The organism is Paraburkholderia sp. UCT2, assembly GCF_014397665.1.
GTDB classification, from domain to species: domain Bacteria; phylum Pseudomonadota; class Gammaproteobacteria; order Burkholderiales; family Burkholderiaceae; genus Paraburkholderia; species Paraburkholderia tuberum.
Map to the genome: position 1 here is coordinate 1 of NZ_VZQO01000018.1, position 57,671 is coordinate 57,671.

At 64.9% G+C, this 57,671-nt stretch carries 49 protein-coding genes, 2 tRNA genes and 1 pseudogene (1 of these 52 running past the window's edge); 20 read left to right on the forward strand and 32 right to left on the reverse strand.

The genetic code is table 11. The features are described from left to right. Positions 1-18: 18 nt before the first annotated feature. Complete coding sequence (locus tag F6X39_RS16615) at positions 19-1,518, forward strand: mannose-1-phosphate guanylyltransferase/mannose-6-phosphate isomerase (protein WP_187617397.1); 1,500 nt, start codon at positions 19-21, stop codon at positions 1,516-1,518. A gap of 69 nt (positions 1,519-1,587) precedes the next feature. Here F6X39_RS16615 and F6X39_RS16620 read toward each other — a convergent pair whose 3' ends face one another. The 3 genes from F6X39_RS16620 to F6X39_RS16630 all read right to left on the reverse strand — a co-directional run bounded on the left by F6X39_RS16620 (position 1,588) and on the right by F6X39_RS16630 (position 4,067). Beyond that, positions 1,588-2,778 carry a transposase gene (locus F6X39_RS16620; protein WP_187617398.1) on the reverse strand — a complete coding sequence of 397 codons (1,191 nt, stop codon included), beginning with the start codon at positions 2,776-2,778 and terminating at the stop codon, positions 1,588-1,590. A gap of 580 nt (positions 2,779-3,358) precedes the next feature. After that, complete coding sequence (locus F6X39_RS16625) at positions 3,359-3,658, reverse strand: YciI-like protein (protein WP_018418036.1); 300 nt, start codon at positions 3,656-3,658, stop codon at positions 3,359-3,361. Between the two features lie 151 nt (positions 3,659-3,809). Beyond that, entirely contained in the window at positions 3,810-4,067 is a 258-nt protein-coding gene (locus F6X39_RS16630) for a hypothetical protein (RefSeq protein WP_187617399.1), read from the reverse strand. A 39-nt stretch (positions 4,068-4,106) separates the two neighbouring features. Between F6X39_RS16630 and F6X39_RS16635 the strand changes: the two genes are divergently transcribed. The 3 genes from F6X39_RS16635 (at position 4,107) to F6X39_RS16645 (ending at position 6,067) form a co-directional block, all read left to right on the forward strand. Next, positions 4,107-4,406 (forward strand): PsiF family protein, encoded by a 300-nt coding sequence (locus F6X39_RS16635; protein ID WP_187617400.1) that lies wholly within the window; start codon positions 4,107-4,109, stop codon positions 4,404-4,406. Between the two features lie 237 nt (positions 4,407-4,643). Further along, positions 4,644-5,093, forward strand: coding sequence for a hypothetical protein (locus tag F6X39_RS16640; RefSeq protein WP_187617401.1), 450 nt, complete (start codon positions 4,644-4,646; stop codon positions 5,091-5,093). Between the two features lie 386 nt (positions 5,094-5,479). After that, entirely contained in the window at positions 5,480-6,067 is a 588-nt protein-coding gene (locus tag F6X39_RS16645; protein ID WP_187617402.1) for a YSC84-related protein, read from the forward strand. A gap of 204 nt (positions 6,068-6,271) precedes the next feature. On the opposite strand, the gene F6X39_RS16650 is transcribed toward F6X39_RS16645, so the two are convergent. From F6X39_RS16650 to F6X39_RS16700, 11 genes are all read right to left on the reverse strand, one after another. Beyond that, positions 6,272-7,339: a glycosyltransferase family 4 protein gene (locus F6X39_RS16650; RefSeq protein WP_187617403.1), complete on the reverse strand. Its 1,068-nt coding sequence runs from the start codon at positions 7,337-7,339 to the stop codon at positions 6,272-6,274. Positions 7,340-7,596: 257 nt separating this feature from the next. Continuing rightward, entirely contained in the window at positions 7,597-9,009 is a 1,413-nt protein-coding gene (gene otsA / locus F6X39_RS16655) for an alpha,alpha-trehalose-phosphate synthase (UDP-forming) (protein WP_187617404.1), read from the reverse strand. 151 nt (positions 9,010-9,160) lie between these two features. Continuing rightward, complete coding sequence (locus F6X39_RS16660; RefSeq protein ID WP_187617405.1) at positions 9,161-10,384, reverse strand: mechanosensitive ion channel family protein; 1,224 nt, start codon at positions 10,382-10,384, stop codon at positions 9,161-9,163. 119 nt (positions 10,385-10,503) lie between these two features. After that, positions 10,504-10,860: a Rap1a/Tai family immunity protein gene (locus tag F6X39_RS16665; protein WP_090804794.1), complete on the reverse strand. Its 357-nt coding sequence runs from the start codon at positions 10,858-10,860 to the stop codon at positions 10,504-10,506. A gap of 185 nt (positions 10,861-11,045) precedes the next feature. Then, entirely contained in the window at positions 11,046-11,777 is a 732-nt protein-coding gene (locus F6X39_RS16670; protein ID WP_184033540.1) for an ankyrin repeat domain-containing protein, read from the reverse strand. 52 nt (positions 11,778-11,829) lie between these two features. After that, positions 11,830-12,621, reverse strand: coding sequence for a TatD family hydrolase (locus tag F6X39_RS16675; protein ID WP_187617406.1), 792 nt, complete (start codon positions 12,619-12,621; stop codon positions 11,830-11,832). A gap of 93 nt (positions 12,622-12,714) precedes the next feature. Next, positions 12,715-13,230, reverse strand: a complete 516-nt coding sequence (locus F6X39_RS16680; protein WP_187617407.1) for a GNAT family N-acetyltransferase — start codon at positions 13,228-13,230, stop codon at positions 12,715-12,717. A 49-nt stretch (positions 13,231-13,279) separates the two neighbouring features. After that, the gene (locus F6X39_RS16685; RefSeq protein WP_187617408.1) at positions 13,280-14,323 is read right to left on the reverse strand and encodes a DNA polymerase III subunit delta'; all 1,044 of its coding nucleotides are present in this window, start codon (positions 14,321-14,323) and stop codon (positions 13,280-13,282) included. Between the two features lie 95 nt (positions 14,324-14,418). Next, positions 14,419-15,039: a dTMP kinase gene (gene tmk / locus F6X39_RS16690; protein ID WP_187617409.1), complete on the reverse strand. Its 621-nt coding sequence runs from the start codon at positions 15,037-15,039 to the stop codon at positions 14,419-14,421. Next, the gene (gene mltG, locus F6X39_RS16695; protein WP_187617410.1) at positions 15,039-16,049 is read right to left on the reverse strand and encodes an endolytic transglycosylase MltG; all 1,011 of its coding nucleotides are present in this window, start codon (positions 16,047-16,049) and stop codon (positions 15,039-15,041) included. The genes tmk and mltG overlap by 1 nt, the downstream gene beginning before the upstream one ends. Positions 16,050-16,952: 903 nt before the next feature. Then, positions 16,953-17,186 (reverse strand): hypothetical protein, encoded by a 234-nt coding sequence (locus F6X39_RS16700; RefSeq protein WP_187617411.1) that lies wholly within the window; start codon positions 17,184-17,186, stop codon positions 16,953-16,955. Positions 17,187-17,299: 113 nt separating this feature from the next. Here F6X39_RS16700 and F6X39_RS16705 point away from each other — a divergent pair, with 113 nt between their 5' ends. The 3 genes from F6X39_RS16705 to F6X39_RS16715 all read left to right on the forward strand — a co-directional run bounded on the left by F6X39_RS16705 (position 17,300) and on the right by F6X39_RS16715 (position 19,986). Continuing rightward, positions 17,300-17,596, forward strand: coding sequence for a hypothetical protein (locus F6X39_RS16705; RefSeq protein WP_090804775.1), 297 nt, complete (start codon positions 17,300-17,302; stop codon positions 17,594-17,596). 310 nt (positions 17,597-17,906) lie between these two features. Beyond that, entirely contained in the window at positions 17,907-18,974 is a 1,068-nt protein-coding gene (locus tag F6X39_RS16710; protein ID WP_187617412.1) for a YgfZ/GcvT domain-containing protein, read from the forward strand. A 145-nt stretch (positions 18,975-19,119) separates the two neighbouring features. Next, positions 19,120-19,986, forward strand: coding sequence for an NRDE family protein (locus F6X39_RS16715; protein WP_184033520.1), 867 nt, complete (start codon positions 19,120-19,122; stop codon positions 19,984-19,986). A gap of 65 nt (positions 19,987-20,051) precedes the next feature. Here the strand turns inward: F6X39_RS16715 and F6X39_RS16720 are convergent, their stop codons facing one another. The 5 genes and pseudogenes from F6X39_RS16720 to F6X39_RS16740 form a co-directional block, all read right to left on the reverse strand. Beyond that, positions 20,052-21,011, reverse strand: a complete 960-nt coding sequence (locus F6X39_RS16720) for an alpha/beta hydrolase (RefSeq protein WP_187617413.1) — start codon at positions 21,009-21,011, stop codon at positions 20,052-20,054. Between the two features lie 92 nt (positions 21,012-21,103). Continuing rightward, positions 21,104-21,985, reverse strand: a complete 882-nt coding sequence (locus tag F6X39_RS16725) for an SDR family oxidoreductase (RefSeq protein ID WP_187617414.1) — start codon at positions 21,983-21,985, stop codon at positions 21,104-21,106. A 52-nt stretch (positions 21,986-22,037) separates the two neighbouring features. After that, positions 22,038-23,036: an NADP-dependent oxidoreductase gene (locus F6X39_RS16730; protein WP_187617415.1), complete on the reverse strand. Its 999-nt coding sequence runs from the start codon at positions 23,034-23,036 to the stop codon at positions 22,038-22,040. Between the two features lie 28 nt (positions 23,037-23,064). Further along, positions 23,065-23,550 carry a PaaI family thioesterase gene (locus tag F6X39_RS16735; RefSeq protein ID WP_026225390.1) on the reverse strand — a complete coding sequence of 162 codons (486 nt, stop codon included), beginning with the start codon at positions 23,548-23,550 and terminating at the stop codon, positions 23,065-23,067. A 64-nt stretch (positions 23,551-23,614) separates the two neighbouring features. Beyond that, positions 23,615-25,118, reverse strand: a pseudogene (locus F6X39_RS16740) (PLP-dependent aminotransferase family protein). Positions 25,119-25,295: 177 nt separating this feature from the next. Between F6X39_RS16740 and F6X39_RS16745 the strand changes: the two are divergent. Continuing rightward, complete coding sequence (locus tag F6X39_RS16745) at positions 25,296-25,688, forward strand: hypothetical protein (RefSeq protein ID WP_187617416.1); 393 nt, start codon at positions 25,296-25,298, stop codon at positions 25,686-25,688. Between the two features lie 69 nt (positions 25,689-25,757). After that, positions 25,758-26,267, forward strand: coding sequence for an LEA type 2 family protein (locus F6X39_RS16750; RefSeq protein ID WP_187617515.1), 510 nt, complete (start codon positions 25,758-25,760; stop codon positions 26,265-26,267). A 20-nt stretch (positions 26,268-26,287) separates the two neighbouring features. Here the strand turns inward: F6X39_RS16750 and F6X39_RS16755 are convergent, their stop codons facing one another. From F6X39_RS16755 to F6X39_RS16765, 3 genes are all read right to left on the reverse strand, one after another. Further along, complete coding sequence (locus F6X39_RS16755; RefSeq protein WP_018418061.1) at positions 26,288-27,466, reverse strand: acetyl-CoA C-acyltransferase; 1,179 nt, start codon at positions 27,464-27,466, stop codon at positions 26,288-26,290. 147 nt (positions 27,467-27,613) lie between these two features. Continuing rightward, positions 27,614-29,704, reverse strand: a complete 2,091-nt coding sequence (locus F6X39_RS16760; RefSeq protein ID WP_187617417.1) for a 3-hydroxyacyl-CoA dehydrogenase NAD-binding domain-containing protein — start codon at positions 29,702-29,704, stop codon at positions 27,614-27,616. A gap of 142 nt (positions 29,705-29,846) precedes the next feature. Continuing rightward, positions 29,847-31,544: a 3-(methylthio)propionyl-CoA ligase gene (locus tag F6X39_RS16765; protein ID WP_187617418.1), complete on the reverse strand. Its 1,698-nt coding sequence runs from the start codon at positions 31,542-31,544 to the stop codon at positions 29,847-29,849. A gap of 154 nt (positions 31,545-31,698) precedes the next feature. On the opposite strand from F6X39_RS16765, the gene F6X39_RS16770 reads away from it, so the two are divergent. From F6X39_RS16770 to F6X39_RS16790, 5 genes are all read left to right on the forward strand, one after another. After that, entirely contained in the window at positions 31,699-33,255 is a 1,557-nt protein-coding gene (locus F6X39_RS16770; protein WP_187617419.1) for a protein adenylyltransferase SelO, read from the forward strand. 75 nt (positions 33,256-33,330) lie between these two features. After that, on the forward strand, positions 33,331-33,753 hold the full coding sequence (gene msrB / locus F6X39_RS16775; protein ID WP_184043795.1) for a peptide-methionine (R)-S-oxide reductase MsrB: 423 nt from the start codon (positions 33,331-33,333) through the stop codon (positions 33,751-33,753). Positions 33,754-33,915: 162 nt separating this feature from the next. Continuing rightward, the gene (locus F6X39_RS16780; protein WP_085481354.1) at positions 33,916-34,446 is read left to right on the forward strand and encodes a septation protein A; all 531 of its coding nucleotides are present in this window, start codon (positions 33,916-33,918) and stop codon (positions 34,444-34,446) included. 1 nt (position 34,447) lies between these two features. Beyond that, positions 34,448-34,759 carry a BolA family protein gene (locus tag F6X39_RS16785; RefSeq protein ID WP_187617420.1) on the forward strand — a complete coding sequence of 104 codons (312 nt, stop codon included), beginning with the start codon at positions 34,448-34,450 and terminating at the stop codon, positions 34,757-34,759. A 10-nt stretch (positions 34,760-34,769) separates the two neighbouring features. Further along, a complete protein-coding gene (locus F6X39_RS16790) occupies positions 34,770-35,549 on the forward strand; it encodes a peptidylprolyl isomerase (RefSeq protein WP_187617421.1) in 780 nt (259 codons plus the stop codon). A 165-nt stretch (positions 35,550-35,714) separates the two neighbouring features. On the opposite strand, the gene purL is transcribed toward F6X39_RS16790, so the two are convergent. After that, a complete protein-coding gene (gene purL, locus F6X39_RS16795; RefSeq protein WP_187617422.1) occupies positions 35,715-39,851 on the reverse strand; it encodes a phosphoribosylformylglycinamidine synthase in 4,137 nt (1,378 codons plus the stop codon). A gap of 313 nt (positions 39,852-40,164) precedes the next feature. Between purL and F6X39_RS16800 the strand changes: the two genes are divergently transcribed. From F6X39_RS16800 to pgi, 3 genes are all read left to right on the forward strand, one after another. Next, entirely contained in the window at positions 40,165-41,460 is a 1,296-nt protein-coding gene (locus F6X39_RS16800) for an FAD-dependent oxidoreductase (protein WP_090805757.1), read from the forward strand. Between the two features lie 178 nt (positions 41,461-41,638). Continuing rightward, positions 41,639-43,279 (forward strand): NAD(P)H-hydrate dehydratase, encoded by a 1,641-nt coding sequence (locus F6X39_RS16805; RefSeq protein WP_187617423.1) that lies wholly within the window; start codon positions 41,639-41,641, stop codon positions 43,277-43,279. Between the two features lie 347 nt (positions 43,280-43,626). Continuing rightward, entirely contained in the window at positions 43,627-45,249 is a 1,623-nt protein-coding gene (gene pgi / locus F6X39_RS16810; protein WP_187617424.1) for a glucose-6-phosphate isomerase, read from the forward strand. 136 nt (positions 45,250-45,385) lie between these two features. Here pgi and F6X39_RS16815 read toward each other — a convergent pair whose 3' ends face one another. Further along, a complete protein-coding gene (locus F6X39_RS16815) occupies positions 45,386-46,072 on the reverse strand; it encodes an ABC transporter ATP-binding protein (RefSeq protein ID WP_026225394.1) in 687 nt (228 codons plus the stop codon). Here F6X39_RS16815 and F6X39_RS16820 point away from each other — a divergent pair. Both F6X39_RS16820 and F6X39_RS16825 read left to right on the forward strand, forming a co-directional pair. Further along, complete coding sequence (locus F6X39_RS16820) at positions 46,071-46,775, forward strand: arylesterase (RefSeq protein WP_184003517.1); 705 nt, start codon at positions 46,071-46,073, stop codon at positions 46,773-46,775. The two genes, F6X39_RS16815 and F6X39_RS16820, sit on opposite strands and share 2 nt — an antisense overlap. Before the next feature lie 117 nt (positions 46,776-46,892). Beyond that, positions 46,893-47,234: a hypothetical protein gene (locus F6X39_RS16825; protein ID WP_184063586.1), complete on the forward strand. Its 342-nt coding sequence runs from the start codon at positions 46,893-46,895 to the stop codon at positions 47,232-47,234. Between the two features lie 81 nt (positions 47,235-47,315). Here the strand turns inward: F6X39_RS16825 and F6X39_RS16830 are convergent, their stop codons facing one another. The 8 genes from F6X39_RS16830 to tig all read right to left on the reverse strand — a co-directional run bounded on the left by F6X39_RS16830 (position 47,316) and on the right by tig (position 56,514). After that, a complete protein-coding gene (locus tag F6X39_RS16830) occupies positions 47,316-49,250 on the reverse strand; it encodes a SurA N-terminal domain-containing protein (RefSeq protein WP_187617425.1) in 1,935 nt (644 codons plus the stop codon). Between the two features lie 86 nt (positions 49,251-49,336). Continuing rightward, positions 49,337-49,413 (reverse strand) — tRNA-Asp (locus tag F6X39_RS16835). 47 nt (positions 49,414-49,460) lie between these two features. After that, positions 49,461-49,536: transfer RNA gene (locus F6X39_RS16840), tRNA-Val, on the reverse strand. 101 nt (positions 49,537-49,637) lie between these two features. Continuing rightward, a complete protein-coding gene (locus F6X39_RS16845; protein WP_018418077.1) occupies positions 49,638-49,910 on the reverse strand; it encodes an HU family DNA-binding protein in 273 nt (90 codons plus the stop codon). Positions 49,911-50,229: 319 nt separating this feature from the next. Then, entirely contained in the window at positions 50,230-52,650 is a 2,421-nt protein-coding gene (gene lon / locus F6X39_RS16850) for an endopeptidase La (RefSeq protein ID WP_187617426.1), read from the reverse strand. A 201-nt stretch (positions 52,651-52,851) separates the two neighbouring features. After that, positions 52,852-54,123, reverse strand: coding sequence for an ATP-dependent Clp protease ATP-binding subunit ClpX (clpX, locus tag F6X39_RS16855; RefSeq protein ID WP_013089402.1), 1,272 nt, complete (start codon positions 54,121-54,123; stop codon positions 52,852-52,854). 196 nt (positions 54,124-54,319) lie between these two features. Continuing rightward, the gene (gene clpP, locus F6X39_RS16860) at positions 54,320-54,973 is read right to left on the reverse strand and encodes an ATP-dependent Clp endopeptidase proteolytic subunit ClpP (RefSeq protein WP_013089401.1); all 654 of its coding nucleotides are present in this window, start codon (positions 54,971-54,973) and stop codon (positions 54,320-54,322) included. A 194-nt stretch (positions 54,974-55,167) separates the two neighbouring features. Continuing rightward, positions 55,168-56,514, reverse strand: coding sequence for a trigger factor (gene tig / locus F6X39_RS16865; RefSeq protein WP_187617427.1), 1,347 nt, complete (start codon positions 56,512-56,514; stop codon positions 55,168-55,170). Positions 56,515-57,056: 542 nt separating this feature from the next. Between tig and F6X39_RS16870 the strand changes: the two genes are divergently transcribed. Next, positions 57,057-57,671: the 5' portion of a glycerate kinase gene (locus F6X39_RS16870; protein WP_184063594.1), read on the forward strand. 531 nt of this gene lie beyond the right edge of the window; only the first 615 of its 1,146 coding nucleotides appear in the window; its start codon is at positions 57,057-57,059; its stop codon lies off the right edge, out of view.

A 57,671-nucleotide genomic window follows, 5' to 3' on the forward strand; every position in this document is an offset into this window, starting at 1 on the left:
ACCCCCGCCCAATCGTCCATGCCCTCAACCGCAACCAGCGTCAAGCTCAAGGTTCATCCCGTGATTCTCGCGGGCGGCTCGGGCACCCGGCTGTGGCCGATGTCGCGCGAGCAGCATCCGAAGCAGCTGATCGGCCTGCTCGGCGAAGAGTCGCTGCTGCAATCGACGACCCGCCGTCTCGATGGGCTCGAAGCCGGTTATCCGCTTGCCGGCCAGCTCGTGGTCGTCGCCAACGAAGAACAGCGCTTCACGACGGCCGAACAATTGCGCACGAGCGCCAAGCCGAGCCGGCTGATACTCGAACCCGTGGGCCGTGACACCGCGCCCGCGTTGACGGTGGCCGCGTTGTCCGTCGCCGCGCAGGATGAAGACGGCATCATGGTCGTGATGCCCGCCGATCACGCGGTCACCGACAGCGCAGGATTTCACGCGGCGGTCGCCGCCGGCGTACAGCATGCGGCCGCTGGCCATATCGTCACCATGGGAATCGTGCCGACGCGTGCCGAAACCGGCTACGGCTATATCCGCATCGGCGCGCCGCTCGGTTCTGACGATGTACAGACCGAAGCAGCGGCTCGCCCCGTCGCGCATCGCCTCGACCGTTTCGTCGAAAAGCCGCATCTGGAACTCGCGCAGCGCTATGTCGAATCACGCGAATACTGGTGGAACAGCGGTATTTTCATCGTGCGCGCATCGACGTGGCTCAAAGCGATCCGCCATTTTCAGCCGGCCATTTACGCAGCATGCGAATCGGCCTTCGCGGGCAGCACGGCGGACGGCGACTTCTTCCGGCTGCAACGCGATGCGTTCAGCGGCTCGCCGTCGAATTCGATCGACTACGCGGTGATGGAAAAGCTCGGCCCCGATCAGAGCATCGCGTCGGGCGTGGTCGTGCCGCTTGCGGCCGGCTGGTCCGACGTCGGTTCGTGGGACGCGATCTGGGACATCAGCGAGAAGGACCCCGATCGCAACGTGAGCCGCGGCCGCGTGATGTTCGAAGGCGCGAACTCCACCTTCGCGCATTCCGAAGGACGACTGATTGCCTGCGTCGGGACGCAGGATCTCGTCGTCGTCGAGACCGCCGATGCGATTCTGGTCGCCGACAAGTCACGCGTGCAGGACGTGAAGAAGATCGTCAACCGGATTCGCGAGGATGGCGGGCTCGAAGCAGCCAATCATCGCAAGGTGCATCGGCCGTGGGGCAACTACGATTCCGTCGACACCGGCGAGCGCTTCCAGGTCAAGCGGATCGTCGTGAAGCCGGGCGCGCGGTTGTCGCTGCAGATGCATCATCATCGCGCGGAGCACTGGATCGTCGTGCGCGGCACCGCGCTCGTCACGCGCGGCGACGAACGCTTTATCGTGTCCGAAAACGAGTCGGCCTATATTCCGCTCGGCGTTACGCATCGCCTCGAAAACCCGGGCAAGATGCCGCTCGAAATGATCGAGGTGCAGTCGGGTTCGTACCTCGGCGAAGACGATATCGTGCGCTTCGACGATACGTACGGAAGGCAATGAGGCGCGAGCGGTCGTAATGACGAAGCGGGAACCTGCGGCGGCGCAAAGCGGCCGCGGGGACCGCCGGGCTCATCCCACGTATGAGAGGAGTTCTTTGTAGGTTGCGGAAAAGCGCTCCGCGGTGCCGCTGTCGGTCGTCACCGTGGGCGTGCTTGCCCCGCCCGCGGTCGCGGTGTCCGACGGATAGCGGCGCAGCGTCCCGCGTAATGCATTCAGTGATGGCTTCAGCGGCCCGTGCAACGGCGCGCCGTGATTGCCAGGGTGATTCGGGATGCCATTGACCGATGCCGGTTCCGGCGCATGACGCAGGCCTGGCAACGAACGATCCGCGGACCGCTGTGCAAGGTTCGCCGACGCAGGCGCGGCCGTTGCGTGGACCATCGTCGTGGCCGCCGCGTCGGTCGCGCATTCGCGATCGATCCACTGACGCGCCCAGTCGAGCGCGAACTGCTGCGCGTGCTGCGCATCCGCGAAGCGCGGGCCGACGAGGCCAGAGCGCTCGACGCGCTTGCCGTCCCTGATGATCTCCGCCCACCCGCGATACATCGCATTCGGCACTTCCTCGACCACCACGTAGATCAGATAACCGCGCGAATCGGCGACCTGCATGCCGCGCGGGGCGAGGCCCAGCGTCAGCGACGGGCGCGGGTCGTCGATCGCGACGGGCTCGACCGTGCCGGATGCGGCCGGTTCGACGCGCATCTCCGCCGCCGTCGCGGACGTCGCCACTGCGGACGTCGCGAACGCCGATGTCGCCACCGCGCTCGCCGGCGCAAGCCCCGACAATTGCCGCGTGATGTCGCCGATCGGATCGGCCGTACGCCATTGGCTCAACGCGCTCGCGACGCCGGGCGCCTGCCACGACTCGGGACTCTTCCACGACACGCCGCGCAGATTATTGTCTTCGCGCGGGCTCGGGGTTTGCGCAACCGGTGCCGCGGGTCTGGCCGTAACGGGCGGCGCCGGTTGGGGAATGTATGCGAAGGTACGCCCGCTCTGCGACAGCAGACGGACCATCTCCAGCAGTGTGCCGTTCAGTTGCCACTCTTCGAAGCGGCGGCGGCAGGTGGGACCGGACGGATAGCGGCCCGGCAGCTTCGACCACGGCTCGCCGGTGGTCATGATCCACAGCACGGCATTCGTCACGATGCGCGGTTCGGCGCGCGGCCGGCCGCGCCGGTTCAGACGGACGGCCGGCTCGTCGGAGACGAGCGGCGCGAGCAGCGCCCATTCGTCGTTGTTTAGCTCATCGAAAAACATTGGATTTTCTCCACGCGGCCTGGCCTGGCCGCGGCGTTGGGCCTGCCACGGGTTCTCAGCGTTCACGACCCGTGTGCGGCCCTCGGTTGCACAAATTTGTTTGGTCCGTTCGGCTCGCTGGAGCAGCCCGCCCACACGTGGTGCGGATCTTCCCTATTACGAAGCACAAAACGCGGTCTCACTCGTGCGTGGGAAAATTTGTGCACGAAGCATACCATTCCAATCTTTGCATGAGTACAGTTGAGACAAGTGTTACGGATAGAAACAATCTTGTCGGTTTCGCTGCGTCGATTCTCGTATTGCCGTAACAGAAGCCGCTGCTTATCCGGCATCGTATCTGTCTATTGCAAAGCACAATACCGCATGACCGAACAGAATGGGCTTTAGAAATGTAATTGCCGATCCAGCATGCATTTCTATGCGCTTTGATGGTTGATGTGAACATCGGTTTCGAGCGTCGGCCAAAGGACTGCGACGCGCCCGCGCGGTGACATGGAGGCAACGGGAGGCGCACACGCGGCCGCCGCGCAGGCGCGGAGTTCGAGGCGTGACAGAAGCGACGAAGTCGCTTCGAACGACGTTACGGGCGCACTGGTTTCGATGCGTGCTCGCCGACGACCGTGGTCCATTCGCGCACGCGCCAACGCGTGACCAGTCCGGAGAGTACGTACGGATCGGCGGTAGCAAAGGCCTCCGCCACCGCAGGCGACGCGCCGGTGAAGAGCAGCACCGCACCGTCCGTCGGCTCCGCGAGCGCGCCGGCCAGCAGCAGTTCGCCTCGCTCGGCGGCGGCCCATGCGAGTTTCAGATGCGCGTCGCGATGTTCGCCGCGCCGCTCCAGATAGTCGGGTACCAACTCGTACATCAACAGGTAATGCATGGTGAGTCTCCTCGCGAGGTTGAGGGTTGGCAGGGAGCGGCATGCACCGGAGCGCAGTTGAGGATAACGGCGACTACCGAATTTCATGCCTATTTTCTATTCAGTTGCATTCGCAGCAATATGAAAATTCTCATTGCCTGTTAACCATAGATCAAAATAGCGGAAACCGTAATTTCGTTTCAATAAGCTTGAAATAATCGCCCCGAGCAATCTGCATTGCATGACAAAATTCGCGCTCTCGTTCATTCGATTGTTTCAAACGCCGCAGCGCCGGTTGCGCCACGCTGCTCAGGGAAAACGAGCGCGGACCGCTGTCAACCGGAATGCATTTTGAGCCGTTCTGGCAGACGGCATTTGCCATAATGGATGCGCCGATGGGCTTATGGATGCCGTCGTCGCCCGCGCGCATGAACGATCAGAAACGTTTTCACCACCGATGGAGTGTCCCATGAAAATCCAATCCGCTATCGCCACGCTGGTGTTGGGCGCGGTACTCGTATCGCCGGCGTTTGCGCAGAACAGCCAGCAAACCAAGATGGCCGACTGCAACAAGCAGGCCGGCGACAAGAAGGGCGACGAGCGCAAGGCGTTCATGAAAACCTGTCTTTCCGCGAAGCCGGCCGCCGCCGCGCCGATGAGCCAGCAGGACAAGATGAAGGTGTGCAACAAGCAGGCGGGCGAAAAGAAAGGCGACGACCGCAAGGCCTTCATGAAGACCTGCCTGTCCTCCTCGGCGCCGGCCAACTGAGCGAAAGGCGTAGCCGTCCCCCACGCCGGCGCCCTCCGATCGACGCGGCGCCGGCGCATCGTTGCGCCCACGCGGCGCTCCGATCGAGTCCCCCCGCTTCGTCGTCCACCCGCCGCAACGCGCCGTTTTCTTCTATGATGGCTGCGGAGACGGCCCACCCTCACTCATATAGAACCAGACAACTACGCGGGCCGCCATCTTGTCGTTGGTGCTACTGAGCATCGATCGGAGGCAAGGATGGTATCGAAGCACAAAAACCGCTGGTTAAGGCGGTGGTTGCTGGTCATCATATTCTGGGCCGTGCCTGTGGCGATCGTCGCGGTCAACGAGATCCGCGAGGAAATGTCGTACAACGCGGTCGATCTCGACCGCGCGCTCACCACCTGGAATTTCACCGAGGCGCAGCGCACCGCCGGGGCGCCCGCGCATTGCCATGGCAAGCCCGACGAGGCCAAGGCGGCCGGCTGCCCGGCCGACGTGCTGGCCGCCAACGCGCCGCGCCAGCAGGACGCGATCAACGAATACAGCGTGCGCCGCTCGACGCTATTGGCCTATCTGTGGCACGCATTCGTCGGCTATTGGATCGTGCCGGCGGCTATGCTGTTCGCGATCGGCGCGATCATCGGCATGGTGCGCCGCGCGCTGCGGCGCCCGCCCGCGGTCAAGAGTCCGGCGAATCACGGGTGAGCGGCGGCCGCGCCGCTTGCACTTCGCCGCAATTTGCCGCGCAGAAACAACACTCTCATTGCCATGTCGATGGGCCGCCGCGCGACGCGAAAATCGGTAAAAACCGGCGCATCGTGCGGCCACGCCGAAGCGTCCCCACAATCGCCGCGACTCGGGCGCTGTTCGGCGTCGCCCCTCGGATCGTCGCTCGACGCGTGCTCGGAAGTCGCGCGCAAGGCCGGTCAAATTTACTGGGAAGACCTCTTGCGATCAGGCTCAAACCCTTGTCCCATAAGGCTTTTCGCGTTGTCACGCAACGCGCCTTTTGCACCAGCCTGTGTTATAACTCAAAGGCAACCAGGCGACACCACCACGGTTGCGCCCCGGATCCATGACGGAGAAAAACGATGCAAAGACGACACTTCATGTTGAAGACGACCGCTGCGCTTGCTTTCGGAGGCCTTGCACTCGCCGGGTGCACGACGACGGGCAACACGCCGGAAAATGCTCATATCGACGCCTCGAAACGACAGTCGATCGACGCCAGCGTCGACGGCACGCTGTCCAAACTGTTCACGACCGTGCCGGGCTCGCGCGAGCTGGTGTCGAAGGCGCGCGGCGTGCTGGTGTTCCCGTCGGTGCTGCAGGCGGGCTTGATCGTCGGCGGCCAGTATGGCGAAGGCGCATTGCGGGTGGGCGGCACGACGGTCGGCTACTACAGCACCGTGTCGGGCTCGTTCGGCCTGCAGGCGGGCGCGCAATCGAAGGCGATCATCTTCCTGTTCATGACGCAGGATTCGCTCGATAAATTCCGCAACGCGAACGGCTGGTCGGCCGGCGTCGATGCATCGGTCGCGCTCGTGAAGATCGGCGCGAACGGCGCCGTCGACACGACCACGGCCACCGCGCCAGTTCAGGTTTTCGTGTTGACGAACGCGGGCCTGATGGGCGACGTCTCGCTGCAAGGCACGAAGGTCACGCGGCTGAAGATCTGAGCGCGCTCATCGGCGCGCTCCACTGATCACTTGCGCGCATCGCGGCGAAGGCCGCGCGGAGGACCCTGTGCGGGTCGTCGCGCGGCCTTTTTGTTATGGATGCCGATGCCGACGCTCGGGAACGGAAAAACTCGCGCGCAAAAAAACGGCGCCGCGCATCGCGTACCGCCGTCCTTCGCTTCGACACGTCCCAACGATCCCGCGTCAACCGCCCGACGAATCGACCACCTTGAGCCTCGAGCGCTTCTGTGCGCGAATCACCGACTGATACGCCTCCACATACTGACGCGCCATCCGGTGCGACGTGAAGCGCTCCTCGAAACGCCGCCGCACGCCCGCGCGCGACACCTTATGCAGCCGGTTCACGGCCGCCACCGCGCCGATCTCGTCCTCGACGATGAACCCGGTCACGCCCTCTTCGAGCACTTCGGGCACCGAGCCGCGGTTGAACGCGATCACCGGCGTGCCGCAAGCCATCGCCTCGATCATCACGAGACCGAACGGCTCCGGCCAGTCGATCGGAAACAGCAGCGCATGCGCGCCCGACAGAAACTCGGCCTTTTGATGATCGGCAATCTCGCCGATGTACTCGACGTACGGCAGGTCGAGCAACGGCCGGATACCGCGCTCGAAGTACTCGCGGTCGGCCGCATCGACCTTGGCGGCGATACGGATCGGCATGCCGCAGCGGCCGGCGATGCGGATCGCCGTATCGACGCGCTTTTCCGGCGAAATCCGGCCGAGAAACGCGAGGTACTTCTGCTCGACCGGTTGCGGCGTATAGAGCTGCGCCGGCAGGCCGTGATAGACCGTGGTGAGCCAGCGCGCCTGCGGCAGCGGATGACGCTGCGCGTTCGAAATGGAGATCACGGGCGCGGTGTTGAACGTGTCGAACACCGGCTGCTGCTCGGGCAGATCGAGCCGGCCGTGCATCGTCGTGACGAACGGCGTGTCCTGCCGCTTGAATACCGAGAACGAGTAGTAGTCGAGGTGGAAATGCAGCACGTCGAACTCTTCGGCCTGGCGGCGCACGAGTTCCATCAACAGCATATGCGGCGCGATGCGGTCGCGAATGCCCGGATCGAGCCGCAGCGCGCGCGGCCACACCGCTTCGAGCTTCGCGCTCGTGACGGAGTCGCCGCTCGCGAACAGCGTCACGTCGTGGCCTTGCTCGACCAGCGCTTCGGTGATGTACGACACGACGCGCTCCGTGCCGCCGTAGAGCTTCGGCGGCACCGATTCGGTCAGCGGGGCGATCTGCGCAATCTTCATATTGTGTCTCCGTGAGCCGGCGGCTGGCGCGCAATCGCGATGCCGTCGGCGACGCCGAGTATGACAGCGCCATGACGTCGGAACAATGCACGCGGTCCCTAAGCGTCGCATGCATCGTCGTTACGGGGAATTATTCCCTGGCATCGGTCGAAAAGCCGCAGGTCTTGCAATTGCTCGGTGCTGTTACAAGCGGCTTACATCCGGTGACACGCGGCCACGCGCCGGGTTTGCGCGGGCTTTGGGCCGTCGCCGCGCCGTCATTGGTGGCCGCCGCCCTCGCCCGACCCGCGCACTGGCATGCTGCGCAGATCCCTGAGGAAGCTGTCGCGCCACACTCCGAGATCGTTCTTACGCAGCGCGGCCATGTCGATCTCGTGACGCCGCTGGCGCGCGTCGAGCGGCATTTGCAGCGCACGTTGCAAGGCCTCGCACATGCCGATCGCATCGTGCGGATTGACGAGCAGCGCGCCGGAGAGCTCGGCGGCCGCGCCCGCGAAAATCGACAGCACGAGCACGCCGGGATCGTCGGGATTCTGCGCGGCCACGTACTCCTTCGCGACGAGGTTCATGCCGTCGTGCAGCGGCGTGACGAAGCCGATCTGCGACTCCCGAAACAGCGACATCAGCTTCCAGCGGTCGTACTGCTGGTTCAGATAGCGGATCGGCGTGTAGTCGAGCCCCGAGTAGCGGCCGTTGATGCGCCCTGCCTCGTATTCGAGATCCTGGCGGATCTTCTGATAGGTCGCGACGTCCGAGCGCGTAGGCGGCGCGATCTGCACGAGCGTGACGTTGCCGCGCCATTCGGGCGAGCGTTCGAGCAGCAACTCGAACGCGCGAAAGCGCTCGACCAGTCCCTTCGAATAGTCGAGCCGGTCGACGCTCATGACCAGCTTGCGCCCCTCGAGGCTTTGCTTCAGCTCGAGCACGTGCTGGCGGCTTTCGTAGCGCTTGGCCTGCTCGGCGATTTCGTCGGGGAACACGCCGATCCGGTAGACGCCGGTGCGCAGCTTGCGCCCGAACGCCTCGACGACGCCGTCCGCGCTCACCGTGCCGCGCGCGTGACGCGTCACGTAGTCGTGGAATGCCTGCTGGTCGGTGGCGGTCTGGAAGCCGAGCAGGTCGTAGCACGACATCGACTTCACCAGTTCCTCGTGCGGCGGAATGTTGAGCAGGATCTGCGGCGCGGGAAACGGAATATGCAGGAAGAAACCGATGCGGTTCGTCACGCCCTCGCTGCGCAGCGCCTCGGCAAACGGGATCAGATGGTAGTCGTGAATCCAGATGATGTCGTCGGGTTCGAGCAGCTTGACCAGCTTGTGAGCGAGCCATGCGTTGACGCGCCGGTAGCCCGCGTACTCCTCGCGCTCGTAGCGCGCGAGGTCGTTGCGGTAGTGGAATACCGGCCACAGCGTCGCGTTCGAGAAGCCGCGGTAGTACTGGTCGTAGTCCTTGCGCGTGAGGCCGACGGTTGCGAAGGTCACCGCGCCGTCCTGCTCGAGCGTCGGCCCCGCGTTGGCGACCGTTTCGCTGACTACGTCGCCGCTCCAGCCGAACCAGACGCCGCCTGCATCCTTCAGCGCGCCGAATACGCCGACCGCGAGTCCGCCCGCCGATCCCTTGGTCTCCGTCGGCGTCGCGACGCGATTCGACACGACGATCAATCGGCCCATAGTGCATGTCCTCCGTCATTCATGCGATGCGCCGCGACGCCTGAGCAGGCGTGGCGCGCCCGTGAGCAGCAATCGGCGTGCCCGCACATCGCCGGGCTTGCCGAGGGCGGTCGCCACTCGCCGCTCGCCACGCGCGATCCGCAACGCCCGGCTAAGCCTGCTCCTTCGCCTTCTGCGCGACCTCGCCCGCGCCAGTGCGGCCGATGCGGCTCGCCACCGGATCGGCTTCGGTATGCGCGGCGGTGCTGCCGGCTGGCGCCTGCCGGCTGCGCGGCAGCCAGTCGCTCGGGCCAGCGCCACCGGTCTCCAGCTCCGCCGACACCTCGGCACGCGCCCGCGGCAGGTATTCCGGGTAATGCCGATGAACGAAATCGAGCAGCCCTTCGCGCACGCGGCAGCGCAGATCCCACGCAAGGCCGGAATCGGGCGCGCTGACGAGCGCGCGCAACTGCATCGCGCGCTCGGTGCAGTCCGTCACCTGCAGCACCTGCACGCGACGGTCCCACTCGGGCGCGTTCTCGACGATGCGCGCAAGCTCCTCGCGCAGCGGCGCGAGCGGCATCCGGTAATCGACGAACAGGAACACGGTGCCGATGATCTGCGAGCTGCTGCGGGTCCAGTTCGAGAACGGATTTTCGATAAACCATTGCAACGGCACGATCAGCCGGCGCTGGTCCCACAGCCGCACCGACACGTACGTGCCGGTGATCTCCTCGATGCGTCCCCACTCGTTCTCGATCACGACGACGTCGTCGAGGCGGATCGGTTGCGACAGCGCGATCTGCAAACCGGCGATCAGGTTGCCGAGCACCGGCCGCGCCGCGATACCGGCGACCAGACCGGCGACACCCGCCGACGCCAGCAGGCTCGCGCCGATCTGCCGCACGTTGGGCAAGGTCATCAGTGCACCGCCGACACCGATGATCACGATCACGATCATCACCGAGCGCGCGAGTACGCGCGCCTGCGTATGGATGCGGCGCGCCTGCAGGTTATCGGAGGAATCGAGCGGATGGGCGCGGATGATCGCTTCGCCGATCGCCGCGGCCGAGCGCACCGACAGCCACGTCAGCGCGGCGATCAGCGCGATGCCGGTGATGTCGCGCACCGGTTCGATGAAGTTGAGGGTGTCGGGTGCCTCGGACCAGACCCACGCGAACACGAGGATCACGAGGGCGAACAGCGACGGCTTGTCGATGTAGCGCAGCACGACGCTCGTCAGCGCGTGCGGCCGCGCGAGACGCTTCACGATGCGCGCGCCGAAGCGGTGAATGCCGCTTGCCACGATCGCCACGATGGCCGTCACGATCAGCGTGCCGAGCCACGTATGCAGCGGCGCGGCCGCCACGCGGTAGAAGTCGTCGATAGTAGGCATAACGGGCATCTTCCTCCGGGCTCGATGAGCGGCGGCGCGCCTGGGCGACTACTGACATCCGGGGCGCACGACCGCGCCTGGGCGTTACAACGGGTTCCTCGATGCGCCGCGCTTATCGATCAGCCGCCGCTCTTGCAGGGAAACGCCTTGCCGAGACCCAGCGAAATCGCCGTGCTCGCGTTGTAGCCCGCGGCGTTCGGGTTCTCGGCGATGTACTTGCGCACCGCGTCGGTCAACTGCGCCGAGCGCGCATCCGGCGGCAGGCAGAAGTACTGGCCGACGCGCGGACCGGTGGTGCCGCCGATCGCGTCGATCGTGTTGAAGATGCCGTCGGCCGCGCCTTCGATGTAGGCCGCGCAGGCGCTACGCGAAGCCACGTCCGTCTTGGTGCACAGCTTGTTGAGGTCGCCTCCCGTAAACGCGGCTGCCGAAAGCGGCAAGGCAAGCGCGCCGGCGAAAATCAAAGCCCGCAGCATGGTGTTCCTTTCCAGGGTTGTTTATTCACGCGGTCTTTCTGCCGCGTCCGGACGGCGCGCTACGCGGCGCGCCGAAGTCGTCATTCTGCACTGTTTTACGCGGCGGCAGCAGGCCGGCAGCCGCGCGGCCCGGACAAAACGGCTGCAAAGCGGCACGGCATGGCGAGGCGCCTGCCGACAAAACGTCATTGCTTCTGCTGCTGCGTCTGCTGCATGCGCGCCGTGAGCCCTTCGACGACGTCCGGCTCCTTGTAGGTCTTGGCGAAATCGAGCGCGGTCATGCCGATCTGGTTTTTCACCGACAGGTCCGCGCCGTTGTCGAGCAGCAGCTTGACGGTGGAAACGTGGCCGCCGCGCGCGGCCATCATCAGCGGCGTGGTGCCGTTCGGCGAGCCCGCGTCGACGTAGGCCGAGTGGTCGAGCAGCACCTTGACGATGTCGTCGTGGCCGTTCGCGGCCGCGTAGTGCAGCGGCGCCCAGCCCTTCTTGTTGACCTCGGCGTCCTTCGCGATCAGCAGATTCACGAAGTTCAGGTCGCCGACCAGCGACGCCATCATCAGCGCGTTTTCGCCGGCCTTGTCCTGAATCTCGATATCGGTCTTCGGATTCGCAAGCAACGCGGCCGCGACCTTGTCGGATTTCTCGCGCGCGGCGATCACGAGCAGCGGGATGCCCTGATTGTCGACGCTGTTCGGGTCCATGCCCTTCGCGAGCAGCTTGTTGACGCCGTCGACGTCGTCGAACTTGACCGACTTGATCAGCGAGTCGATGGGCGCCGCATGCGCGGGCACCGCGACGAGCGCCGCGCACGCGAGCGCGGCGGCGCACGCGAGACGGCGCGCCGGTGCGAGAGCCCGGGCGGCCGACCCGGCGGACAGCGGTTGGAAATCAGCGGACGACGTCGAAATATTTTTCATATGGTACTTTAGGAAATCTTCCTATCCCTTTGATGTTACGCGGCTTTTTGGCTCAGATTCCGGCCGGCGCGGCGAGTCCGAACAGTCTGAAGAAGTTTTGCGTGGTGGCGGCGGCCAGCGCCTCGTCCGGCATCTCGCGTTGCTGCGCGATGAAGCGTCCGACATAACTGACGTACGCAGGTTCATTCGGTTTGCCGCGATACGGCACCGGCGCCAGGTACGGCGAGTCGGTTTCGATCAGCAGACGGTCGAGCGGCACGCGGCGCGCGACGTCCTGCACATCGGTCGCGCTCTTGAACGTGACGATGCCCGACAGCGAAATGTAAAAATTCTGCGCGAGCGCCTGCTCGGCGATGGTCCACGGTTCGGTGAAGCAATGCATGACGCCGCCCGGCACGCCGGCGCGCTCCTCGGCCATGATGCGCAACGTATCTTCCGACGACGAGCGGGTGTGGATGATCAACGGCTTGCTGGTCGCGTGCGCGGCGCGGATGTGCGTGCGAAAGCGCTCGCGCTGCCACTCCATGTCGGCGATCGAGCGGCCTTCGAGGCGGTAGTAATCGAGCCCGGTTTCGCCGATCGCGACGACCTTCGGGTGCCCGGCCAGTTCGACCAGCTCGGCTACGCTCGGCTCGCGCATGTGCTCGTGATCGGGATGCACGCCGACCGACGCGTACACGTTGTCATAGCGGCTGGCGATGTCCAGTACCGACGGCAGCGTTTCAAGATCCACCGACACGCACAACGCGTGCGAGACCGAATGGCTGCGCATGTTTTCGAGCACTTGCGGCAGACGGTCCGCGAGTCCTTCGAAGTTGATGTGGCAGTGCGAATCGACAAACATGGTCAGGTCCTGGGAAAAAGGGGCTTGCGGATGGGCGATGGCGTGGCCGGGACCGCCTGGGACAGCTCAGGTGGCGCTGCTTACGCAGCGTGCTCAACCGGCGTGGGCAAGACGCTTGCCAAGAATCACCAGATCGCGCTCGACGCCATCCAGCACCGCGACGCGCGGTAGCGTGCCCCACGCATCGAAGCCGAAGCCGCGGAACAGCCGCACGCTCGCTTCATTGTGACCGAACACGAAGCCGAGCACCGTATCGATGCCTAGACCCGGTGCCGCCTCGAGCGACGCCGCCAGCAGTTGCTTGCCGAGTCCCTGGCCGCGCGCGCGCTCGTCGAGATAGATGCTGACTTCGGCGGTGCGCTGATAAGCCGGCCGGCCATAAAAATCGGAAAAGCTGAGCCACGCGATCACGCGGCCCGCCTGCTTCGGATCTTCGACCACCCACAGCGGCCGCTTCTGCGGGCTGTGCGCATGAAACCACCCATGCCGGCTCTCGACGCTGACCGGCTCGAGGTCCGCGGTGACCTGGCGCGACGGGATCGTCGAATTGTAGATGGCGACGATCGCGGGCAGATCGTCGAGCGTGGCGTCGCGGTAGGAAAGGCTCATGGCGGTTGGCTTGAATGAAAAAAAGACGGAAGGCTGTCCGGCTGCGGGCTCACGCAAACAGCGCGCGATAGCCGATGAACAGTTCCTCGAACACGAGCCGCGCGTTCAACGGATGGTTCTCGACCGCGCGCTGGCGCGTGACGGTGCGCAGAAAACGCGCGAATGCATTAGCGTCGGCCTGGGTGGCGCAGCGGGTGAGCGCGGCCGACGCCTGCGGGAAATAGCGCGGCGCGCCGGCGGTGCGCTGCGCGAGCAGATCGTACATCCAGCGCTGCAGCCAGCCGAGCACGAGCGGCACTGGGAGCTTCTGCAGCGCCTCGCCGCACGCGAATGCGTCGCACCCGGCGCCGGCCGCGAGCTGCTTGAGCGTCCAGTCGCGCAGCGGACGGTTTTCGTCGCTGGCGAGCGCGAGCGCGGCGAGCGGCGCGCCACCCGCTTCGGCGAGCAGCGCGCGGGCGTCGTCGACGCCTTGCGCGGCCAGCCACTGCGCGGCGGTGTCCGGCGCGGGCACGCTCATCGGCCACTGCCGGCAGCGGCTAATGATGGTCGGCAGCAAACGGTCGAGGCGCGCCGACACCATCAGGAACACGACGCCCGCGGGCGGCTCTTCCAGCGTCTTCAGCAACGCGTTGGCGGCCGCGACGTTGAGCGCCTCGGCCGGATACAGCACGACGACGCGCGCGCCGCCGCGATGCGAACCGACGCCGACGAAGTCGAGCAGACCGCGGATCTGTTCGATCTTGATTTCCTTGCTCGGCGTGCGGGTCTTCTTGCCTTCGTCGCCATCGGCTTTTTCGGCCTTGTCGTCGGCGCCGTTCGCGGCGTTCGCGAGGCCGGCTTCGGCGGCGAGCGCCTCCGGCACGACGATGCGGTAGTCGGGATGATTGCCCTGCGCGAACCAGTTGCAGGCCACGCACGCGCCGCACGGCTCGCCGTTCGGTTGCGGCGCCTCGCACAGCAGACCCTGCGCGAGGTGCTGCGCGAAACGCAGCTTGCCGATGCCCGCCTGGCCGTGCAGCAACAACGCGTGCGGCCAGTGGCCGTGCAGCTGCTGCAGGCGATTCCAGTCATCGGCTTGCCACGGATAGATCATCGTTTGTCTTTTTGAATCAATGGGTTGTAGGCGCTACTTCAGATGTCGAGTGAACTTCGCACGAGATTATAAGAAGCCGTTATATCTATTTATAATCAGAGGGTTGTAATCAACTCCTCAAGCTGCTTCTGAATTCGAACGATGCTCTGCGAAGAGTCGATGATAGCGAATCGATATGGCGCTTCTTCGGCGCGGCGCATGTATTCGGCGCGCGTGCGCTCGAAAAACGCCGCCGACTCGCTCTCGAAACGATCCGGATTGCGCACCGCGCTGCGCCGCTCGTTGGCGACGGCGGGCGGCAAATCGAACAGCACGGTCAAATCCGGCTGGAAACCGCCCTGCACCCAGCGCTCGAGCGTCTCCAGCTTGTCGCGCGGCAAGCCGCGGCCGCCGCCCTGGTAGGCGAAAGTGGCATCGGTAAAACGGTCGGACAGCACCCAATCGCCGCGCGCGAGCGCCGGCTCGATCACCTCGGCCAGATGCTGACGGCGCAGCGCGAACATCAGCAGCGCTTCGGTTTCGAGATCCATCTTCTGATGCAGCACGATATCGCGGATCTGCTCACCGAGCGGCGTGCCGCCCGGCTCGCGTGTCATCACGACCGAGCGGCCGCTCGGCGCGAGCTTCGCCTCGAGCCGTTCGCGGAACCAGCCCAGATGAGTGGTCTTGCCCGCGCCGTCGATGCCTTCAAACGTAATGAATTTGCCGCGCGCCATCATTGCCCTCGAATGTATTTGTCCACGGCCTTGTTGTGTTCGCCGAGGGTGTCAGAAAAGATGCTGCTGCCGTCGCCGCGCGACACGAAGTACAGCGCGTTGCTTTGCGCCGGGTTCATCGCCGCCTGCAGCGACGCGACGCTCGGCAGCGAGATCGGCGTCGGCGGTAGGCCCATCCGCGTGTAGGTATTGTATGGAGTGTCGGTCTGCAGGTCTTTCTTCCTGATGTGGCCGGCGTAGCTGTCGCCCATTCCGTAGATCACGGTCGGGTCGGTCTGTAGCGGCATGCCGGCGCGCAGACGGTTGGCGAACACCGCGGCGACGAGCGCCCGGTCGGACGCCTTGCCGGTTTCCTTTTCGACGATCGACGCCATCGTCAGCGCGTCGTACGGGGACTTGTACGGCAGGTTCGGCGCGCGCGAGAGCCACGCCTCGTCGAGACGCACGCGCATCAGACGGTAAGCGCGGCGATAGATGTCGAGGTCGCTCGTGCCCTTGTCGAACAGGTAGGTATCCGGGAAAAACAGCCCTTCGCCGTTGCCGATCGACGCCTCGGGCGCGCCGATTGCGCTCATCAGATCGGCGTCGCTCATGCCGAGCGTGTCGTGCTTCAGCGCGGGATTGGCGTCGAGTTCAGCGCGCATATGTTTGAAGGTCCAGCCTTCGATGATCGTCGCCACATATTCGTTGACGTCGCCGCGCGCGATTTTCTGCAGCACCTCGTAGGGCGTGATGCCGCTCTTGAACTCGTAATTGCCGGACTTCAGCTCGCTTTGCAGCCCGAGCAACCGCGTCATCGCGATGAACAGCTCGGGCTCGACCGGCACGCCGCCGCGATTGAGCTGCAGCGCGACGCTGCGCAGGCTGCTGTGCGGCTTGACGGTGACGTCGAGTTGCGCCGGGGTCAATTCGAGCGGGCGGGTGGCCCAGTAGTATCCAGCGGCGATGGCCGCCGCGGCCAGCACAACGACGAGCGCGCCGGCGACGAAACATTTCTTCAGAAGGGACACGACAGGAAAGAATTAGCGTTTAGATGGCAACGAACTGATTTTTAACGGGAAAGTCTTGCGTCGGTCAACATTGAGACTGTGCCGTTTTGCAGCCCTTTCGGCCTTTTGCGACCTGTATTGTATAGATGCGGGCACCAGATGGTCACGGCCGGAAAAAACAATATGAAATCCGCTGGCGTCGGTCTGATGCTACTCGAGTCGTACGCTGTCACAACATAGGTCAGAGTTTCAAAGGTTCGACAATTCCCGACCAAACGCCTTTTCGGCTCCTGCCGCTTTTGGCCGTTGTTGACAGTTTCAAACGACGGTTCAGGGGCGACCTGCACGCCGCCGCGAAAGACCCGAGCACGAGCTGCGGCAATTGGGAGACTCCACGCCCCGTTCCGCTCTGAGAATTCTTGTGGTCGCCAAGGCGATACGACAACAACAATAGGGTTCGCATCGGAATTCATTCTTTCGGAACGCATGATCGGGTCCCGGCCATAGGTATGCCGGCTGATTTGACGTTACAGAGGGGGCGCATGGCGATCGAGTTCAAAGTCGGAACCCACTAGGGCTGCATGCTCCACACGCGGCAGGAATATCGCGGCAACGCATTTAGTGACGAAGCGCGAGCCGGCCGGAAGCTCATTGCCTCGGCAAGCGCATGGGAGCTTACGCATGACACGCGCCAGCTACCGCGGCTCGTCGAGGTCATGCGCAATGTGCGCGGCGGCGCGTATGCGAGCGGCGCGGCACCGGATCAACTCGCCCAGGCGCTACGGGCCGCCCTTGAGCGTGGCGATGTGATTGCAGTCGCGCCGAAGCGGCGCGCCTGTCCAACAGCAGATCCGGCCGTACTATCCAACCGTTACGCCGTCGCAGCTATTCCGGAGGGCGCTGCCCTTGGTGCGTGCCGCGCGCTCATTCGAGCGCCCCAAACTGCCTCGGCTGGCCGCCGACGATGGCCTCGCGATCTGGTACGCCCGCCCCGGCGACGTCTTGCCAGATGGAACCATCGCGACGCCAGTATCGACGCCGCTCGGCGATGCGCGGCCGTTTGAGTACACCGAGGATCCGCAGTTCGGCGATGTGCAGGAACTGGCCGCGCGTGGCGTCAGTGAGATGGATGAGGCTGAGTGTTTCGCGGACTACCATTCAGACATGGAGCATGTGTCAGGTGGCCCGAGCAATGTATCAAGATCCACGCACCTATGCGCTCTGCACACAGCGAGCATTCGATAAATTCCAGGCATGCAGGGGATATTGAGATGACGAAACCGGATCGGGCTAGCGTCATTTTTTATGACGCCGATACCCAGCAGTTAAAGATGTGCACAGTTTCACGGGTTCACGTGCAAGCGGCGATTGATCGAGCGCTGGCAATCACTATCCCACCGGATGCTCCGGAAAATTCAATGTTGCCAGTGACAGACGAAGACGCTCGGAAGCTTGGAGGAATGGCGATTCTGATTCAGGCAATCGCGCATCCCGAATTACGCGAACGGCTGAAAATCACGACTGAGCAGCCGATGGACTGGGCACCGGCCAAGCCGCCCACGGAGTGACAGTGGCTCGTCCGCCTTACTCAGTGGCCCCGCCGCAGCCACCCCGGCGGCGGCTCGTCTGTGACCACGGCAGCGGACAGCAGATCCGGCACGTCGGGTGCCCGCCCATCTTGCGCCGGACCCTCTGGGAGAACACCCCGACATGGTCACAATATGGGCACAGCCGGAGGGTGATAACGTGCAATCCCCTGCTGCGCAAGGCTCTCGGAAAGCCTTCATTCGCCAGGGACTTGCGAAACGCGACAGGGCTGGACTGAATATAATGACTGTTTGCCTTAGCCAAAGTCAGAATTGACTGTTCCCGGAATCCATGAACACACCACTCGTGAACGCCTCAGGTAACGCTTCCGGTCTCACTCCCGCCGCGGCGGCGCCCGCCGCCCTGCCCATCCTGCCGCGCCCGTCGGCCGAAGAATTCACCGCCGTGCTCGAGCATGGCGCGTACATGCCGCTGCCGCAGTTCGGCGTGATCGACACGACCGGCGACGACGCGGCGAGCTTCCTGCACGCCCAGTTGACCAACGACGTCCAGCATCTCGACGCCGCGAACGCGCGCCTCTCCGGCTACTGCTCGGCCAAGGGCCGGCTGCTCGCGTCGTTCCTCAGCTGGCGCAGCGGCGATACGATCCGCCTGCTGGTATCGAAAGACCTGCAGGCCGCGGTGCAAAAGCGGTTGTCGATGTTCGTGCTGCGCGCAAAGGCCAAGCTCGCCGACGCGAGCGGCGAGCTCGCGGTGGTCGGCCTCGCGGGCGACGTGCGCGGCGCGCTGTCCGGCGTGTTCGACGCGCTGCCCGACGGTGTGCACGTGCAGGTCGACGGCACAGCGGGCACGCTGATCCGCGTGCCCGATGCGTTGGAGCGGCTGCGCTATCTGTGGATCGGCCCGAAAGCGCAGATCGAAGCGCTGCTGCCGTCGCTCGACGGCAGGTTAAAGCGCGTGTCGCCGGCCGTGTGGGACTGGCTCGACATCCGCGCGGGCGAGCCGCGCATCACGCAGCCGGTCGTCGAGCAGTTCGTGCCGCAAATGGTCAACTTCGACGTGCTCGGCGCGGTCAATTTCCGCAAGGGCTGCTATCCGGGTCAGGAAGTCGTCGCGCGCAGCCAGTATCGCGGCACGATCAAGCGGCGCACGTCGCTCGCCAACGTCCCCGGCGAGCTGGACACGGTGCGGCCCAGCACCGAGCTGTTCCACTCGGACGATCCGGGCCAGCCGTGCGGGATGATCGTCAACGCGGCATCGGCGCAAGGCGGCGGCGTCGATCTGCTGGTCGAGACCAAGCTCACGGCGCTCGGCAGCGGCAGCGTACATGTCGGCGCGGCCGACGGCCCCGCGCTGCGCTTCCTGACGCTGCCCTACGGGCTGCCTGCCGAAGTCTGATCGTTGGAGAGGGTAAGAAGCGGCGCAATCGGGCGCCGTTTTTTATTGACTGCTTTATTCTCGTCTGTTTTTTGCCGCTTTCGTTTGCCGCCTGCGTCGCTGCATCAGGCGGCCGCCCCATGCTCTGAACGGGAGATGCTCCCCGATGTGCCTGATCGTTTTCGACTGGCGACCTGATGCGCTCGATGGTCCGCTGTTCACGCTCGCCGCGAATCGCGACGAGTTCTTCCGCCGCACGGCCGAGCCGATCGGCTGGTGGCGCGACGCGCCGGAGGTGCTGGGGGGCCGCGACCTCGTGGGCGGCGGCACGTGGCTCGGCTTGTCGCGCGACGGCCGCTTCGCCGCGCTGACCAATTACCGCGCGCCGGGCGAAATGCGCGCCGATGCGCCGACCCGCGGCACGCTCGTCAGCGACTGGCTCACGAGCGCCGCGCGCGACGCCGACGGCAATCCGCACGAGACGCCGCTCGCGTATCTGCGGCACGTCGCGCAATCCGGCGACATCTACAACGGCTTCAATCTGCTGGTCGGCGACTGGACGCGTCGCGAGCTCGCGTGGTACTGCAATCGCGGCGCCGTCGACGCAAACAGCGGTCCCGCGCTGCTCGCGCCGGGCACGCACGGCATCTCGAACGCGGTGCTCGATACCGCGTGGCCGAAGCTGGTCAAAAAGCGCGGCGAGCTCGGCACGCTGCTCGCGCGCGATCCGATGCCGCCGCTCGAACGCCTGATCGATCTGATGCGCGATCCGCGGCTCGCGCGCGACGACGAATTGCCGTCGACCGGTATTCCGCTCGAACGCGAGCGCGTGCTGTCGGCGGCGTTCATCGAATCGCCGGACTATGGCACGCGCAGCACCACCGCGCTGCGCGTCGCCGCCTATGGCGACGTGATCGGCGTCGCGGTCGCCGAGCGCAGCGACGACAACGGCTCGCACCGGATCGTGCGGCCCGGCGATTTCGAGCGCAGCTTCGCGTTCAATGTCGAGCGCGACCGGATGAGCGTGGCGTGATCGTTTGAGCACCGCCTGGCCGGCGCATTCGCCGCCGGCCGCTCATCGCTTCGCGATCACCGCCCTCACCCGATGCCGAATGCCGCGCGCAACGCCGCCGCGGCGTCCGCATGCGCCTGCGCGACTTCGGGCACGAAGCCGCCCATCTTGAAGAACTCGTGGATCATGCCGGCGTAGCGTTTGAGCGTGACCGGATTGCCGAGCGCACGGAGTTTCTCCGCATAGGCGTCGCCCTCGTCGCTGAGCGGATCGTATTCGGCGGTCGCGATCCACGCGGGCGCGACGCCGCGAAAATCCGGCGCACCGCGCTCGCCGTCGAGCGGCGCGAAACACCAGTCGTCGCGATCGCCGCTATCTCGCACGTAGTGCTCGAAGAACCACTGGATCGTGTCGCCCGACAGCAGGAAGCCGTCGGCGAGGCGCGAGTGCGAGTCGGTCTGCTGATGGCCGGTCGTGCCCGGATAAATCAGCAATTGCAGCGCGAGCGCGAGGCCGGCGTCGCGCGCGAGCACCGCGCAAACCGTCGCGAGCGTGCCGCCCGCGCTATCGCCGCCGACCGCGAGCCGCGTGCCGTCGATGCCGAATTCGGCCGCGTGCGCGTGCAGCCAGCTGAGGGCGTCGAAGGCATCGTCGACAGCGGTCGGAAACTTGTGCTCGGGCGCGAGCCGGTAATCGACCGACAGCACCGCGCACTGGCCGTCGCGCGCGAACATCCGGCACAGCGCATCGTGCGTATCGACGCTGCCGACCGTAAAGCCGCCGCCGTGGTAGTACACGAACGCCGGCAGCGGCTCGGCCCAGCCCGGCTCGACCGGGAAGTAGAAGCGCGCGCGGATCGTCGCGCCGTCGCGCGTCGGCACGCGCAGATCTTCGACGGAGAACATCGGCGCGCTCGCGATCTCGAGGATCGGCGCGCTTTTCTCGTACGACGCGCGCGCCGCTTGCGCGCTCATCTGGTGATACTGCGGGCGTTTGGCCCGCGCGATCATGTCGAGCACCTGCTCGATCGTGGGATTCAGCGGCATGGTTTCGGCAACGCGGTGCGCGTCGCGCATCGGGCGGCGCGCAGTGCGCCAAGGGTTGACAAAAGCCGGCGCACCGGCCGCGCAGCCGGCCGCTACTGCGCGCTCTTCACCTCGGGCTTCAGCGACATCGGATCGGATGGCTCGCGCAACTGCTCGATATCCTCGTGACGCAGCTTCACGGTCGCCATGATGCCCGGATGCGTGATGATATAGAAACGCCGCGCGGCGATCGCCTCGAACGCGATGTCGGCGACATCGTCGGCGGTGAGCTTGCCCGACTGCACCGCGCGCTGCAACTGCTTGCCGGCCGCGATCTGCGAGCGCGTCGGCCGGCCCGCGTTGCGCAACTCGTCGGGACGCGCGCGCTCGGCCTCCGCGATGCCGGTCGGCACGAAGGCGGGACACAGCAGCGAACAGCCGACCTCGCCGCCCGTGCCGGCCTGCGCGAGCTTCAGGTCGTGATACAGCGTCTCGGTCAGCGCCACCACCGCATGCTTCGACGCGTTGTAGATGCCCATTGCCGGCGGCGCCAGCAGCCCCGCCACCGACGCCGTATTGACGATATGCGCGGGCTCCTTCTGCGCGAGCATGATCGGCGCGAACGCGCGCACGCCGTGCGCGACACCCATCACGTTGACGCCGAACACCCACGACCAGTCGTTCGCCGAGCTTTCCCACAGGAAGCCGCCGGTGCCGACGCCCGCGTTGTTGAACAGCACGTGGACCTTGCCGAACGCGGCGAGCGCCGCCTGCGCGAGCGCCTCGACCTGCGCGGCGTTCGATACGTCGGTCGGCACGCCGATCGCCTCGGCGCCGGTTTCGCGCAAGGCGTCGACGGTTTGCGCGAGCTGGTCGGCGTTGACGTCCGCGAGTACGAGCTTCATGCCGAGCGCCGCGCCCTTGTGCGCGAACGCGCGGCCAAAGCCGCTGCCCGCGCCGGTGATCACCGCCACCTTGCCCGCGAATTCGAACATTCTGTGACTCCCTGGTTGAGCGGCGGCTTGCCGTTGCATGATCACGTCGCGCTCAGATCAGCTTGACCAGTTGCTTGCCGAAGTTACGGCCCTTCAGCAAGCCGATGAATGCCTCGGGCGCGGCTTCGAGCCCTTGCGCGATCGTCTCGCGATAGTGCAGCTTCTTTTGCGCGACGAGCGAGCCGAGCTGCTTGAGCGCCTCAGGCCACACGTCCATGTGTTCGCTGACGATGAAGCCCTGCACGAGCAGCCGCTGCGTCAGCATCAGCGACGGATGCTTGAGCGGCAGCGGCTGGCCGTCATAGCCCGCGATGAAGCCGCACAATGCGATGCGCCCGAAGGCGTTCATGCGCGCGAGCGTCGCGTCGAGCCCGTCGCCGCCGACGTTCTCGAAGCAGCCGTCGACACCGTCGGGCGTGACGGCCTTCAGGTCCTGGTACAGGTTACCGGCCTTGTAGTCGACGCACGCGTCGAAGCCGAGCGTCTCGACCACATAGCGGCACTTGTCCGCGCCGCCCGCGATGCCGACCGCGCGCGCGCCCGCCGCCTTCGCGAGCTGGCCGACCACGCTGCCCACCGCGCCGCTCGCCGCGCTGACGACCACCGTCTCGCCGGCCTTCGGCGCGATGATGCGGTTCAGCCCGTACCATGCGGTGACGCCCGGCATGCCGACCGGCCCGAGATACGCCGACAGCGGCACATGCGTGTCGTCGACCTTCTGCATGCCCGTGCCATTGGAGGTGCCGTACTCCTGCCAGCCGAACATCGCGACGACCTTGTCGCCGACCGCGAACTTCGGATTCCTCGTCTCGACGACCTCGCCGACCGTGCCGCCGATCATCACTTCGTTCAGCGGCTGCGGCGCCGCGTATGACTTGCTGTCGTTCATGCGTCCGCGCATATACGGATCGAGCGACAGATAGTGGTTGCGCACCCGTACTTCGCCGTCGGCGAGCGGCGCGAGCGGCGTTTCGACGAGCTTGAAGTTATCGGGCGTGGCTTCGCCTTGGGGGCGCGAAACCAGCAGCAATTGGCGATTGATCTGGGCCATGCGGTCGTCTCCTTGGGTTATGGGGTGCTCAGTCGCTCGGACCGGGCTTCGCCGCCGGGTCGCTGCGCAGACGCTGCCGCGTGACGTCGCGGCCCACCGCGAGGCGGCGCATGTATTTGAAGGTGCCGAGCGCTTTCGCGACGAAGTGGCCTTCGCTGTCGCGGATCTCGCCTTCGCAATAGGCCATCGTCGTCGAGCGATGCAGCACGCGGCCGGTCGCGCGCAACTCGCCGCGTCCCGGCTGCATGAAGTTGACCTTCATCTCGACGGTGACGACGCCGACGCCGTCGCCGGCGAGACTGCGCGCGGCCATCGCGAGCGCGACGTCGGCGAGCGTCATCGTGACGCCGCCATGCGCGACGTCCCACGTGTTCATATGATCGCGTTGCAACGGCAGCACGACTTCGCTGACGCCGTCGGCGGCCGACAACAACTGTGCGCCGAGACGGTCGATGAAGGGGCTTTCGGGCAACGATGCATGGCCCGTTCTGGATGAGGTGGATGGATCGGTCATGGCTCAGATATCAGATTTCGTAGCCGACGGCGTGTGTCGAGCCTACGGCGGGAAATGATACCCGCTATCGTGTTGGCGCATGAGCTGCCATCCGTGCCGCGAGGCGCCCCAGTCTGCGCACCGCTTCGTCGGTCAGATCCAGATCCGCACTCGGACAGCTGAGCCGAATGAAGTGATCGAAACGCCCGGCGTTCGAAAATACCGTGCCCGGCATGATGCGAATACCGTCATGCAACGCGGCGTCGAATAAAGCCGACGAAGAAACGTGACGCGGCAATTCGATCCAGAAAAACATCCCGCCGCGCGGCGGCGTGAACCGCGTGCCGTCGGGAAACGATGCCGCCACCGCCGCGGCCATCCGCTCGCGCCGCAGTTGCAAGCTCTCGCGCAAACGCCGCAAATGGCGCTCGTACGCGCTCGTCTCCAGGAACCCGGCGAGCACGACTTGCGACAACTGCTCGTTGTGGCGCGACTGCGCGAACTTCAGCATGCCGATGCGCGGATGCCACCGGCCGCCGTTGATCCAGCCGACGCGCATGCCAGGCGCCAGCGTCTTGTTGAACGATGTGCAATGGATCACGGTGCCATCGGTGTCCCACGCCTTCAGCGAGCGGGGCGGCGGCGCGGCATCGACGAGCTCGCGGTAGGGATCGTCCTCGATCAGCGCGATGCCGGCGCGCGCGCACAGCTCGACGAGGCTCGCCTTGTGCGCGTCGGGCATCACGCTGCCGAGCGGGTTTTGCAGATTCGGCACCACCACGACCGCCTTGATGTCGGGATGCGTCTGTAGCGCGAACGCCAGCGCCTCGATCGCGAGGCCGGTGCTCGGGCTGGTCGGAATTTCGAGCGCGCGCAGACCGAGACTTTCGAGCGCCTGCAGCAAACCGAAGAAGCACGGCGATTCGACCGCGACCGTGTCGCCCGGCTGCGTCACCGCGCGCAACGCGAGGTTCATCGCTTCGACGCCGCCGTGCGTCATGATGATGTCGTCCGCGCCGATCTGGCTGCCGGCCTCGAGCGCGCGCCGGGCGATGATCGCGCAACGCCGGATCACCCTGATCGGGCCCGACGGCGGTCAGCAAGGTGGGCCGCCGGCGCAACTCGCGCACCGCGGCCTTTTGCAACGCATCGGTCGGATAGAGATCGGGCGACGCGGTCGCGCCGCCCAGATTCAGCGCGTGCGGATAGCGCTGAAATTTCGACACGAGCGCCGAAATCTCCGAGTGAATGCCGACGAACTGCGCGGCGGCGCCGGGCTGCATCGCGAGATCGGGCTCGGCGGCGCAAGGCAACGCAGCCGTGGGCGGCACGCGCACGAAATAGCCGGCGCGCGGCCGCGCGTCGATCAGCGCGGCGCGTTCCAGTTCGCGATAGCTCTCGGTCGCCGTCGCGAGGCTCACGCCGTGGCGCTGCATGAACGCGCGCATCGACGGCATGCGCTCGCCCGGGCGCAGCACGCCGTTGCCGATCGCGCGGCGGTATTGGTCGGCCAGTTGCCGGTAAAGCGGCTGGCGCTCGGCTGGCCGGTCCGTCGAGGGACCTTGCGGTGTGAAGAGGGGTTCGCTCATGAACCGATGGTGCGGATAGTCCGCGCGCCGCGACAGATACACATCGACGTGATTCGGACCGATACAGCGTGACGAAACGCACCACTGTACCGGTTCAGATTGTCGACAGCTGCGCCTGTTTTCATCCGGACGGATTCCCTAAGCTGTGTGACACGAAGACGGTTAAAGGAATCGGTCATGCCTGTGCGTCCATACCACGATCGCTTGTTACCCGGTGCCGAACTGGATTGCACCGCGGCGTCGCATCTTGCCGCCGGTCAGATGGCCCTGCACGACTTGCGCGCCCGCAGTTCGATCATCGCGGTCGAAGGTGCATTGCAACTCGTCTTCCGCGATCATTCGCTGGCCTGGCTCGGCAACGACGCCCCGCTCACGTCGCTCACGTTGCACGAAGGCGAGCGGTTTGTGACCTCGCAACGTGGCATCGTGTCGATCCGCGCAACGCAGGCCGATCGCGCTGCATTCATCGTGCTGCCTGCACACGCTGAACACAGCGCGCGCGGTTTCGTTCTGCAAGCCGCTCGGCGTCTCGCTTGCGTCGTGCGCACACGGCGGCGGCGCGCCGCCTGAAACGTCGCTGCGTGCGCCACGAGGCCCGTTACAATGCATGACCAACCCGCTTCGTTCGAGGTGCAGGTCATGTCATTCTTTCGCGCGCTGCAGCCGGGCCCGGTCTCACGGGTGTGGCGCCTGTTCGCCGCCGGCGTCGCTGTCACGCTGACACTCGCTGGCTGCGCGGGCCTGTTCGGCGCCGACCCGTTGCGCGTCAATGTGGCGGGCATCGAGCCGATCGCTGGCCAGGGCATGGAGATGCGCTTCAACGTCAAGCTGCGCGTGCAGAATCCCAACGACTCCGCGGTCAGCTTCAACGGCGTGTCGCTCGATCTGGAACTGAACGGCAAGCCGTTCGCCAGCGGCGTCAGCGACCAGAGCGGCACCGTGCCGCGCTTCGGTGAAACCGTCGTCACCGTGCCGCTGACCGTGCCGGCTTTCGCCGCGGTTCGTCAAGCCTTTGCGCTAGCCGGCGCCGCGCAGTCGGGACAGGTTCCGTATGTTCTGCGCGGCAAGCTCGCGGGTGGCGTGACCGGTACGACGCGATTCACCGATCAGGGGACGCTGAGCCTGCCGTCGTCGGACACGGGCTCGTAATGACGCCGGCCCACGCCCGCTCAAACCACTTCGAACAAACCCGCCGCGCCCTGCCCGCCGCCGATGCACATCGTCACGACGACGAACTTCACACCGCGCCGCTTGCCTTCGATCAGCGCATGGCCGACGAGCCGCGCTCCCGACACGCCATACGGATGGCCCACCGCGATCGCGCCGCCGTTCACGTTCAGGCGGTCGTGCGCAATGCCGAGCTGGTCGGCGCAATAGAGCACCTGCACCGCGAACGCTTCGTTCAGCTCCCACAGGCCGATGTCCTCGACCTTGAGGCCGGCCTTCTTCAACAGCTTCGGCACCGCGAACACCGGCCCGATGCCCATTTCGTCGGGCTCGCAGCCGGCCACCGCGAAGCCGCGGAAGATGCCGAGCGGCTGCAGCCCTTCGCGTTCGGCCAGCGTCGCGTTCATCACGACGCAAGCGGATGCGCCGTCCGAGAACTGGCTCGCATTGCCCGCGGTGATCACGCCGCCCGGCTGCGCGGTGCGGATCTTCGACACGCCTTCGAGCGTCGTGTCGGCGCGAATGCCTTCGTCGCTGCTGACGGTCACTTCCTTCGTGTAGAGACGGCCGCTCGCCTTGTCGGCGACGCCGGCGAGCACCGTCAACGGCACGATTTCGTCCTTGAATTTACCGGCTTCGAGCGCGGCCGCCGCGCGTTGCTGCGAGCGCACGCCGTATTCGTCCTGGCGTTCCTTCGAGATCGAGTAGCGCTTCGCGACGTTCTCGGCGGTCTGCAGCATCGACCAGTAGATTTCCGGCTTGTGCTCGGTGAGCCAGCCGTCGGTCATCATGTGGCGGTTCATCTCGTTCTGCACGCACGAGATCGACTCGACGCCACCCGCGACGTACACGTCGCCCTCGCCGGCGATCACGCGTTGCGACGCAAGCGCGATCGTCTGCAATCCCGACGAGCAGAAACGGTTCACGGTCATGCCCGGCACGCTGACCGGCAAGCCCGCGCGCAATGCGATCTGCCGCGCGATATTGCCGCCCGTCGCGCCTTCCGGATTCGCGCAACCCATGATCACGTCCTCGACGCGCGCCGGATCGAGCTTCGCGCGCTCGACCGCGGCCTGCGTCACGTGGCCGCCGAGCGTCGCGCCGTGCGTCATGTTGAAACCGCCGCGCCACGATTTGGCGAGACCCGTGCGGGCGGTGGATACGATTACGGCGTCAGTCATGCATGTCTCCAATTGCAGTGTCAAAAGTGGCGCGCCGGCTCACTGCCGTGCGTTCATAAGCGCATCACCGCGCCGCCTCTGTCGTTTGACGCGAGCGATGCGGAGGGAACCCGCACCGCTCAATTTGTGGGCTGAAGCCAGCCGCGCTCAGCCGTTGAACCCGCGACCTTCGGCCGCGAGCTTCGCGATGCTCGGCGCGAGCTTCCACGCGTCGCCGTTCGGCCGCGCCGCATAGCGGCGAATCGCGCGCTCGACGTTGTAGAGCCCCACCGTGTCCGCGTACAGCATCGGGCCGCCGCGATGCAACGGGAAGCCGTAGCCGGTCAGATAGACCATGTCGATATCCGACGCCTTCGACGCGATGCCTTCCTCGAGAATCTTCGCGCCTTCGTTGACGAGCGCGAACACCAGACGCTCGACGATTTCCTCGTCGCTGATCTTGCGGCGCTCAGAGTGGGTTTCCTTCGAGTACTCGCCGATCATTTCGTTGACCACGCCCGAAGGGTATGCGGTGCGATCGCCCGCCTTGTAGTCGTACCAGCCGCCGCCGGTCTTCTGGCCGAAGCGCCCCATCTCGCACAGACGGTCGGCGATCTTCGAGTAGTGCATGTCGGGGTGTTCGAGATAGCGGCGCTTGCGGATCGCCCAACCGATGTCGTTGCCGGCGAGGTCGCTCATGCGGAACGGACCCATCGCGAAGCCGAACTTCTCGATGGCCTTGTCTACCTGCGCTGGCAACGCGCCCTCTTCGAGCATGAAGAGCGCCTGACGAACGTATTGCTCGATCATCCGGTTGCCGATAAAGCCGTCGCACACGCCCGACACCACCGCGGTCTTCCTGATCTTCTTCGCGAGCTTCATCACGGTGGCGAGCACGTCCTTCGCGGTCTCCTTGCCACGCACGACTTCGAGCAGCTTCATCACGTTGGCCGGGCTGAAGAAGTGCATGCCGACCACATCCTGCGGACGTTTCGTGAACGCGGCGATCTTGTCGACGTCGAGCGTCGACGTGTTCGACGCGAGGATCGCACCGGGCTTCGCGACTTCATCGAGCCGGCGGAACACCTGCTCCTTCACGCCCAGCTCTTCGAACACGGCTTCGACGATCATGTCGGCGTGCTTCAGGTCGTCGTAGGAGAGCGTCGGGCTCAGCAGCGCGAGGCGCTGTTCCATCACCTCGGGCTTCAGCTTGCCTTTCCTGACGGTCGCCTCGTAGTTCTTGCGGATCGTCGCGAGACCGCGGTCGAGCGCTTCCTGCTTCGTTTCCAGCAGCGTGACCGGAATGCCCGCGTTCAGGAAGTTCATCGCGATGCCGCCGCCCATCGTGCCGGCGCCGATCACGGCCACCCGCTCGATGTCGCGCACCGAAGTATCTGCCGCCACGTCGGGAATCTTGCTCGCCGCCCGCTCACCGAAGAACGCGTGACGCAGCGCGCGGCTCTCCGGCGTCTGCACGAGCGCGATGAAGCATTCGCGCTCGAATGCGAGGCCCTTGTCGAAGCCGTCCTTCACACCGGCTTCGACCGCGTCGATGCATTTATGCGGCGCCGGGAAGTTCTTCGCGATCGCCGCGACGCTATTGCGCGCGAACTGGATGAAACCGGCCGCATTCGGATGTTCGATCTTGCGCTCGCGCACCTTCGGATGCGGGCCGGCCTCGGCGCCGACCTTGCGCGCGAACGCGAGCGCGGCGTCGGCCAGTTCGGCGGGATTCGCGACGACTTCGTCGAACAGCCCCGAATCGGCGAGCTTTTCCGAGAGCACCGGCGCGCCCGACACGATCATGTTCAGCGACGCTTCCAGACCGATGGCGCGCGGCAGACGCTGCGTGCCGCCCGCGCCCGGCAGGATGCCGAGCTTCACTTCGGGCAGCGCGATCTGCGCGCCGGCCGCGGCGACGCGGTAATGCGCGCCGAGGGCAAGTTCGAGGCCGCCGCCCATCGCGACGCTGTGGATCGCCGCGACGACCGGCTTCGCGCTGCCTTCGACGGCCTTGATGACGGTCGCGAGCGTCGGCTCCTGGGTCGCCTTCGGCGTATTGAATTCGGTGATATCGGCGCCGCCCGAAAAGGCCTTGCCCGCGCCCGTCAGCACGATGGCCTTGATGGCCGGATCGTTCTGCGCGCGCTCGAGCCCTTCGACGATACCCGCGCGCGTCGACAGACCGAGCCCATTGACGGGCGGATTGTTCAGCGTGAGGACGGCCACGCCGTCATGAGTTATGTAGTCCACTGCCATCTGCGTGCCTCCGTGCGATCCATGCATTGAGGCGGCGCATGATGCGCCGCCCGTCCGGTTCATCGAGCCTGCTTATGGCCAGACTTTTTCAAGCGACGGTTCCGGGGTCAGCAGGCACGATACACTAAAAAAGAACGAACGTTCAATTTATTCCAGAGTGGGGTTTCCCCTGGGACTCGAGTGGCAGCGGACAGCTGCGGCCGTCTTCGAGCGCGGACGGCAGCACGTGGTCGCGGAACAGATCGCGCAGCTTCAGCTTCTGCAGCTTGCCGGTCGCCGTGTGCGGTAGGTCGTCGACGAACACGACGTCGTCGGGGATCCACCACTTCGCGACCTTGCCGTCGTAGTACGCGAGCAGTTCGTCGCGGGTGACGTCTTGCCCCGCGCGTTTGACGACGACGAGCAACGGGCGCTCGGTCCACTTCGGATGCGCGCACGCGATGCACGCGGCTTCCGCGACCGCCGGATGCGCGATTGCGACGTTCTCGACGTCGATCGAGCTGATCCATTCGCCGCCCGACTTGATCACGTCCTTCGAGCGATCGGTGATGTGCAGGAAGCTGTCGGGGTCGATCGTCGCGACGTCGCCGGTCGGGAACCAGCCGTCGATGAGCGGCGAGTCTTCCTTGCGGAAATACCGGTCGATGACCCACGGCCCGCGCACGTGCAGATCGCCGAACGTGACGCCATCCCAAGGCAGCTCGCGGCCATCCTCGCCGACGATCTTCATGTCGACGCCGTAGATCGCATGACCCTGCTTTTCGAGCAGTTTGCGCTGATCGGCGAGCGGCCGCTGGCTCTGCTCCCAGGTCAGCTTCGACAAGGTACCGAGCGGCGACATCTCCGTCATGCCCCATGCATGGATCACCTGCACGCCGTAGTCGTCCTCGAGTATCCGCAGCATCGCGGGCGGACAGGCGGAACCGCCGATCACCGTGCGCTCGAGCGACGAAAACCTCGCGCCCGTTTCGCGCAGGTGGTTCAGCAGACCGAGCCACACGGTCGGCACGCCGGCCGAGCACGTGACGCGTTCGCTCTCCATCAGTTCGTACAGCGACTTGCCGTCGAGATCCTTGCCGGGGAACACCAGCTTCGCGCCGGTCAGCGGCCCCGCGTGCGCGAGGCCCCATGCGTTGACATGGAACATCGGCACGATGGGCAGCACCGAGTCGCGCGCCGACAGGTCCATTGCGTCGGGCAACGCCGCGCCGAACGCGTGCAGCACCGTCGAGCGATGGCTATACAGCGCGCCTTTCGGATTGCCGGTCGTGCCCGACGTATAGCAGAGATACGACGCCTGGCGCTCGTCGAGCGCGGGCCAGTCGAAGCGGCCGTCCTGCCCGTCCATCAGCGTTTCGTAGCACAGCACCGACGTTTGCATCGGCGGCCGATGCGCTTCATCGCATAGTGCGATCCAGCCGCGCACGCGCGGGCACTGCAGCGCGAGCGTGTCGACCAGCGCGGCGAACGTCGTGTCGAACAGCACGTACGCGTCGTCGGCATGATTGACGATGTAGGCGATCTGGTCGGGGAAAAGCCGCGGGTTGATCGTGTGACACACGGCGCCGAACCCGGTGGTGCCGTAATACGCTTCGAGATGCCGGTAGCCGTTCCACGCGAGCGTCGCGACGCGTTCGCCCGGTTCGACACCGAGCGCGATGAGCGCCTGCGCGAGCTGCTTCGCGCGCTGCTCGCAATCGCGATAGGTGTAGCGATGCAGGTCGCCTTCGATGCGCCGCGACACGATCCCGGTGCTGCCGAAATGCCGCGCGGCATGCGCGAGCAACGATGACACGGTGAGCGGCACGTCCATCATCTGGCCCAGCAGCGGCGTCGTCATAAGGCGGGGTCTCCTCGGCTTGTTAGTGGGTCGATGGGTTGGCGGAAGATCTGGCGGCGTCGAGCGCAGCAGCATGGTCCGAACGATGAAGGCGGCCGCCCAGCAGCGCCGCGGGCGCGGACTTACAATATCGGCTAATCCAGAGGCGCTCAACATGTCGTTTTCCCCAAGCTTTGCAGGGCTATCCGCAGCTTTGACGGATCTTTCCAACACACTCGCCACTCCCCCAGCCAACGCGTTCGCGCGGCTCGGCGGCACGTTCCTCACCCGCCTTCCCGCCGCGCCGCTCGACGCACCCTATCTCGTCGGCTTCTCGGCCGAGACCGCCGCGCGGCTCGGGATGCCCGAGGGCATCGAGCACGATCCGGGCTTTATCGAGCTGTTCTGCGGCAACGCGACGCGCGACTGGCCGGCCGACACGCTGCCGTATGCGTCGGTGTACTCGGGGCATCAGTTCGGCGTGTGGGCCGGCCAGCTCGGCGACGGCCGCGCGCTCGGTCTGGGCGAGCTCGAACACGACGGCGAGCGCAACGAACTGCAGCTCAAAGGCGCCGGCCGCACGCCCTATTCGCGCATGGGCGACGGCCGCGCGGTGCTGCGCTCGTCGATCCGCGAATATCTGTGCTCGGAGGCGATGCATCATCTCGGCATTCCGACCACGCGCGCATTGTGCGTGATCGGCTCCGACCAGCCGGTGCGGCGCGAGACGATCGAAACCGCCGCGGTGGTCACGCGCGTCGCGCCGAGCTTCGTGCGCTTCGGCCACTTCGAGCACTTCTACGCGAACGATCGTGTCGACGCGTTGCGCGCGCTCGCCGATCACGTCATCGAGCGCTTCTATCCGCATTGCAAGGAGGCCGACGATCCATATCTGGCGCTGCTCGCCGAGGCGGTGCGCTCCACCGCGGATCTGATGGTCGACTGGCAGGCGGTCGGTTTCTGTCACGGCGTGATGAATACCGACAACATGTCGATCCTGGGCCTGACGATCGACTACGGCCCGTTCGGTTTCATGGATGGCTTCGATGCCGGCCACATCTGCAATCACTCCGATACGCAGGGCCGCTACGCCTACCGGCTGCAGCCGCAAATCGCGTACTGGAACCTGTTCTGCCTCGCGCAGGGACTGCTGCCGTTGTTCGGCGAGAAGCACGACGAAAGCGTGCGCGCCGACAAGGCGGTCGAAGATGCGCAGCACGTGCTAGCCGGCTTCAAGGACCGTTTCGCGCCGGCGCTCGAAAACCGCATGCGCGCGAAGCTCGGCCTCGAACAGGCGCGCGACGGCGACGACGCGCTGGTCAACCGGCTGTTCGAAGTGATGCACGCGAACCGCGCCGATTTCACGCTGACGTTCCGCAATCTCGCGCACCTGTCGAAACACGATGCGAGCGGCGATACGCCGGTGCGCGACCTGTTCCTCGATCGCGTCGCCTTCGACGCATGGGCGAACGACTATCGCGCGCGGCTCGCCGAAGAGTCACGCGACGACATTGCGCGCGCCATTGCAATGAATCGCGTGAACCCCAAATTCGTACTTCGCAACCATCTGGCGGAGACGGCGATCCAACGCGCGAAGGAGAAGGATTTCTCCGAGGTGGAACGGCTCGCGGCCGTGTTGCGTCACCCGTTCGAGGAGCAGCCCGAATACGCGTCGTATGCGGGCCTGCCGCCCGACTGGGCGAACTCACTGGAAGTGAGCTGTTCGTCATGACGCGCCGGCGCAGTTGAATCGCCACGGCCGCCCCACGAGAAAGCACCGAGACAAACCCGAGACAGGAACCCGACCATGAGCAACCCCGACGATCTCAAGCATGACGCCCCAGCCGTACAGAAAAGCGACGCCGAGTGGCGCAAGCAGCTGACCGACATGGAATACCAGGTGACGCGCCATGCGGCCACCGAGCGTCCGTTCACGGGCCGCTACGACGATCACTGGGAACGCGGCGTCTACGACTGCGTGTGCTGCGGCACGCCGCTGTTCGAATCGGACACCAAGTTCGACGCCGGCTGCGGCTGGCCGAGCTATTTCCGCCCCATCAACGGCGAGGTGATCGCCGAGAAGACCGACCGCTCACACGGCATGCTGCGCATCGAGGTGCAGTGCAAGAACTGCGGCGCGCATCTGGGCCACGTGTTCGAGGACGGACCGGCGCCGACCGGTCTGCGTTACTGCATCAATTCGGCTGCGTTACAATTCGAGCCCAAGTAACGCGGCGCGGCAGCATCCCTGCCCGCCTTCGGTGCCGCATTGGAAGTCCGCGCGGCGCCCTTCCAATGCGGCAGTCCCGCTCGCCAGCGGGCACCGCGCACCTTGCACGCCAGGCGGGCGCGCTTCAACGTTCGACTCACTCTCCGACTTCCCGATCAGATAATGAAATTCCTGTTCGATCTGTTCCCGATCATCCTGTTCTTCGTCGCCTTCAAGATCTGGGGCATTTTCACGGCGACGGCAGTGGCGATCGTCGCCACGCTGGTGCAGATCGCGTGGGTGGCGTTCCGCCACCGCAAGGTTGACCCGATGCTGTGGGTGAGCCTCGGCGTCGTCGTCGTATTTGGCGGCGCGACGCTCGTGCTGCACAACGACACCTTCATCAAATGGAAGCCGACCGTGCTGTACTGGGCGTTTTCCGTCGCGCTGATCGTGTCGCAGCTCGGCTTCAACAAGAACCTGATCGAAGCGATGATGGGCAAGCAGATCACGCTGCCGCACGCGATCTGGGGCAAGCTGAACCTGATCTGGGCGGTGTTTTTCGTGCTGCTCGGTCTGCTGAACCTGTTCGTCGCGTATCACTACACGACCGATCAGTGGGTCAATTTCAAGCTGTTCGGCGCGACCGGCTGCCTGCTCGTGTTCATTGTCGGGCAGAGCCTGTGGCTGTCGAAGTACATGAAGGAGGAATGACATGAGCGACCTGTTCATGCAAGCCACCACCGCCGAGCGCGTCGCGCTCATCGAGGCGCGCCTCGCGGCCGCGCTCGCGCCCGTCGAATCGATCCGCATCACCGACGACAGCGCGCAGCACGCGGGCCACGCTGGTGCCGCCGCCGGCGGTCATTTCAGTGTCACGATCGTGGCCGTCGCGTTTGCCGGCAAGCCCCGCGTGGCGCGGCATCGCATGGTGTATGATGCGCTGGCCGATGCCATGCAGCGCGGCATTCATGCCCTTGCCATCACGGCGTATACGCCCGAAGAATTTGCTTTGTTGCCCCGCTAGGAACCTTTCGATGACCTTGAAGAAAACCCGCCTCTGGGTATTGCTGGCTGCGTTCGCGGCCGCACCTGCATTCGCACAGAACATCGCCGTGGTGAACGGCACGCCGATTCCGAAGTCGCGCGCCGATGCATTGATCCAGCAACTGGTTCACCAGGGACAGCAGGACACGCCGCAACTGCAGCAGGCCGTGCGCGAAGAGCTCGTGAATCGCGAAATCCTGATGCAGGAAGCGCTGCGTCGCGGGCTGCCGAACCGTCCGGACGTCAAGGCGCAAATCGCGGTCGCGCAGCAAACTGTCGTGCTGCGCGCGCTGATCGAAGACTTCGTAAAGAACAATCAGCCGACCGACGCCGAAATCACCGCGCGCTACAACGCGCTCGTCAAGGATGCGGGCGGCAAGGAATATCACCTGCACCATATCCTCGTCGACAACGAGCAACAGGCGAAGGACCTGATCGCGAAGATCAAGGCCGGCGCAAGCTTCGAGGCCCTGGCCAAGCAGTACTCGAAGGACCCGGGATCGGGCAAGAACGGCGGCGATCTCGACTGGTCGGACCCGAAGGCCTACGTGCCTGAATTCGCGGACGCGGCCACGCATCTGCAGAAAGGCCAGATGACCGACACGCCGGTGCATACGCAATTCGGCTGGCACATCATCCGTGTCGACGACATCCGCGCCGTCACGCCGCCGCCGCTCGAGCAGGTGCGCACGCAGATCGTGCAGCAGATCCAGCAGGAAAAGCTGCAGGCGTTCGAAGAGAATCTGCGCAAGAACGCGAAGATTCAGTAAGGGTCGGCGGGCAGATTGTCTTCGGATAGTCCGCCTGGCTCTGAAGCCTGAATGCGATAAAGCCGCCCGTGGGCGGCTTTTTTGTTGCTGCAAGATTTGCAGCGGCGGCGTGCGTGGCTGCCGCCAACAGGAGCCGCCGCACGCGGGCGGCAGCCCCTCGACTCATCAACCGAGCCAGCGACGCGCGTTCTGGAACGCGCGCAGCCACGGGCTCGCGTCCGTGCCGATCTCGCCCCAGCCCTGCGGATGCCAGCTCATCTGCACCGCGCGATGCACGCGCTCCATGTGCGGCATCAGCACCGTGAAGCGGCCGTCGGCCGTCGTGACCGATGTGATGCCCTCGGGCGAACCGTTCGGGTTGAACGGATACTGCTCGGTCGCCTGACCACGGTGATCGACATAGCGCATCGCGACCGCGACCTTCGACTTGTCGCCCTGCTGCGAGAAGTCCGCAAAGCCTTCGCCGTGCGCGACCGCGACCGGAATGCGCGAGCCTTCCATGCCGGCGAAAAAGAGCGACGGCGATGCCTGCACCTCGACGAGCGAGAAGCGTGCCTCGAATTTCTCCGACTTGTTGCGCGTGAACTTCGGCCATGCTTCGGCGCCGGGGATCATCGACGCGAGGCTGCTCATCATCTGGCAGCCGTTGCAGATGCCGAGCGCGAACGTGTCGCCACGACTGAAGAACGCGGCGAACATGTCGGCCAGTTGCGCGTTGAAGCGGATCGTCTTGGCCCAGCCTTCGCCGGCGCCCAGCGTATCGCCGTACGAGAAGCCGCCGCACGCGACCGCACCCGCGAAATCGGCGAGGTTCGCGCGGCCCGTGAGCAGGTCGCTCATATGCACGTCGTGCGCGTCGAAGCCGGCGCGATCGAATGCATAGGCCGTCTCCAGATGCGAGTTCACGCCCTGCTCGCGCAGGATCGCGACGCGCGGACGCGCGCCCTTGCCGACGCCCCGAAGGAAGTCCCCTTGGGGGACGCCCCGAAGGAAGTCCCCTTGGGGGACGAAGGGAGCGGCGACATCGTCGGCCGGATCGAAGCTCAGCACCGGCGTGATGCCAGGGTCCGCCGCGTCGAGCAGCGCGTCGTATTCGGCGTCGGCGCAAGCCGGGTTGTCGCGCAGACGCGCGATGCGCCAGCTCACTTCGCTCCACGTGCGATGCAGTTCGGCACGCGGCGCCTCGTAGAGCTTCTTCGCGTCGCGATAGATCTCGATCACGTCGCGCTCGTTGGTCTTGCCGATCACGTGCGAGCACGCCGACAGATCATGCTCGCGCAGCGCGGCGAGCACCGCGTCGCGATCGGCCGCGCGCACTTGCACGACGGCGCCGAGCTCTTCGTTGAAGAGTGCGCGCAGCGTGCGGTCGTCGCGGCGGCCGCTGGTCTGCTTCGCCCAGTCCTTCGCGTCGCCGTAATCGGATTCGTGGTGCGCGTCGAGCACGAGCATGTCGACGTTCAGCGACACGCCCGCGTGACCCGCGAACGCCATTTCGCAAACCGTCGCCCACAGGCCGCCGTCCGAGCGGTCGTGGTACGCGAGCAGCTTGCCGTCGCTATTGAGCGCCTGGATCGCGTTGAAAAAGCGCTTCAGATCTTCCGGATCGTCGACGTCCGGCACCGTGTCGCCGACCTGCTGCGTGACCTGCGCGAGAATGCTGCCGCCCAGACGCTGCTTGCCGCGGCCGAGATCGATCGCGATCAGCACCGACTCGCCGACCTCGCTCACGCGCTGCAGTTGCGGCGTCAGATGCTTGCGGACGTCTTCAACCGGCGCGAACGCGGAGATGATCAGCGACACCGGCGCGACCACTTCCTTCGCGACGCCGCTCTCTTCCCAGCGGGTGCGCATCGACAGCGAATCCTTGCCGACCGGAATGCCGATACCGAGCGCCGGGCACAGTTCCATACCGATCGCCTTGACCGTGTCGTAGAGCGCGGCGTCTTCGCCAGGCGCGCCGCACGCGGCCATCCAGTTGGCCGACAGCTTGAGTTTGTCGAGCGACGCGATCGGCGCCGCCGCGATGTTGGTGATCGCCTCGCCGACTGCCATACGGCCGGAGGCCGGTGCGTTGATGACGGCGAGCGGCGTGCGCTCGGACATCGTCATCGCTTCGCCGCTGAAGCCTGCGTAATCCATTGTCGTGATCGCGACGTCGGCCACCGGCACCTGCCACGGACCGACCATCTGATCGCGCGCGGTCGTGCCGCCGACCGAGCGGTCGCCGATCGTGATCAGAAACGACTTGCTCGCGACCGTCGGATGACGCAGCACGCTCTGCGCGAGGTCCTGCAGCGCGAGGCCGGTCACGTCGACCGGTTCGAGCCTGCGCTCGGCACGCTTTACGTCGCGGTGCATACGCGGCGCCTTGCCGAGCAGCACTTCCATCGGCATATCGACTGGCTGGTGCGCGCCTTCCTGCAGTTCGGAATCGATGAGCTTCAGCTGACGCTCGGCGGTGGCCGTGCCGATCACCGCGAACGGGCAGCGCTCGCGCTTGCACATCGCCTCGAACACCGGCAGATCGGCCGGCGCGATCGCCAGCACGTAGCGCTCCTGCGCTTCGTTCGACCAGATTTCGCGCGGCGACAGACCGCTTTCTTCGAGCTGGATCTTGCGCAGTTCGAACAGTGCGCCCTTGCCCGCACCGTCCACCACTTCGGGGAACGCGTTCGACAGACCGCCCGCGCCGACGTCATGAATACTGAGGATCGGGTTCTTGTCGCCGAGTTGCCAGCACGCGTTGATCACTTCCTGCGCGCGTCGCTCGATTTCCGGGTTGCCGCGCTGCACCGAGTCGAAGTCGAGCTCGGCGGTGTTGGTGCCGGTCGCCATCGAGCTCGCGGCGCCGCCCCCCATGCCGATGCGCATGCCCGGGCCGCCGATCTGGATCAGCAGCGAGCCTTCCGGCAGATCGTGCTTGTGCGTGTGCTGGTCGGAGATATTGCCGATGCCGCCCGCGATCATGATCGGCTTGTGATAGCCGCGCACGAGACCCGCGACGTTCTGCTCGTAGGTGCGGAAGTAGCCGCCGAGGTTCGGCCGGCCGAATTCGTTGTTGAACGCGGCGGCGCCGAGCGGGCCGTCGATCATGATCTGCAGCGGCGAGGCGATGCGGTCCGGGCGGCCATACGCTTCGTGCTGGTCGGCCGGATTGCGCTGCGCGAGCGGCTGAGCGGTGTCGCGGGCGTTTTCCCACGCCTCGACGCCGTCCGGCAGTTCAAGGTTCGATACCGTGAAGCCCGCGAGGCCCGCCTTCGGACGCGCGCCGCGTCCGGTCGCGCCTTCGTCGCGGATTTCGCCACCTGCGCCGGTCGCGGCGCCCGGGAACGGCGAGATCGCGGTCGGATGGTTGTGCGTTTCCACCTTCATCAGCGTGTGCGTGAGCTCGACGCTGCGGCCATAGTGCTCGGGCAATTCGCTCGCGCCGAGCTGCGCCGGCGTGCGCGGGAACCAGCGCTCGGCCATGCCGCCGACCATGATCGCCGAGTTGTCCGAATACGCGACGATCGTGCCCTGCGGGTTCAGCTTCTCGGTGTTGCGGATCATGTTGAACAGCGACATGTCCTGCTTCTCGCCGTCGATCGTCCAATCCGCGTTGAAGATCTTGTGGCGGCAGTGCTCGCTGTTGGCCTGCGCGAACATCATCAGCTCGACGTCGGTCGGATTGCGGCCGAGCTTCGTGAATGCGTCGACCAGATAGTCGATTTCGTCGTCGGCGAGCGCGAGGCCCAGTTCCGCGTTGGCGGTTTCGAGCGCGGCGCGGCCGCTCGCGAGCACGTCGACGGTTTGCAGCGGCTTGGCCGGCAATTCGTCGAACAGATGCAACGCATGGTCGCGCGACGGCGCAACGCTCTCGGTCATGCGGTCGTGCAGCGCGGCGGCGACGGCCGCGCGCGCTTCGTCCGACAGCGTCTTCTTGCCGCCGAGCAGGCCGCTTTTCAGCGTCACCGAGTACTCGACGCCGCGCTCGATGCGGCGCACCTGCGTAAGCCCGCACAGATGCGCGATGTCGGTTGCCTTGCTGGCCCACGGCGACACGGTGCCAAAGCGCGGCACGACGAGGAAGGTCTCGACCGCGCCACGCTCCTTGCCTTCTTCGAACGGATCGCCGTAGTGCATCAGCGCCTCGATCTTCGCGCTGTCTTCAGCGGACAGTTCGGTCTGGGCATTCACGAAGTGCAGATACTGCCCGCGCACGCCGGTGATATTCGGGTCGATGCGCGTGAGCGTGTCGAGCAGGCGGGTTTGACGGAAATCGGAGAGGGCCGAAGCGCCGGGGAAACACGAGAAGTGGGCCATGGGACTTGACGTTGCGTCGCTTATTGATGCCGGGGAGCCGCGCATGCAGGCGACGTGAGGCGGAAAGGAAGTCGCAGATTATACCCCGGGAACGGGCTTCCAGCGGGCTTCGGGGTGCGTGGGCGGCGGGCCGCGCCGGCCCGCGCGAGGCGTCGCCGCGGTGCCTGTCGCGTCGCCGCGCGGGTGTTTTGACTGCTATCATTCGCGTTTCAGCAGATCGGCGCACGCGGCCCGGGCTTCACCCGGCGGCGCGCCGCATGTCACAGCCAGCGGGAACGCGCGCGAGCCGCCCGCCGGCACATCGAATCAGAGCATGGATGTCATCGTCATTGGCGGCGGGATAGCGGGCGTCGCCACCGCTTATCACCTGCGCGCGGCCGGCCACCGGGTATGCGTCGTCGAGCGTCACGCGACCGTCGCGCAAGGCGCCACCTACGGACAAGGCGGCAACGTGCTGCCGACGCCGCTCGACGTCTGGTTCGGCCCGACCTTCATGGCGAGCCGCTACAACGCGAAAAATGGCGTGATCAGCAAGACCGGCTTCAATGGCGCCGCGCGGCAGTTCATCAAGCAGCTCGGAGCATGGCAGGAGCCCGAGGCGTTCGCGCGCCAGTACGCGCTGCTGCGGCCGCTGATCGAATCCTCGCGCGATGCGATGGCCGACGTCGAAGCCCGCTTCGGCCTCGAATTCGAACAGGCGAGCGGTCTGCTGTACCTCGTGCGCAGCGCGCACGAATGGGAGCTGAACGCAGCCGCGCTCGATCTGCTGCACCGGTTCGAGGTGCCGCATCACGTGCTGAGCCCGGCCGAATGCGCGGCGTTCGAGCATGCGGTCCCCACAGATCCTGAATTCGCCGGCGGCGTGCTGTTCGAGCACGAGCGCACCGCGAACTGTCCGCTTTTTACCAAGCTCGTCAAACAGGTGCTCGATACCCAAGGCGGCGTGCAGTTCATGCCGAACTGCGAGGTGACCGGCATTCGTCTCGACAGTCAGCGCGCGGCGGTCGAACTGGCGCCGCGCGACGGCGCGCCCCGCTCGCGCGAGATCGACGTGGTCCAGGCCGATGCCGTCGTGGTCGCCGCAGGTTACGGCAGCCTCGCGCTGCTCGAACGCGCGGGGCTCAGGCTGCCGCTGCATCCGCTGCGGCTGCATTCTCTGGTCGCGCCGATCGCGCACGAGGAATGCGCGCCGCACGTCGCGATCGTCGATGCGGTCAAGCGCATCGGCATCAGCCGCATGAACCATCGGCTGCGGATCGCGGGCGGCGCGGTGCTGCAAAGCGCGAGCCAGATCGACAAGCCGCTCGGCGAAGCGCTGACCAAGGAGGCGCTCGCGTTGCTCGGCCAGGCGACGCACGACTGGATTCCGGGCGCCGCGCGCATTTCGGCGGCGCTGCCGTGGGAAGGCGTGAAACTGCTGTCGCCCGATGGCTTGCCGGTGATCGGCAACGCGCTGCATCCGCGGCTGTTCATCAACGTCGGGCATGGCCCGGCCGGCTGGGGCCTCGCCTGCGGCGCGGGCAAGCTCGTTGCACAGCTGATGTCCGGACAGACGCCGACGTTGCCGCAAGACACGCTCGCTGCATTGAGGCCGGAGCGGTTCCAGTAAGGTTTCGTGCGGTTCCAGGCGGGTATGGCGGGCTGACAGCCCGCTGTCGATACCCCGCGTTCATCGCGCCGCTTCCGCCGCATGCACCGAAACAGCCGCACGCCGTGCGCCTATCGGCACTAACATAGCGATTCCAAAGTCTGCCCGCCGCGCCGCGGGCGCACCGCCAGGTTTCGCCATGACAGACGCAGAAAACTCGCTGCTCTCCCTTTTCGATCCGCTGACCGACTCGCAGCCGCTTGCGTTGCCGCTGCTGACGCTGACCGACTTGCGGATCGCCGAATCCCAGGCCGCCGCGGCCCTGCCCGAGCACACGCTGATGGCGCGCGCCGGTCACGCGGCCGCGCGCTGGCTGCTCGAACGGATCGCCGCGGATACGTCGGTGACGAAGTCGCAGCAGCGCGCGTGGCTGGTCGCCGGCCCCGGCAACAATGGCGGCGACGCGCTGGTCGTCGCGACGGAACTGCACAAGGCCGGCATCGCAGTAGAAGTCTGTATGCCGGTTGAAGTGAAGCCCGCCGACGCGCGCTGGGCGCTCGACGCCGCGCGCGCCGCCGGCGTGCCGATCGATGCGGCGCCGCCCGCCTCGCTCGACGGCTATGGCTGGCTCGTCGACGGTATGTTCGGCATCGGTCTCGCGCGGCCGCTCGACGGCGTCTTCGCGACGCTCGCGCGGCAGTTGTCGCAGCGCACGAAGGCGCGCCCGACACAAGGCGCCGTGCTCGCGCTCGATGTGCCCAGCGGGCTCGACAGCGACACCGGCGCGGTGATCGGCGGCAACGGCGCGGCGGCGGTCCATGCGACGCACACGATCACGTTCATCGGCGCGAAGTCGGGGCTTTTCACCGCGCAAGGCCGCGATCTCGCCGGGCGAGTGACGGTCGCACCGATCGGGCTCGTGGCAGGGATCAACGGCGGGGGCAGCCAGGACGCTGCCACCAGCGCCTCGCGTGCGGCGATCCAGCTCAGCGCGCCCGATCTCTTCGGCCCCTTCATGCCCCCACGCAACTTCGCGACCAACAAGGGCACCTTCGGCAGCCTCGCGGTGGTCGGCGGCGACACCGGCATGTGCGGCGCGCCGATTCTCGCGGCACGCGCGGCGCTCTACACCGGCGCGGGCAAGGTCCACGTCGCGCTGCTCGGCGAAGGCGCCCCGCCCTACGATCCGCCGCACCCCGAACTGATGCTGCATCCGATCGACACGCTGCCGCTCGATTCGATGGACGCACTCGCGATCGGCTGCGGCATGGGGCACGGCGAACGCGCGACGCGGGTACTGCACGACGTGCTGCAACTCGACGTGCCCAAGCTGTTCGATGCCGACGCGCTGAACCTGGTCGCCAAGGATCCCGCGCTCGCCGCGGAAATCACCGCGCGCGGCGTGCAAGGCGATCCGTGCATTTTCACTCCGCATCCGCTCGAAGCGGCGCGCCTGCTCGGCAGCGATGCGGCGAGCGTGCAACGCGACCGTCTCGCGGCCGCGCGTGCGCTCGCGGCGCGTTTTGCGAGCGTCGTCGTGCTGAAGGGCGTCGGCACGATCATTGCCGCGCCCGACGGCCGCCTCGCGCTGAACCCGACCGGCAACGCCGCGCTCGCGACGGGCGGCACCGGCGACGTGCTCGGCGGCATCATCGGCGCGCTGCTCGCGCAGCATCTGCCACGCTTCGAGGCGGCGCTCGCGGGCGTCTATCTGCACGGCCTCGCCGCCGATACGCTGACCGCGCAGGGCCACGGCCCCGCCGGGCTGACGGCCGGCGAGCTGGCACCGATGGTGCGTACCTTGCTGAACCGGCTGTTCTATTCGGCGCCGCTTGCTTGACGCGCGCGATCGCTCTGAATACGAATCGCGTTCGCGGCGCTCGTTCACACCGATGAAACATCGCGATCGCAATCATTGCAAGCGCGCGCGACGCCCTGCTGCCCGTCGCGCATCCCCGCTATACTGATTGCCTGCGCCGCGCGTCGGATCGATCGCGGGTCGCGGCGATACCCCAGCGGGCGCGAGCGCCGCCTCGCGTTTTCGCGAAGTTCACCCGCTTCGCGAAATATCGTCGGCACCTGTCCCGCTCCGGGCCGCGTGGCATCGCTCTGACTGCATCGCCGCATCATTCTCGGCCACGCTTCATGCGCGCGCCTTCCTTCGTGCCCCTTGGTTAGACGGACGCTATGATCCAGAACTCGCTCCCCTCCTGGTCCTCGCTGCAGACGCATTACGACACGATTCGCGATGCGCATCTGCGCGACTGGTTCGCTCCCGAGAACGATCCCGCTCCCACGCGCGCCGAACGCTTCACGTTCGCGGGCGGCGGTCTCTCAGCCGATTTCTCGAAGCACCGCATCACCGACGAAACCCTGCAACTGCTCGTGCAACTCGCCCGCGAAGCCGGCGTCGAAAAGCGCCGCGACGCGATGTTCGCGGGCGAGGCCGTCAACCCGACCGAAGGCCGCGCCGCGCTGCACACGGCCTTGCGCGCAACCGACCCGAAGGCGCCGTTCTTCGCCGAAGTGCAGGCCGAGCGCAAGAAAATGGCCGCGTTCGCCGAGCAGGTCCGCAGCGGCGCATGGACCGGCTACACCGGCAAGCGGATCCGTCATGTCGTGAACATCGGCATCGGCGGCTCGGATCTAGGGCCGAAGATGGTCGTGCACGCGTTGCATCATCTCGCGACGCCCGAGATCTCGACGCACTTCGTGTCGAACGTGGACGGCGCCGATCTGTACAACGTGATGCAGCAGATCGATCCCGAAGAGACGCTCGCGATCATCGTGTCGAAGACTTTCACGACGCTGGAGACGATGACCAACGCGCGCTCGCTGCGCGACTTTTTCATCCAGAAAGGCTGCCCGGAAAGCGCGCTGGCGAAGCACTTCGTCGGTGTGTCGGCCAATACCGCCGAAGTCGTCAAGTTCGGCATCGCGCAAGAGAACGTGTTCTCGATGTGGGACTGGGTCGGCGGACGCTACTCGCTGTGGTCGGCCGTCGGTCTGTCGATCATGATCGCGGTAGGTCCGCAACAGTTCGACGAGCTGCTCGCCGGCGCCAACGAGATGGACCAGCACTTCCGCACCGCGCCGCTCGACAGGAACCTGCCGGTGCTGCTCGGCATGATCGGCATCTGGTATCGCAACTTCTTCGGCTCGCAGAGCTATCTGGTCGCGCCGTATTCGCAGGCGCTGCATTTCCTGCCGTCGTATCTGCAGCAGCTCGAAATGGAGAGCAATGGCAAGTCCGCGCGTCTCGACGGCGCGTTCGTCGACTACGCGACTTCCGCAGTCACGTGGGGCGAGCCGGGCACGAACGGTCAGCACGCGTTTTTCCAGATGCTGCACCAGGGCCCGACGATTGTGCCGATCGATTTCATCGCGCTGCTGACGCCCGAGCATCCGCTCGCGAGCCATCATCCGAAGCTGCTCGCGAACTGCTTCGCGCAGAGCGAAGCGTTGATGCTCGGTCGCACGCTCGAGGAAGCGAAGAAAGTAGCCGGCCCCGACAAGCCGGAACTCGCACCGCACCTGACGTTCCCCGGCAACCGCCCCACCGCGACACTGCTGCTCGACGCATTGACCGCGCGCACGCTCGGCGCGTTGATCGCGCTTTATGAGCACAAGGTGCTGGTGCAGGCGTCGGTGTGGAACATCAACCCGTTCGATCAGTGGGGCGTCGAACTCGGCAAGATTCTCGGCAAGGTGGTCGAGGCCGATCTGGGCGCGGCGAGTGCCGACGTGAAGAAGCATGACTCGTCGACGGCGGCGCTGATCGCGCGGGCCCGGGCTGCGTTGAAGCGCTGAATGGAAGTCTGGAGCGCACGATAGCGGGCGATAACGCGCCACAAACAGAACGAAGCGGGCTACGGCCCGCTTTGTTTTTGCTTCGACGACGACATGCCCGAGGTACGCGAGCGCAAGCCCGCGATCCGCCGGACCATCAAGCGAGCCGCCCCGCTTCGATCGTCACCGTCGTATCGCAACGCCGCGCGAGTTCGATGTCGTGTGTCACGAGCACGAGCGTCGCGCCGTGCGCGCGATTCATCTCGAACATCAGATCGATCACCGCGTGGCCGGTGGCCGCGTCGAGACTGCCGGTGGGTTCGTCGGCGAACAGGATCGCCGGGCGCGTGACGAACGCGCGCGCGAGCGCGACGCGCTGCTGCTCGCCGCCCGACAGCAGCTTCGGATAATGACCGGTACGCTGCCCGAGCCCAACCTGTTCGAGCAGTTCACGCGCACGCGCGGCGGCCTCGCGTGTGCCGATGCCGCCTTGCAGTTCGAGCGGCAACGTGACGTTTTCGAGCGCGGTCAGATGCGGCATCAACTGAAACGACTGGAACACGAAGCCGACCGCGCCGCTGCGCAACGCGGCGCGGCCGTCTTCGTCGAGCTCGCCGAGTTCGCGCCCGAGCAGCCGAACCGAGCCCGCGCTAGCACTGTCCAATCCCGCGAGCAAGCCGAGCAGCGTAGACTTGCCCGACCCGGATGCACCGACGATCGCGACGCTGCTGCCGGCATCGATGGCAAGATCGATGTCATCGAGAATCGTCAGTTCGCCCGCAGCATCCTTAACCCTCTTGCACAAACCCCGCACTTCAATGACTGGATCAGTTCTGTTTGGCATGGTGAAGCGTAGGTTGAAAGTGCGCGCCATCGCCCCTCGCGCCGCGGCGCTGTCTGCGGCATTCGGCGCGACCATGATGGCCGCCGCGCTGGTTTCGTTACCGTTGCGGGCTCACGCGGCGAATACGCCCGAACCCGCAAAGCCGGTGATCGTCGTGCTCGGCGACAGCATCTCCGCCGAGTACGGGCTGCCCCGCGATACGGGCTGGGTCGCGTTGATGCGTCAGCGTCTGGCCGAAGAGCGCATCGATTATAGCGTCGCCAATGCGAGCATCAGCGGCGACACGACGAGCGGCGGACGCGCGCGTCTGCCCGCGCTGATGGAACGGCTCAAACCGAGCATCGTGATCGTCGAGCTCGGCGCCAACGACGCGTTGCGCGGCGTGCCGCTCTCGACGACCGAGGACAACCTGCGCACGATCATCGAACAGGCGCAGCAAGGCCACGCGAAGGTCGTGCTCGTCGGCATGTACGTGCCGCCCAATTACGGCCCCGACTATACGCAAAAGTTCCACGGCCTCTACGGCCAACTGTCGAAGGAGTTCCATGTGCCGCTCGTGCCGTTTCTTCTCGCCGGCATCGCGGATAAACCGGACATGTTCCAGGCCGATCAGCTCCACCCGACGCAGCAGGCACAGCCGCTGCTACTCAACAACGTGTGGCCCGCTGTCAAGCCACTTCTTCGCACAAGTTCGCCGCACTGAAAGACCTGCTAACGACTTGTTTCCGGAACCTGGGGGAACACGGATCGCCGAGCCGTTCGACATATGGGCAATCCCTGCCACCCGGCTCATTCTTGAGCGACTTATGAGGAGATAACGTTGAAATATTTACCGCTAATCGCTTTGACCATTGCCATCTCGGCCTGCGCGGCTCAACCGCCGGCCGGCGTTCAGTCGGTCGGTCAAAGCCAGCAGCCGCCTCGCGCCGTCGCAACCTGCATCGCGCAGAAATGGGCGGATAGTTCGCAACAACAGGTGGTCTCGCAAACCATCCTCGCCAACGATCAGGCCATGGACGTCTACGTCCCGGGCCAGCAGCCGCCCAACGGCGCGGCCGCGGTGGTCCGTCCTTCGTATAGCGGCAAGGGCACGTGGGTCGGCTTTCGCGCCGGCGGCGCTGGCGGTGGCAACGCCACCGGCGCGATCAGCGGCTGTCTGTAAAGCTGCCACCTGGCTGTAGATAAAAAAAGCCCCGCAAATGCGGGGCTTGCTTTTGGACGAGCAGGTAATGCTTACTGCGGCTTACTGATCGGCCGGCTGGGCGGCGCTGTCGAGCGTACCGTAGATCTTCACCTTCGAGCGCTCGCGCAGCGCTTTCAGATAGGCTTCGGTCTGCGACTGCGCGTCCACCTGCGCGATCTGCTGCTGCGCGACAGCGAGATGCTGCGCGTCGGTGGCCGCGGGCTGCACGATCTGGTTCACGCGATAGATCGCATAGCCGTCGTCGCCGAGATCGACACCGACGTAGGCCGGCAACTTTTGCGCATCGACCTTGTAGATTGCGCTCAGTGCGGCAGGCGGCACGCCCTGCGCGTCATTGCGCGACACCTTCAACGGCGACGAGAAACCGGCGGTCGCCTTCGACTTCTCGAACTCGGCCAGTTTCGCGACGCCGTCCTTGTGCGCTGCTTCGTTCGCCTGCACGGCGATCACCTTCTGACGCACCGCGTCCTTCACCGCGTCGAATGCGGGCACGGCAGCGGGCGTGTAGTCGGTCACGCGCGCGGCGATCAGCGTGTTGTTGCCGACGTCGATGGCCTGCGTATTGTTGTGCGCCGATACCGAGTCGTTCGCGAACACGGCCGCGAGGAACTTCGGGTTGTTCAGCGGGCTGTCGGGCGGCAGCTTCGGATCCGGCTGCGGCGTGACCGTCGCGGTCTGGATCTGCAGCTTGAATTTGTCAGCGGCCGGCTGCAGGCTCTTGGCCTTTTCATAGACGAGCGACGTGAAACCTTCCGAGCTGTCGGTGAATGCCTTGCTCGCCAGTTGCGTCTTCAGCTCCCTGGCGATCTGGTCTTTCACTTCGTCGAACGACTTCGTGACCGCCGGCTTTATATCGGTGACCTTGATGATGTGGAAACCGAAGTCGGTCTGGACGATGCCGCTGATTTCGTCCTTCTTCAGCGCGAACACCGCGTCGTCGAACGCCTGGCCGCCCGCGATCATGCCGCGGCCGAAGTAACCGAGATCGCCACCCTTCGATGCCGAACCCGGATCCTGCGAGTTCTGCCGCGCGATCTGCGCGAACTGGTCCGGATGCGCCTTGAGCTGCGCGAGCAACTCCTCGGCCTTCTGCTTCGCTTTGGCCTTGTCGGCCGCGCTCGCGTCCTTCGGTGCCGCGATCAGGATATGGCTCGCGCGCACTTCGCCTTCGGTGCGGAAGTGGGCGATGTTGTCGTCGTAGTACTTCTTCAGGTCCGCGTCGCTCGGCTGCACCGATGCGCTCAGCGCGGCCGGCGACATCACCAGGTACTGGATCGTCGCCGTAGCGGGCGTCGCGAAGTCGTTGCGATGCGCGTCGTAGTACGCTTGCAGTTGCGCATCGGTCGGCTGGATCTTCGCCGCGTAATCGTGCGGATGGAACGCGATGCCCTGCACTTCACGCTGCTGCTGCGCGAGCTCGGTCAAGTGCTGCGCGAGCGTCTTCGACGTGAACGCGCTCGCCTCGATGCTCGCGGGCAGTTGTTGCATAGCGAGGTTGTAGCGCACGCGCTCGTCGTACTGATCGGGCGTCATGCCCTGCATCGCGAGCAGTTGCTTGTAGCGGTCGAGGTCGATCGACCCGTCGGGATTCTTCAGCGACGAGATCACCGGATCGGACAGCAGCGCGCGGCGCACCGCTTCGTCCGATGCGCTCAGATGCAGACGCTGCGTTTCGTCGGCAAGCACACGCTGCTCGATCATGCCGTCGAGCATCTGGCGACGGCGCTCCGGCGTGTCGAACGACTTCATGTCGAACTTCGCGCCGAGCATCTGACGCCCGCGGTCGATCTGCTGGCGCATCGCGTCGTCGTATTCGACACGGGTGATCTTGTGACCGTTGACACTCGCGACGTTTGCACTTTCGTCAAAGAAGCCGCGGAAACCCTGAATACCCACGAAACCCAACCCCGGCAAAATGACGAGGATGAGCATGAACATCATCAGGCGTTGGTGATTGCGGAAAAAATCGAGCATGCGTGAGGGGTGCCAAAAACAGAACGCCCGATCTTACAACAGCGGGCAACAAAAAAGGCGAACCGGAGTTCGCCTTTCGTGGATACTGGCGGAGTGGACGGGACTCGAACCCGCGACCCCCGGCGTGACAGGCCGGTATTCTAACCGACTGAACTACCACTCCTTATACTGCACTTTTGCGACTGGAAACACTGCAGCCGAATCTGAAACTGGTGGGTGCTGAGAGGCTCGAACTCCCGACCTACGCCTTGTAAGGGCGCCGCTCTACCAACTGAGCTAAGCACCCGTTTCCTGATTCAGTGCTTGATGTGTTTTCTGCCGTGCCGCTGCCCTCCCCGTGAATCGTTCATGCAGTCGGGTTAAGCAATTCCTCAAGCAGCAAGCGCACTAGTTTAGCGCATCCTTCAGAGCTTTGCCAGGCCTAAATTTAGGAACTTTTGCTGCCTTGATTTTGATCGCGGCGCCCGTGCGCGGATTGCGTCCGGTGCGCGCGGTGCGCTTGCCGACCGCGAACGTGCCAAAGCCGACCAACGTCACAGATCCGCCCTTCTTCAACGTGTTTTTGACGCCCGCGATGACTGCATCGAGCGCACGGCCCGCCGCGGCCTTCGAAATGTCGGCTTGCTGTGCGATGTGATCGATCAATTCCGTCTTGTTCATTCAAACCCCCGTGAATGTTTATTGGCAATCGTGACAGTGCTTTCCAGCACCTCCCGCCACGCGGCCGGCGCGAACGCCAAGCCGCCTCATTAGAAGCGGCCGAAACCCTTGTGTCAACCGGGGTTGAGCCTGATCGGCGTTATATTAGAGGGGCGCTTTTGTCACAGTATGTTGCAGCAGAAAGACTGGCGATGCGGCCTAGCGACGAAGCCGCGCGGGCAAAAAAAACCCGCGGCTCTTGACCGCGGGTTTTCTGCTTCAGCGAACGACACCGCTGCAGAATGCTTTGGCGTCAGCGTATTCTGATGCGCATCGAACCTTAGTGCTTGACGACGTCCGTCGCGGCATCCTTGCCCGGCTCAGCCCCAACCGGCGCCGAGGGCTTCGGTTCTTCTTCCGGTAACGCCTGCGGTACACGCTCGAGCGCAAGTTCGAGCACCTTGTCGATCCAGCGGACCGGCACGATTTCGATCGCGTTCTTAACGTTGTCCGGAATCTCCGTCAAGTCCTTGACGTTTTCTTCCGGAATCAGCACCAGCTTGATGCCACCGCGATGCGCTGCCAGCAGCTTTTCCTTCAGGCCGCCGATCGGCAGAACTTCGCCACGCAGCGTGATTTCGCCCGTCATCGCGACGTCGGCGCGCACCGGAATACCGGTCAACACCGACACCAGCGCGGTCGTCATCGCGATACCAGCCGAAGGACCATCTTTCGGCGTCGCGCCTTCCGGCACGTGGATGTGAATGTCCTGCTTCTCGAACGCTTCGTCCTTGATGCCAAGACGACGCGAACGCGAACGCACGACCGAGCGCGCCGCTTCGACGGATTCCTTCATCACGTCGCCGAGCGAACCCGTGCGGATCACATTGCCCTTGCCCGGCATCACCGCGGCTTCAATGGTCAGCAGATCGCCGCCCACTTCCGTCCACGCGAGACCCGTGACCTGGCCCACCTGATTTTCCTTCGCGGCCAGACCGAAGTCGTACTTGCGCACGCCGAGGAACGTGTCGAGGTTGCTGCCGTCGACCTTCACCGCGCCTTCCGCCTTCTTCAGCAGAAGCATCTTCACGACCTTGCGGCAAATCTTCGAAATTTCACGCTCGAGCGAGCGGACGCCCGCTTCGCGCGTGTAGTAGCGAATGATGTCGCGGATCGCAGTTTCCGTCACATCGACCTCGCCATCCTTGAGGCCGTTGTTCTTCTTCTGCTTCGGCAAAAGATAACGTTGCGCGATGCTGACCTTCTCGTCTTCCGTGTAGCCCGACAGACGGATCACTTCCATCCGGTCGAGCAGCGGCGGCGGAATGTTCAGCGAGTTCGACGTCGCGACGAACATCACGTCCGACAGATCGAAGTCGACTTCGACGTAGTGATCGGCAAACGTGTGGTTCTGTTCCGGATCGAGCACTTCGAGCAGCGCCGACGACGGATCGCCGCGGAAATCCTGTCCCATCTTGTCGACTTCGTCGAGCAGGAAGAGCGGATTGCGCACGCCGACCTTGGTCAGGCTTTGCAGGATCTTGCCCGGCATCGAACCGATGTACGTACGACGATGGCCGCGAATCTCGGCTTCGTCACGCACACCGCCCAACGCCATACGCACGAACTTACGGTTCGTCGCGCGCGCGATCGACTGGCCGAGCGAAGTCTTACCAACACCCGGAGGCCCAACGAGGCACAGGATCGGTGCCTTGACCTTGTCGACACGTTGCTGGACCGCGAGATACTCGAGAATGCGTTCCTTCACTTTCTCGAGACCGAAGTGGTCTTCGTCGAGCACGCGCTCCGCATTCGACAGGTCGTTGTTGACCTTGCTCTTCTTGCGCCACGGCAAGCCGATCAGCGTGTCGATGTAGTTGCGCACGACCGTCGCTTCCGCCGACATCGGCGACATCAGCTTGAGCTTCTTCAGCTCGGCGTCGGCCTTCTTCTTCGCTTCCTTCGGCATGCGGGCGGCCATGATGCGCTTCTCGAGTTCTTCGAGGTCCGCACCTTCTTCGCCTTCGCCGAGTTCCTTCTGGATCGCCTTGACCTGTTCGTTCAGGTAGTACTCGCGCTGACTCTTCTCCATCTGACGCTTCACGCGCCCGCGGATACGCTTTTCGACCTGCAGGATGTCGATCTCGGCTTCGAGTTGCGCGAGCAGATGCTCGAGCCGCTCGATCACCGGGAACATCTCGAGGATGTGTTGCTTCTGGTCGAGCTTGAGCGGCAAATGCGCCGCGATCGTGTCGGCGAGACGCCCTGCCTCGTCGATACCCGACAGCGAGGTCAGGATCTCCGGCGGGATCTTCTTGTTCAGCTTCACATACTGGTCGAACTGCGACACGATCGCGCGACGCAGCGCTTCGGTTTCAGCACTGTCGGCGTGGTCAGGTTCGAGCGGCATGACTTCGCACGAGAACTGCGTTTCCTGTTCTTCGATGGAAAGCGTCTTCGCGCGCTGCAAGCCTTCGACGAGCACCTTCACGGTACCGTCGGGCAGCTTCAGCATCTGCAGGATGTTGGCGATACACCCTACTTCGTACATGTCCTTTTCGGTCGGCTCATCTTTCGCAGCCGTCTTCTGGGCGACGAGCATGATGTGCTTGCCGCCTTCCATCGCTGCTTCGAGAGCCTTGATCGACTTCGGGCGGCCTACGAAGAGCGGAATCACCATGTGCGGGAAAACGACTACGTCGCGCAGCGGGAGCAGCGGCAGCGTAATGCGTTCCGGCGGGAGGAGTTGGGTTCCTGACATTTCATTTCCCCATGAGTGGAATCAGTTCGTTCGATAGGTGAGGCCAGCAGAAAATATTGCAAGCCTCCGCGTGTGGGAAAAGTTCAGTGACTCCGAAGGTTCAGTGACTCCATAGTTGAGAACAACCAGCCTGACCACACGATAAACGAAAAAGCCGTTCACGTCGCCATGAACGGCCTTTTTGCAGAACTCGAAAGCCGATCAGTTCGAACCCGCGACCTTCGGCGCGTCTTCGTAGATCAGCAGCGGTTTGCCGTCGCCGTCGATAACGTTGTCGTCGATGATGACCTTGCTGACACCTTTCATTTGCGGAAGGTCGTACATGACATCAAGCAACGCCTGTTCCAGAATCGAACGCAGGCCCCGCGCGCCCGTCTTGCGGCGGATCGCCTTGCGCGCCACGGCCTGCAACGCGGCCGGACGGATTTCGAGCTCGACGCGCTCCATGCTGAACAGCTTGTGATACTGCTTGACCAGCGCATTCTTCGGTTCGACGAGAATCTTCATCAGCGCCGCTTCGTCGAGCTTGCCGAGCGTGGCAACCACCGGCAGACGGCCGATCAGCTCCGGAATCAGGCCGAATTTGATCAGATCTTCCGGCTCCACTTCGCGCAGCACTTCGCCGGCGTCGCGGTCCTGCTTGCTCTTCACGCTCGCGCCGAAACCGATGCCGGTCTTCTCGGTGCGATCGACGATGACCTTCTCGAGGCCGTCGAACGCACCGCCGCAGATGAACAGGATGTTCGTCGTATCGACCTGGATGAAGTCCTGGTTCGGATGCTTACGGCCACCTTGCGGCGGCACCGACGCCATCGTGCCTTCGACCAGCTTCAGCAGAGCCTGCTGCACACCCTCGCCCGACACGTCGCGCGTGATGGACGGGTTGTCGGACTTGCGACTGATCTTGTCGATTTCGTCGATGTAGACGATGCCGCGCTGGGCCTTGTCCACCTCGTAATTACAATTCTGCAGCAGCTTCTGAATGATGTTCTCGACGTCTTCGCCGACATAGCCGGCTTCCGTCAGCGTGGTCGCGTCGGCAATCACGAATGGCACGTTCAGAAGGCGCGCGAGCGTCTGCGCAAGCAGCGTCTTGCCGGAGCCGGTCGGGCCGATCAGCAGGATGTTGCTCTTGGACAGCTCGATTTCATCCTTCTTGTCGAGATGCTTGAGGCGCTTGTAGTGGTTGTAGACCGCGACCGCGAGGATCTTTTTCGCGCGCTCCTGACCGATCACGTACTGGTCGAGAATTTCGCGGATTTCCTGCGGGGTCGGCAGATCGGACTTGGACAAGCCGGCCTCGATGCCCGCGCCTGCAGCCTCGTCACGAATGATTTCGTTGCACAGATCGATACATTCATCGCAGATGAATACCGACGGGCCAGCAATCAGTTTCTTGACCTCATGCTGGCTCTTGCCGCAAAACGAGCAATACAACAGCTTTTCGCTGTTAGAACCTTTCTTGTCCGCCATAGATGTGTGAGCCTCCGGACACCGGATTAGATAATACGCCGTTTGCCCCCGCCACGCAGTTTGGGCGCGGCAGGGCTAGTGAGCACGATAACGGCGCTTGCCGCAGACGCCCAGACGGAAGTTGAACATTCACAACCGACCCGATGACGGTTTTGCCGCAACCGTGGGCAAAACAGCAGGGCAAAACCGTACCAGATCAGGGACGCTTGTGCGCCACCTGGTCGACGAGGCCGTACGCCTGCGCGTCATCGCCGGACATGAAATTGTCACGGTCGGTGTCACGCGCGATACGTTCGACCGGCTGACCGGTGTGGTGCGCGAGCAGATGATTCAGCCGATCCTTCAGGTACAGGATTTCACGCGCCTGGATTTCAATGTCCGATGCCTGGCCGCGCGCGCCGCCGAGCGGCTGATGAATCATCACGCGCGAATTCGGCAGCGCGAAACGCTTGCCCTTAGCACCGGCCGCGAGCAGGAACGCGCCCATGCTCGCCGCAAGCCCCATGCACAGCGTCGAGACGTCCGGCTTGATGAACTGCATCGTATCGTAGATCGCCATACCGGCAGACACGGAGCCGCCCGGACTGTTGATGTAGAAATAGATGTCCTTGTCCGGATTCTCGCTTTCCAGAAACAGCATCTGCGCAACCACCAGATTGGCCGTCTGGTCGTTCACTTCGCCCACGAGGAACACGATGCGTTCCTTCAGCAGACGCGAATAAATATCATAGGAGCGCTCGCCCCGACCGCTCGTTTCCACGACGATCGGCACCAGACCGAGTGCCTGCGCTTCGAGATCCCGGGACGACTGGGAGGTCAACGTGTCCAGCATTTGGGCGCGAAAGGTCATGCAATGGATCCTTGTCTGGAAATATTCTGAATATTAGCGGCTGGACACAGGTTGGTGCGACGAGCCCGTATTCAAGTGCCGTCTTCGTGTGCGCCGTACGACCGGATCCGGTACGTCACACAGATTCATGGCACAAAAAAACGGCGTGCCGGCCGTCGGTCGCTCCGACAGCCGGCACGCCGTTGCAGCGACGCTTACGCTTGCGCCGTTGCGCTTGCCAGTTCCTCGAAGCTCACTTCCTTGTCCGTCACCTTGGCCTTGCTGAGGACGAAGTCGACGACGTTGGCTTCAACGACATACGCTTCCATTTCAGCAAGACGTTGCTGGTTGGAATAATACCAGCGGACGACTTCCTTCGGGTCTTCGTAGCTTTTCGCGAATTCATCGACTTCGGCACGGATCTGCTCCGGCTTCGCTTGCAGTTCGTTCGCCTTCACCAGTTCGGCCAGCACGAGACCCAGCTTGACGCGGCGCTCGGCCTGCTCCTTGAACATCGCGGCCGGGATCGGCGCGTCCTTCGCGTTCGGCACGCCGCGCTGTTCCAGATCCTGGCGAGCCATCGCGACGAGGCGCTCCTGATCCTGCTCGATCAGCGCGTTCGGGACGTCGAGCTCCGAGATTTTCAGCAGTGCGTCCATCACCTGGTTCTTGACGATGGCTTGCGTGCGGCGCTTCGCTTCGCGCTCGAGGTTGTCCTTGATTTCAGCGCGCATCTTGGTCAGATCGCCGTCTTCGATGCCGAGCGATTTCGCGAATTCGCCGTCGACTTCCGGCAGATGCGGCCATTCGATCTTCTTCATCGTGATCGTGAATTGCGCCGTCTTGCCCGCCACTTCCTTGCCGTGGTAGTCGTCCGGGAACGTCAGGTCGAATTCCTTCGCTTCGCCGACCTTCAAGCCGAGCGCCGCTTTTTCGAATTCCGGCAGCATGCGGCCTTCGCCGAGGATGAAGCCGAAGTCTTCGGCGCTACCGCCCTGGAATGCTTCACCGTCGATCTTGCCGACGAAGTCGACCGTCACGCGGTCGCCGTCTTTGGCGGCCGTGTCCGCGCCGCCGTCGCCGTGCTCGCCTGCCTCGCCGCGAGCGTGGAAGTGCACACGCTGTTTGCGCAGGATGTCCAGCGTGCGGTCGATTTCCGCTTCGCTGATGCTGGTCATGGTGCGCTCGATTTCAGCCGTGGCGACGTCGCCCAGCTTCACTTCCGGATACACCTCGAAGGTCGCGTCGAACGCGTAGCTGCCGTCACCAGCGTCGGTCTTCGGCGCGAAGCTCGGCTGACCCGCGACACGCAGGTTTTCGGTGCGGCTGATGTCGAAAAATTCCTTGCCGACCTTGTCGCTCAGCACTTCGGCTTCCACCTGGCCCGAATACTGTTGCGTCACCATCTTAAGCGGCACCTTGCCCGGGCGGAAACCCGGCATGCGCACGTTCTTCGCGAGTTGACGGATACGCGAATCCACTTCCTTCTGCACGGCATCCTTCGGCAGGGAAATCGTCACGCGGCGTTCGAGCTTGCCGAGGTTTTCAACAACGTTAGCCATGGCTTCAATCGTCCTAAAATTATTCGAGCGAATCAGTTATCTTCTCCGTGCTGCCCGTCGATGTCGCTTCGCATCGATTTGCGCCGATTGCATCGATCACGCACCTGCGCCGCGGGCTTGCAGGCCGTCGGCAGCACGGTTGAGTCCAAAGAGCCGAATATTTTAGCAAACTATTTGCGCGCCTAGCCGGGATTCGATGATTGCATCGAGTTTTCCCTGCATTCCGGGCGTTTTGAGGGCCATTTTCGGTTAGTTTTGACACAGCGAGCGCGATTTGCCGCTGGCATCGCTATCCGGTTAGCGTCGTGCGTTCCTCGGCGCTCTTTCGTCATGCAACAGAACGTTCGCGTGGACGCTCGCACCCGCTCACGGCCGACGTGTCGTGGCGGCGATCCCGCCTATGCCTTTCGACATATTCAGCCGACGCCCCCATGCTGATAAGCTAACGCACTCGGTCGGGCCGCCACCGCCGGTCACCAGCAGCCGGTCGCTTCATCCGCTCCAGCAACCGCTTACAACGACTCAAACCTCTCAGAGACACCATGCCGAATTCGTCGTCCTCGCCTGTCGTCGTCATCGCTCCCGATTCATTCAAAGGCTCGCTCAGCGCGGAACAGGTCGCGCAGGCGATCGCATCCGGCGTCCAGCGCGCACGCCCCGACGCGAGCGTGCGCATCTGTCCGATGGCCGACGGCGGCGAAGGCACGCTCGACGCAATGCTCACGAGCGGCGGCGAGCGCCGCACGCTTAGCGTGCGCGGCGCGGCCGGTCCGACGCGCGCAGCGCTGACGGGCCTGCTCACGGACGGCGGCGCCATCATCGAAACGGCGGAAATCGTCGGCATTACGGACCCCGTCGGCATGGGCGTGCCGGTCGAGGCGCGCAGCACGCGCGGCATGGGCGAAGCGATTCGCGCGCTGCTTGATGCCGGCGTGCGGCGCTTTTTCGTCGCGCTCGGCGGCAGCAGCACGAACGACGGCGGCGCCGGCCTGCTGACCGGCCTCGGCTTGCAACTGTTCGACGCGCAAGGCAACGTACTCGAAGGCACACCCGAGCAGCTTGCGCGCGTGGCGCGGGTCGATGCGTCGCTGCTCGACGCGCGGCTTGCCGACACGCAGTTCGTCGGCATGTCGGACGTCGACAATCCGTTGACCGGC

Coding starts and splice junctions, on each gene's coding strand:
- lon (WP_187617426.1), bottom strand. CDS start 52,650: ATGTCAGGAACCCAACTCCTCCCGCCGGAACGCATTACGCTGCCGCTG.
- F6X39_RS16745 (WP_187617416.1), top strand. CDS start 25,296: ATGCCTGTGCGTCCATACCACGATCGCTTGTTACCCGGTGCCGAACTG.
- F6X39_RS16845 (WP_018418077.1), bottom strand. CDS start 49,910: ATGAACAAGACGGAATTGATCGATCACATCGCACAGCAAGCCGACATT.
- F6X39_RS16735 (WP_026225390.1), bottom strand. CDS start 23,550: ATGACCGATCCATCCACCTCATCCAGAACGGGCCATGCATCGTTGCCC.
- F6X39_RS16665 (WP_090804794.1), bottom strand. CDS start 10,860: ATGCTGCGGGCTTTGATTTTCGCCGGCGCGCTTGCCTTGCCGCTTTCG.
- F6X39_RS16680 (WP_187617407.1), bottom strand. CDS start 13,230: ATGAGCCTTTCCTACCGCGACGCCACGCTCGACGATCTGCCCGCGATC.
- clpX (WP_013089402.1), bottom strand. CDS start 54,123: ATGGCGGACAAGAAAGGTTCTAACAGCGAAAAGCTGTTGTATTGCTCG.
- msrB (WP_184043795.1), top strand. CDS start 33,331: ATGAGCAACCCCGACGATCTCAAGCATGACGCCCCAGCCGTACAGAAA.
- clpP (WP_013089401.1), bottom strand. CDS start 54,973: ATGACCTTTCGCGCCCAAATGCTGGACACGTTGACCTCCCAGTCGTCC.
- F6X39_RS16715 (WP_184033520.1), top strand. CDS start 19,120: ATGTGCCTGATCGTTTTCGACTGGCGACCTGATGCGCTCGATGGTCCG.
- F6X39_RS16650 (WP_187617403.1), bottom strand. CDS start 7,339: ATGAAGATTGCGCAGATCGCCCCGCTGACCGAATCGGTGCCGCCGAAG.
- F6X39_RS16630 (WP_187617399.1), bottom strand. CDS start 4,067: ATGCGCGCGGGCGACGACGGCATCCATAAGCCCATCGGCGCATCCATT.
- F6X39_RS16615 (WP_187617397.1), top strand. CDS start 19: ATGCCCTCAACCGCAACCAGCGTCAAGCTCAAGGTTCATCCCGTGATT.
- F6X39_RS16635 (WP_187617400.1), top strand. CDS start 4,107: ATGAAAATCCAATCCGCTATCGCCACGCTGGTGTTGGGCGCGGTACTC.
- F6X39_RS16645 (WP_187617402.1), top strand. CDS start 5,480: ATGCAAAGACGACACTTCATGTTGAAGACGACCGCTGCGCTTGCTTTC.
- F6X39_RS16640 (WP_187617401.1), top strand. CDS start 4,644: ATGGTATCGAAGCACAAAAACCGCTGGTTAAGGCGGTGGTTGCTGGTC.
- F6X39_RS16780 (WP_085481354.1), top strand. CDS start 33,916: ATGAAATTCCTGTTCGATCTGTTCCCGATCATCCTGTTCTTCGTCGCC.
- F6X39_RS16720 (WP_187617413.1), bottom strand. CDS start 21,011: ATGCCGCTGAATCCCACGATCGAGCAGGTGCTCGACATGATCGCGCGG.
- F6X39_RS16730 (WP_187617415.1), bottom strand. CDS start 23,036: ATGGCCCAGATCAATCGCCAATTGCTGCTGGTTTCGCGCCCCCAAGGC.
- F6X39_RS16800 (WP_090805757.1), top strand. CDS start 40,165: ATGGATGTCATCGTCATTGGCGGCGGGATAGCGGGCGTCGCCACCGCT.
- F6X39_RS16675 (WP_187617406.1), bottom strand. CDS start 12,621: ATGTTTGTCGATTCGCACTGCCACATCAACTTCGAAGGACTCGCGGAC.
- F6X39_RS16765 (WP_187617418.1), bottom strand. CDS start 31,544: ATGACGACGCCGCTGCTGGGCCAGATGATGGACGTGCCGCTCACCGTG.
- F6X39_RS16830 (WP_187617425.1), bottom strand. CDS start 49,250: ATGCTCGATTTTTTCCGCAATCACCAACGCCTGATGATGTTCATGCTC.
- F6X39_RS16755 (WP_018418061.1), bottom strand. CDS start 27,466: ATGACTGACGCCGTAATCGTATCCACCGCCCGCACGGGTCTCGCCAAA.
- F6X39_RS16770 (WP_187617419.1), top strand. CDS start 31,699: ATGTCGTTTTCCCCAAGCTTTGCAGGGCTATCCGCAGCTTTGACGGAT.
- purL (WP_187617422.1), bottom strand. CDS start 39,851: ATGGCCCACTTCTCGTGTTTCCCCGGCGCTTCGGCCCTCTCCGATTTC.
- F6X39_RS16805 (WP_187617423.1), top strand. CDS start 41,639: ATGACAGACGCAGAAAACTCGCTGCTCTCCCTTTTCGATCCGCTGACC.
- F6X39_RS16725 (WP_187617414.1), bottom strand. CDS start 21,985: ATGTTCGAATTCGCGGGCAAGGTGGCGGTGATCACCGGCGCGGGCAGC.
- tig (WP_187617427.1), bottom strand. CDS start 56,514: ATGGCTAACGTTGTTGAAAACCTCGGCAAGCTCGAACGCCGCGTGACG.
- F6X39_RS16625 (WP_018418036.1), bottom strand. CDS start 3,658: ATGCATTACCTGTTGATGTACGAGTTGGTACCCGACTATCTGGAGCGG.
- F6X39_RS16710 (WP_187617412.1), top strand. CDS start 17,907: ATGAACACACCACTCGTGAACGCCTCAGGTAACGCTTCCGGTCTCACT.
- F6X39_RS16670 (WP_184033540.1), bottom strand. CDS start 11,777: ATGAAAAATATTTCGACGTCGTCCGCTGATTTCCAACCGCTGTCCGCC.
- F6X39_RS16815 (WP_026225394.1), bottom strand. CDS start 46,072: ATGCCAAACAGAACTGATCCAGTCATTGAAGTGCGGGGTTTGTGCAAG.
- F6X39_RS16685 (WP_187617408.1), bottom strand. CDS start 14,323: ATGATCTATCCGTGGCAAGCCGATGACTGGAATCGCCTGCAGCAGCTG.
- tmk (WP_187617409.1), bottom strand. CDS start 15,039: ATGGCGCGCGGCAAATTCATTACGTTTGAAGGCATCGACGGCGCGGGC.
- F6X39_RS16790 (WP_187617421.1), top strand. CDS start 34,770: ATGACCTTGAAGAAAACCCGCCTCTGGGTATTGCTGGCTGCGTTCGCG.
- F6X39_RS16785 (WP_187617420.1), top strand. CDS start 34,448: ATGAGCGACCTGTTCATGCAAGCCACCACCGCCGAGCGCGTCGCGCTC.
- F6X39_RS16660 (WP_187617405.1), bottom strand. CDS start 10,384: ATGCCTACTATCGACGACTTCTACCGCGTGGCGGCCGCGCCGCTGCAT.
- otsA (WP_187617404.1), bottom strand. CDS start 9,009: ATGGGCCGATTGATCGTCGTGTCGAATCGCGTCGCGACGCCGACGGAG.
- F6X39_RS16760 (WP_187617417.1), bottom strand. CDS start 29,704: ATGGCAGTGGACTACATAACTCATGACGGCGTGGCCGTCCTCACGCTG.
- pgi (WP_187617424.1), top strand. CDS start 43,627: ATGATCCAGAACTCGCTCCCCTCCTGGTCCTCGCTGCAGACGCATTAC.
- F6X39_RS16705 (WP_090804775.1), top strand. CDS start 17,300: ATGACGAAACCGGATCGGGCTAGCGTCATTTTTTATGACGCCGATACC.
- F6X39_RS16620 (WP_187617398.1), bottom strand. CDS start 2,778: ATGTTTTTCGATGAGCTAAACAACGACGAATGGGCGCTGCTCGCGCCG.
- F6X39_RS16820 (WP_184003517.1), top strand. CDS start 46,071: ATGGTGAAGCGTAGGTTGAAAGTGCGCGCCATCGCCCCTCGCGCCGCG.
- F6X39_RS16750 (WP_187617515.1), top strand. CDS start 25,758: ATGTCATTCTTTCGCGCGCTGCAGCCGGGCCCGGTCTCACGGGTGTGG.
- F6X39_RS16700 (WP_187617411.1), bottom strand. CDS start 17,186: ATGGTAGTCCGCGAAACACTCAGCCTCATCCATCTCACTGACGCCACG.